62 protein-coding genes (2 of these 62 running past the window's edge) are annotated in these 52,534 nt (G+C 61.6%); 33 read left to right on the forward strand and 29 right to left on the reverse strand.

Annotated elements, in window-relative coordinates:
* Both B5526_RS30505 and B5526_RS30510 read right to left on the reverse strand, forming a co-directional pair.
* Positions 1 to 53: the 5' portion of an antitoxin gene (locus B5526_RS30505; protein ID WP_079543471.1), read on the reverse strand. Its footprint begins 208 nt before the window's first position; only the first 53 of its 261 coding nucleotides appear in the window; its start codon is at positions 51 to 53; its stop codon lies off the left edge, out of view.
* Between the two features lie 87 nt (positions 54 to 140).
* Positions 141 to 371, reverse strand: coding sequence for an AbrB/MazE/SpoVT family DNA-binding domain-containing protein (locus B5526_RS30510; protein WP_079545598.1), 231 nt, complete (start codon positions 369 to 371; stop codon positions 141 to 143).
* A gap of 413 nt (positions 372 to 784) precedes the next feature.
* Here B5526_RS30510 and B5526_RS30515 point away from each other — a divergent pair, with 413 nt between their 5' ends.
* A complete protein-coding gene (locus B5526_RS30515; protein WP_154071533.1) occupies positions 785 to 1,381 on the forward strand; it encodes a hypothetical protein in 597 nt (198 codons plus the stop codon).
* Positions 1,382 to 1,722: 341 nt separating this feature from the next.
* Entirely contained in the window at positions 1,723 to 2,502 is a 780-nt protein-coding gene (locus tag B5526_RS30520) for a hypothetical protein (RefSeq protein ID WP_079543473.1), read from the forward strand.
* A gap of 178 nt (positions 2,503 to 2,680) precedes the next feature.
* Here the strand turns inward: B5526_RS30520 and flgH are convergent, their stop codons facing one another.
* The 4 genes from flgH to flgF form a co-directional block, all read right to left on the reverse strand.
* Positions 2,681 to 3,439, reverse strand: coding sequence for a flagellar basal body L-ring protein FlgH (gene flgH, locus B5526_RS30525; RefSeq protein WP_079543474.1), 759 nt, complete (start codon positions 3,437 to 3,439; stop codon positions 2,681 to 2,683).
* A 6-nt stretch (positions 3,440 to 3,445) separates the two neighbouring features.
* Positions 3,446 to 4,519 carry a flagellar basal body P-ring formation chaperone FlgA gene (gene flgA, locus B5526_RS30530; protein ID WP_079543475.1) on the reverse strand — a complete coding sequence of 358 codons (1,074 nt, stop codon included), beginning with the start codon at positions 4,517 to 4,519 and terminating at the stop codon, positions 3,446 to 3,448.
* A gap of 12 nt (positions 4,520 to 4,531) precedes the next feature.
* Positions 4,532 to 5,320, reverse strand: coding sequence for a flagellar basal-body rod protein FlgG (gene flgG, locus B5526_RS30535; RefSeq protein WP_079543476.1), 789 nt, complete (start codon positions 5,318 to 5,320; stop codon positions 4,532 to 4,534).
* Between the two features lie 106 nt (positions 5,321 to 5,426).
* Entirely contained in the window at positions 5,427 to 6,191 is a 765-nt protein-coding gene (gene flgF, locus B5526_RS30540) for a flagellar basal-body rod protein FlgF (protein ID WP_079543477.1), read from the reverse strand.
* 375 nt (positions 6,192 to 6,566) lie between these two features.
* Here flgF and fliL point away from each other — a divergent pair, with 375 nt between their 5' ends.
* The 6 genes from fliL (at position 6,567) to B5526_RS38055 (ending at position 13,969) form a co-directional block, all read left to right on the forward strand.
* Entirely contained in the window at positions 6,567 to 7,064 is a 498-nt protein-coding gene (fliL, locus tag B5526_RS30545) for a flagellar basal body-associated protein FliL (protein ID WP_079543478.1), read from the forward strand.
* A gap of 18 nt (positions 7,065 to 7,082) precedes the next feature.
* Positions 7,083 to 8,285, forward strand: a complete 1,203-nt coding sequence (gene fliM / locus B5526_RS30550; protein WP_079543479.1) for a flagellar motor switch protein FliM — start codon at positions 7,083 to 7,085, stop codon at positions 8,283 to 8,285.
* Positions 8,282 to 8,731, forward strand: a complete 450-nt coding sequence (locus B5526_RS30555) for a DUF6468 domain-containing protein (protein ID WP_079543480.1) — start codon at positions 8,282 to 8,284, stop codon at positions 8,729 to 8,731. The genes fliM and B5526_RS30555 overlap by 4 nt, the downstream gene beginning before the upstream one ends.
* Complete coding sequence (locus B5526_RS30560) at positions 8,728 to 9,486, forward strand: MotE family protein (protein ID WP_079543481.1); 759 nt, start codon at positions 8,728 to 8,730, stop codon at positions 9,484 to 9,486. The genes B5526_RS30555 and B5526_RS30560 overlap by 4 nt, the downstream gene beginning before the upstream one ends.
* Positions 9,487 to 9,607: 121 nt before the next feature.
* Positions 9,608 to 13,381 (forward strand): tetratricopeptide repeat protein, encoded by a 3,774-nt coding sequence (locus B5526_RS38565; protein WP_079543482.1) that lies wholly within the window; start codon positions 9,608 to 9,610, stop codon positions 13,379 to 13,381.
* A gap of 369 nt (positions 13,382 to 13,750) precedes the next feature.
* Positions 13,751 to 13,969, forward strand: coding sequence for a hypothetical protein (locus B5526_RS38055; protein WP_154071534.1), 219 nt, complete (start codon positions 13,751 to 13,753; stop codon positions 13,967 to 13,969).
* Positions 13,970 to 14,301: 332 nt separating this feature from the next.
* Here B5526_RS38055 and B5526_RS30575 read toward each other — a convergent pair whose 3' ends face one another.
* On the reverse strand, positions 14,302 to 14,481 hold the full coding sequence (locus B5526_RS30575) for a hypothetical protein (protein ID WP_079543484.1): 180 nt from the start codon (positions 14,479 to 14,481) through the stop codon (positions 14,302 to 14,304).
* Positions 14,482 to 14,766: 285 nt separating this feature from the next.
* Here B5526_RS30575 and B5526_RS30580 point away from each other — a divergent pair, with 285 nt between their 5' ends.
* A complete protein-coding gene (locus tag B5526_RS30580) occupies positions 14,767 to 15,003 on the forward strand; it encodes a hypothetical protein (RefSeq protein WP_079543485.1) in 237 nt (78 codons plus the stop codon).
* A 63-nt stretch (positions 15,004 to 15,066) separates the two neighbouring features.
* On the opposite strand, the gene B5526_RS39220 is transcribed toward B5526_RS30580, so the two are convergent.
* Entirely contained in the window at positions 15,067 to 15,312 is a 246-nt protein-coding gene (locus B5526_RS39220; protein ID WP_079543486.1) for a type II toxin-antitoxin system HigB family toxin, read from the reverse strand.
* 6 nt (positions 15,313 to 15,318) lie between these two features.
* Here B5526_RS39220 and B5526_RS30590 point away from each other — a divergent pair, with 6 nt between their 5' ends.
* Positions 15,319 to 16,284, forward strand: coding sequence for a Bug family tripartite tricarboxylate transporter substrate binding protein (locus tag B5526_RS30590; RefSeq protein ID WP_079543487.1), 966 nt, complete (start codon positions 15,319 to 15,321; stop codon positions 16,282 to 16,284).
* Positions 16,285 to 16,325: 41 nt separating this feature from the next.
* On the opposite strand, the gene B5526_RS30595 is transcribed toward B5526_RS30590, so the two are convergent.
* From B5526_RS30595 to B5526_RS30610, 4 genes are all read right to left on the reverse strand, one after another.
* Entirely contained in the window at positions 16,326 to 16,607 is a 282-nt protein-coding gene (locus B5526_RS30595; protein ID WP_079543488.1) for a helix-turn-helix domain-containing protein, read from the reverse strand.
* Complete coding sequence (locus B5526_RS30600; protein WP_079543489.1) at positions 16,604 to 16,927, reverse strand: type II toxin-antitoxin system RelE/ParE family toxin; 324 nt, start codon at positions 16,925 to 16,927, stop codon at positions 16,604 to 16,606. Before B5526_RS30600 ends, B5526_RS30595 begins: the two co-directional genes overlap by 4 nt.
* A gap of 102 nt (positions 16,928 to 17,029) precedes the next feature.
* Positions 17,030 to 18,031, reverse strand: a complete 1,002-nt coding sequence (locus tag B5526_RS30605; protein WP_172842150.1) for a DUF3592 domain-containing protein — start codon at positions 18,029 to 18,031, stop codon at positions 17,030 to 17,032.
* A 134-nt stretch (positions 18,032 to 18,165) separates the two neighbouring features.
* Entirely contained in the window at positions 18,166 to 18,585 is a 420-nt protein-coding gene (locus tag B5526_RS30610; RefSeq protein WP_079543491.1) for a YodC family protein, read from the reverse strand.
* Positions 18,586 to 19,492: 907 nt separating this feature from the next.
* Between B5526_RS30610 and B5526_RS30625 the strand changes: the two genes are divergently transcribed.
* On the forward strand, positions 19,493 to 20,416 hold the full coding sequence (locus tag B5526_RS30625) for a division plane positioning ATPase MipZ (protein ID WP_079543494.1): 924 nt from the start codon (positions 19,493 to 19,495) through the stop codon (positions 20,414 to 20,416).
* A gap of 60 nt (positions 20,417 to 20,476) precedes the next feature.
* On the opposite strand, the gene B5526_RS30630 is transcribed toward B5526_RS30625, so the two are convergent.
* Positions 20,477 to 20,743 carry a hypothetical protein gene (locus B5526_RS30630; RefSeq protein WP_079543495.1) on the reverse strand — a complete coding sequence of 89 codons (267 nt, stop codon included), beginning with the start codon at positions 20,741 to 20,743 and terminating at the stop codon, positions 20,477 to 20,479.
* Here B5526_RS30630 and B5526_RS30635 point away from each other — a divergent pair.
* Positions 20,742 to 20,921 (forward strand): hypothetical protein, encoded by a 180-nt coding sequence (locus B5526_RS30635; protein ID WP_079543496.1) that lies wholly within the window; start codon positions 20,742 to 20,744, stop codon positions 20,919 to 20,921. The genes B5526_RS30630 and B5526_RS30635 overlap by 2 nt on opposite strands.
* 40 nt (positions 20,922 to 20,961) lie before the next feature.
* Here the strand turns inward: B5526_RS30635 and B5526_RS30640 are convergent, their stop codons facing one another.
* Together B5526_RS30640 and B5526_RS30645 are read right to left on the reverse strand one after the other, a co-directional pair.
* Positions 20,962 to 22,113, reverse strand: coding sequence for an aminotransferase class V-fold PLP-dependent enzyme (locus B5526_RS30640; RefSeq protein ID WP_172842151.1), 1,152 nt, complete (start codon positions 22,111 to 22,113; stop codon positions 20,962 to 20,964).
* A gap of 176 nt (positions 22,114 to 22,289) precedes the next feature.
* Entirely contained in the window at positions 22,290 to 23,162 is an 873-nt protein-coding gene (locus B5526_RS30645) for an ABC transporter substrate-binding protein (RefSeq protein ID WP_172842152.1), read from the reverse strand.
* Between the two features lie 385 nt (positions 23,163 to 23,547).
* Between B5526_RS30645 and B5526_RS30650 the strand changes: the two genes are divergently transcribed.
* From B5526_RS30650 to B5526_RS30660, 3 genes are all read left to right on the forward strand, one after another.
* Positions 23,548 to 23,733 (forward strand): hypothetical protein, encoded by a 186-nt coding sequence (locus tag B5526_RS30650; protein WP_079543499.1) that lies wholly within the window; start codon positions 23,548 to 23,550, stop codon positions 23,731 to 23,733.
* A gap of 83 nt (positions 23,734 to 23,816) precedes the next feature.
* Positions 23,817 to 24,401 carry a hypothetical protein gene (locus tag B5526_RS30655; protein WP_079543500.1) on the forward strand — a complete coding sequence of 195 codons (585 nt, stop codon included), beginning with the start codon at positions 23,817 to 23,819 and terminating at the stop codon, positions 24,399 to 24,401.
* Between the two features lie 19 nt (positions 24,402 to 24,420).
* The gene (locus B5526_RS30660) at positions 24,421 to 24,738 is read left to right on the forward strand and encodes a hypothetical protein (protein ID WP_079543501.1); all 318 of its coding nucleotides are present in this window, start codon (positions 24,421 to 24,423) and stop codon (positions 24,736 to 24,738) included.
* On the opposite strand, the gene B5526_RS39515 is transcribed toward B5526_RS30660, so the two are convergent.
* On the reverse strand, positions 24,735 to 24,866 hold the full coding sequence (locus tag B5526_RS39515; RefSeq protein WP_283807576.1) for a hypothetical protein: 132 nt from the start codon (positions 24,864 to 24,866) through the stop codon (positions 24,735 to 24,737). The two genes, B5526_RS30660 and B5526_RS39515, sit on opposite strands and share 4 nt — an antisense overlap.
* 101 nt (positions 24,867 to 24,967) lie before the next feature.
* Complete coding sequence (locus B5526_RS30665) at positions 24,968 to 25,855, reverse strand: hypothetical protein (RefSeq protein ID WP_079543502.1); 888 nt, start codon at positions 25,853 to 25,855, stop codon at positions 24,968 to 24,970.
* 459 nt (positions 25,856 to 26,314) lie between these two features.
* Here B5526_RS30665 and B5526_RS30670 point away from each other — a divergent pair, with 459 nt between their 5' ends.
* Entirely contained in the window at positions 26,315 to 27,607 is a 1,293-nt protein-coding gene (locus B5526_RS30670; RefSeq protein ID WP_079543503.1) for a caspase family protein, read from the forward strand.
* 1,697 nt (positions 27,608 to 29,304) lie between these two features.
* Entirely contained in the window at positions 29,305 to 29,448 is a 144-nt protein-coding gene (locus B5526_RS38065; protein WP_154071535.1) for a hypothetical protein, read from the forward strand.
* Between the two features lie 103 nt (positions 29,449 to 29,551).
* On the opposite strand, the gene fliP is transcribed toward B5526_RS38065, so the two are convergent.
* Positions 29,552 to 30,304 carry a flagellar type III secretion system pore protein FliP gene (gene fliP, locus B5526_RS30690; RefSeq protein ID WP_079543507.1) on the reverse strand — a complete coding sequence of 251 codons (753 nt, stop codon included), beginning with the start codon at positions 30,302 to 30,304 and terminating at the stop codon, positions 29,552 to 29,554.
* Positions 30,301 to 31,392 carry a flagellar biosynthetic protein FliO gene (locus tag B5526_RS30695; RefSeq protein WP_079543508.1) on the reverse strand — a complete coding sequence of 364 codons (1,092 nt, stop codon included), beginning with the start codon at positions 31,390 to 31,392 and terminating at the stop codon, positions 30,301 to 30,303. Before B5526_RS30695 ends, fliP begins: the two co-directional genes overlap by 4 nt.
* Positions 31,393 to 31,750: 358 nt before the next feature.
* Between B5526_RS30695 and flgB the strand changes: the two genes are divergently transcribed.
* From flgB to B5526_RS30745, 10 genes are all read left to right on the forward strand, one after another.
* Positions 31,751 to 32,155, forward strand: a complete 405-nt coding sequence (gene flgB / locus B5526_RS30700) for a flagellar basal body rod protein FlgB (RefSeq protein ID WP_079543509.1) — start codon at positions 31,751 to 31,753, stop codon at positions 32,153 to 32,155.
* 25 nt (positions 32,156 to 32,180) lie between these two features.
* Positions 32,181 to 32,606 (forward strand): flagellar basal body rod protein FlgC, encoded by a 426-nt coding sequence (flgC, locus tag B5526_RS30705; protein WP_079543510.1) that lies wholly within the window; start codon positions 32,181 to 32,183, stop codon positions 32,604 to 32,606.
* 18 nt (positions 32,607 to 32,624) lie between these two features.
* Positions 32,625 to 32,936, forward strand: coding sequence for a flagellar hook-basal body complex protein FliE (gene fliE, locus B5526_RS30710; protein ID WP_079543511.1), 312 nt, complete (start codon positions 32,625 to 32,627; stop codon positions 32,934 to 32,936).
* A 126-nt stretch (positions 32,937 to 33,062) separates the two neighbouring features.
* Entirely contained in the window at positions 33,063 to 33,326 is a 264-nt protein-coding gene (fliQ, locus tag B5526_RS30715) for a flagellar biosynthesis protein FliQ (RefSeq protein ID WP_079543512.1), read from the forward strand.
* A gap of 17 nt (positions 33,327 to 33,343) precedes the next feature.
* Complete coding sequence (gene fliR, locus B5526_RS30720; RefSeq protein WP_079543513.1) at positions 33,344 to 34,123, forward strand: flagellar biosynthetic protein FliR; 780 nt, start codon at positions 33,344 to 33,346, stop codon at positions 34,121 to 34,123.
* Between the two features lie 4 nt (positions 34,124 to 34,127).
* On the forward strand, positions 34,128 to 35,207 hold the full coding sequence (gene flhB, locus B5526_RS30725; protein WP_079543514.1) for a flagellar biosynthesis protein FlhB: 1,080 nt from the start codon (positions 34,128 to 34,130) through the stop codon (positions 35,205 to 35,207).
* Positions 35,208 to 35,368: 161 nt separating this feature from the next.
* Positions 35,369 to 37,933 carry a cell cycle histidine kinase CckA gene (cckA, locus tag B5526_RS30730; RefSeq protein ID WP_079543515.1) on the forward strand — a complete coding sequence of 855 codons (2,565 nt, stop codon included), beginning with the start codon at positions 35,369 to 35,371 and terminating at the stop codon, positions 37,931 to 37,933.
* Between the two features lie 331 nt (positions 37,934 to 38,264).
* Entirely contained in the window at positions 38,265 to 39,212 is a 948-nt protein-coding gene (locus tag B5526_RS30735; RefSeq protein ID WP_079543516.1) for a Tim44 domain-containing protein, read from the forward strand.
* Between the two features lie 143 nt (positions 39,213 to 39,355).
* Positions 39,356 to 40,057, forward strand: coding sequence for a glutathione S-transferase (locus B5526_RS30740; RefSeq protein ID WP_079543517.1), 702 nt, complete (start codon positions 39,356 to 39,358; stop codon positions 40,055 to 40,057).
* Between the two features lie 209 nt (positions 40,058 to 40,266).
* Positions 40,267 to 41,421, forward strand: a complete 1,155-nt coding sequence (locus B5526_RS30745) for an IS4 family transposase (protein ID WP_079544939.1) — start codon at positions 40,267 to 40,269, stop codon at positions 41,419 to 41,421.
* 53 nt (positions 41,422 to 41,474) lie between these two features.
* Here B5526_RS30745 and B5526_RS30750 read toward each other — a convergent pair whose 3' ends face one another.
* The 3 genes from B5526_RS30750 to B5526_RS30755 form a co-directional block, all read right to left on the reverse strand.
* Positions 41,475 to 41,834, reverse strand: coding sequence for a GFA family protein (locus tag B5526_RS30750; RefSeq protein WP_079543518.1), 360 nt, complete (start codon positions 41,832 to 41,834; stop codon positions 41,475 to 41,477).
* Positions 41,835 to 42,058: 224 nt separating this feature from the next.
* The gene (locus tag B5526_RS38070) at positions 42,059 to 42,241 is read right to left on the reverse strand and encodes a hypothetical protein (protein ID WP_154071536.1); all 183 of its coding nucleotides are present in this window, start codon (positions 42,239 to 42,241) and stop codon (positions 42,059 to 42,061) included.
* Between the two features lie 180 nt (positions 42,242 to 42,421).
* Positions 42,422 to 42,916 (reverse strand): hypothetical protein, encoded by a 495-nt coding sequence (locus B5526_RS30755; protein WP_433994604.1) that lies wholly within the window; start codon positions 42,914 to 42,916, stop codon positions 42,422 to 42,424.
* A 93-nt stretch (positions 42,917 to 43,009) separates the two neighbouring features.
* Here B5526_RS30755 and B5526_RS30760 point away from each other — a divergent pair, with 93 nt between their 5' ends.
* The 3 genes from B5526_RS30760 to B5526_RS30770 all read left to right on the forward strand — a co-directional run bounded on the left by B5526_RS30760 (position 43,010) and on the right by B5526_RS30770 (position 45,266).
* Positions 43,010 to 43,240: a hypothetical protein gene (locus tag B5526_RS30760; protein ID WP_079543519.1), complete on the forward strand. Its 231-nt coding sequence runs from the start codon at positions 43,010 to 43,012 to the stop codon at positions 43,238 to 43,240.
* Between the two features lie 36 nt (positions 43,241 to 43,276).
* Positions 43,277 to 43,477, forward strand: a complete 201-nt coding sequence (locus tag B5526_RS30765; RefSeq protein ID WP_079543520.1) for a type II toxin-antitoxin system RelE/ParE family toxin — start codon at positions 43,277 to 43,279, stop codon at positions 43,475 to 43,477.
* 133 nt (positions 43,478 to 43,610) lie between these two features.
* The gene (locus B5526_RS30770; RefSeq protein ID WP_079543521.1) at positions 43,611 to 45,266 is read left to right on the forward strand and encodes a fumarate hydratase; all 1,656 of its coding nucleotides are present in this window, start codon (positions 43,611 to 43,613) and stop codon (positions 45,264 to 45,266) included.
* 67 nt (positions 45,267 to 45,333) lie between these two features.
* On the opposite strand, the gene B5526_RS30775 is transcribed toward B5526_RS30770, so the two are convergent.
* The 4 genes from B5526_RS30775 to B5526_RS30795 all read right to left on the reverse strand — a co-directional run bounded on the left by B5526_RS30775 (position 45,334) and on the right by B5526_RS30795 (position 48,597).
* On the reverse strand, positions 45,334 to 45,630 hold the full coding sequence (locus B5526_RS30775; RefSeq protein ID WP_079543522.1) for a hypothetical protein: 297 nt from the start codon (positions 45,628 to 45,630) through the stop codon (positions 45,334 to 45,336).
* Between the two features lie 115 nt (positions 45,631 to 45,745).
* Positions 45,746 to 46,297 carry an inner membrane-spanning protein YciB gene (locus tag B5526_RS30780; RefSeq protein WP_079543523.1) on the reverse strand — a complete coding sequence of 184 codons (552 nt, stop codon included), beginning with the start codon at positions 46,295 to 46,297 and terminating at the stop codon, positions 45,746 to 45,748.
* 41 nt (positions 46,298 to 46,338) lie between these two features.
* Positions 46,339 to 46,911: a hypothetical protein gene (locus B5526_RS30785; protein WP_079543524.1), complete on the reverse strand. Its 573-nt coding sequence runs from the start codon at positions 46,909 to 46,911 to the stop codon at positions 46,339 to 46,341.
* A gap of 279 nt (positions 46,912 to 47,190) precedes the next feature.
* On the reverse strand, positions 47,191 to 48,597 hold the full coding sequence (locus tag B5526_RS30795) for a carotenoid oxygenase family protein (RefSeq protein WP_079543526.1): 1,407 nt from the start codon (positions 48,595 to 48,597) through the stop codon (positions 47,191 to 47,193).
* Positions 48,598 to 48,695: 98 nt separating this feature from the next.
* Between B5526_RS30795 and B5526_RS30800 the strand changes: the two genes are divergently transcribed.
* The gene (locus tag B5526_RS30800) at positions 48,696 to 49,439 is read left to right on the forward strand and encodes a TetR/AcrR family transcriptional regulator (RefSeq protein ID WP_079543527.1); all 744 of its coding nucleotides are present in this window, start codon (positions 48,696 to 48,698) and stop codon (positions 49,437 to 49,439) included.
* Between the two features lies 1 nt (position 49,440).
* Here B5526_RS30800 and B5526_RS30805 read toward each other — a convergent pair whose 3' ends face one another.
* A complete protein-coding gene (locus B5526_RS30805) occupies positions 49,441 to 50,067 on the reverse strand; it encodes a hypothetical protein (protein ID WP_079543528.1) in 627 nt (208 codons plus the stop codon).
* A gap of 156 nt (positions 50,068 to 50,223) precedes the next feature.
* On the opposite strand from B5526_RS30805, the gene B5526_RS30810 reads away from it, so the two are divergent.
* On the forward strand, positions 50,224 to 50,904 hold the full coding sequence (locus B5526_RS30810) for an SET domain-containing protein (protein ID WP_079543529.1): 681 nt from the start codon (positions 50,224 to 50,226) through the stop codon (positions 50,902 to 50,904).
* A 128-nt stretch (positions 50,905 to 51,032) separates the two neighbouring features.
* Here B5526_RS30810 and B5526_RS30815 read toward each other — a convergent pair whose 3' ends face one another.
* Both B5526_RS30815 and B5526_RS30820 read right to left on the reverse strand, forming a co-directional pair.
* On the reverse strand, positions 51,033 to 51,431 hold the full coding sequence (locus B5526_RS30815; RefSeq protein ID WP_079543530.1) for a hypothetical protein: 399 nt from the start codon (positions 51,429 to 51,431) through the stop codon (positions 51,033 to 51,035).
* Positions 51,432 to 51,464: 33 nt separating this feature from the next.
* Positions 51,465 to 51,704, reverse strand: a complete 240-nt coding sequence (locus B5526_RS30820) for a hypothetical protein (RefSeq protein WP_079543531.1) — start codon at positions 51,702 to 51,704, stop codon at positions 51,465 to 51,467.
* Between the two features lie 100 nt (positions 51,705 to 51,804).
* Between B5526_RS30820 and B5526_RS30825 the strand changes: the two genes are divergently transcribed.
* Positions 51,805 to 52,534, forward strand: the 5' portion of a protein-coding gene (locus B5526_RS30825; protein ID WP_079543532.1) for a helix-turn-helix domain-containing protein. 92 nt of this gene lie beyond the right edge of the window; 730 of the gene's 822 nt are visible here — the first part of the coding sequence; the start codon lies at positions 51,805 to 51,807; the stop codon falls past the right edge of the window.

Raw genomic sequence — 52,534 nt, forward strand, 5'->3', positions numbered from 1 at the left:
AGGCGCACCGCCTGCGAGCGGCCATGCATGAAGAGCTTGGCGGTAGCTGTCATTTCCGTACCTAGTCAAGTTGTGATGGCTACCAATGATATATATCACGGCGCGGGGTCCGACGCAACCGAAGTGCGACCGCAACGCCTTCACCGCTCGTTCGCTTCGTCCCGATCGAATTTGTAGTCGGGAGGAAGGGTCCAGTTGTGGGAAGCGAGGCGTCCAAGCGCGGCCTTGCGCCGTTCTTCTTTTTGCACGACCAGCGTACGTTCGACCACGTCGACGATGTTGATTTCGTCGCCGGCCTTCAGGCCCATTTTCTCGACCAGCGCCTTGGGCAGCCGCACGGCCAGGCTGTCGCCCCATTTCGAAACCCGCAAGGTGGCCTCCTGCATGACGCCCATCTTATAATCTCATCGTCAGGATAGCATTCTCAATATTCCCCGCACTTCGTGTTCAACGAGCAGGCATGATCCTCACGCCGCCGCCTTGTCTTCCTTGTCCTCGCCATGCGCCACAGTCTTCAGCTCGTAGGGCGCATTAGGCGGAAGGCGTAATCCGCCTCTTCATCGTCGGCAAATGGCGGATTACGCTGCGCTAATCCGCCCTACGTGCTGCATCACGCCGTATGTTTGGGTGCATCCGGATGAGGAGCGGTGAGTGGGCTATCTAGATTGGGAGCCAACCATAAGACCCGTATTAATACCGGACCTCTGACACGCTTTTTCCGCTTAACTCCTATTGATCTCACCCACCAGTTGCGCTTGGATGACCTCGGGCGTTGGGGGGATGCGTGATGCGTAATTTGGGGATCGTGGCGCTTTGCGCCGCGCTGGGCGGCTGCGTTTCAACCGGAGAGACTGTCGCTTTCCGAGCTTCAAATCCACAGCAACAGGCGATGATGCGCGACGGGCAACCGGCTCTTGTGTCGCGTCAGAAAAGTTCACTCGTCTTGGTCCGCCCGGCCTCACGCCAACTGCAGGCTAACGGTCGACCAGTTTTCGTGGTCGGCATAAACAATCTCGGGAAACAGCCGGTCGAATTTAGGGTTGGCCAAGTCGAGGCCGTGCAGCACGTTGGCGCTTCCGATTATGAGATGCAGATCGTCACATATGAGATGCTTCTCCAGGAGGAGAAGAACCGACAGATCGCGGCGGCGATCCTGACCGGCGTCGCCGGTGCGGCGAACGCCTACGGCGCGTCCCGAGCCGGGTATGGTAGTTACACGACACCAAGCGGCCGCACCGGAACGTTCTACAGCCCGACGGCGGCAGTAATAGCCCAAACAATGCCGCTGTTCAAAATGAAGCGATGTTTGCCGCTACAGTCGAAACCGGCCAACGCAACATGGCTGTACTTGAGCAATCGGTCATCAAGGACAACACCCTGATGCCGGGCGAATGGTACGGTGGACAACTGCACCTGACGCCTCCAACCGATCAGGCCGGCGGGCCAAAGACCTACACGATCATCATTACTGTAGGCAGCGATCGGCACGTCGTGGAGGTTTCGCAAGGGCCAGCCGGAACATAGCTACTTGTAAGGCGGGTTGGCCGAAGGGGTAATTTCATCATCATAGAACGGCGGATTACGCTTCGCTAATCCGGCCTACGTGCTGAGGCGCGACTTCTGTTGAGCTTCCTTGCACAGCAGGCCGACTCACGGGCATCTTCGGGTCCAATGAACCGTTAATTGCGAACACTGCTATTTGATTAGTTGGAATCGAATGAAATGAAGAGTCAAAGCGAGCGTTACAAGGCGGACCTCACGAGGCTTGTTTGGGAGGGCAAAAAAATAGCTGTAGCCCTGCAGTACGACTGCGATCCAGAAGCTGCCAAAAAGACGGGGTTAAAAAAGGAAGATTTGCCTGACGCACGGCAGGCTTACCAAGCGTGGTATTCCGAAGCGCTTGCGTGTGTAACACAACTCTTGCCTGATCGTGTAGAGGACTTCATCTCGTATTACAAACCTCTCAAACCTCGAAAGAGCGTGGGGTTTGCTAACTACACCATGTCTGACTACCTCATCGGAAGTACCGTCTACGATTCCGACAGCGCCCGCTGGATAGTGCCGGCAAACTCGGCTCTTAGTGCGATTTTCAATCAATACAAGATAGTCGAGACCATATCTAATCGCTTCGAATCGACGCTATTTGACATTAGGGCGCTGGTCCACGCCGATCTATTGGATGATGAACTCGCAGCCGCTGACGAACTCAACAAGCAGGGGTTTTCTCGTGGCGCGGGAGCTATCGCTGGCGTCGTCCTTGAAGCACACCTCGCCGGAATCAGCGAAACACATAAGATTAAGCTCGCTAAGAATGCCACGATTTCCACCCTCAATGATGCACTTAAGAAGGCGGACATTCTGGACACCGCGACGTGGCGTTTCATTCAACACTTAGGGGATATTAGAAACAAGTGCGATCACAAGGCTGATGCTGATCCGACACGAGATGAAGTTAAAGAACTAGTCGACGGCGTGAGAAAAATTACGAAAACGGTATTCTAAACGAACTGCCGCGCTCTTAAAGACGCATGGACGCCGGAAAAAGCTGGGGCATGAGGAGTTTCGCCAGAAGTGCCCCCAAAACATCCGCGGCCTCCGGCAGGGGAGCTACCGGAGGCCGCGTTTTACATCGCATCGCGTCTCGAGCCGCGATGAGATGTGGGAGCTCTAGAAGAAAGTCTTAGAACGGCAGCAGCACGTCCATCACCTGTTGGCCGTAGCGCGGCTGCTGGATGTCGGTGATCTGGCCGCGGCCCCCATAGGCGATGCGGGCCTGCGCGATCTTCGAGGAATCGATGGTGTTGTCGCTCTGGATGTCCTCCGGCCGCACGATGCCGGCGACGATCAATTCGCGAATTTCGAAGTTGACGCGGATCTCCTGCTTGCCTTCGACCACGAGATTGCCGTTCGGCAAGACTTGGGTGACCACGGCGGCGACGTTGGTCTGCAGCGCCTCCTGGCGGTTGACCGAACCCTTGCCGTCGCTGGAGGCGGTCGAGTCCGCCGTCAGGATCCGGCCGGGCAGCACCTTCGCCGCGGTGACGCCCAGCGTCTTGGCGCCGACGAAATCGGTGATCCCGGAATCTTCCTTGTTGGTGCGGCTGCGCTGGGTCTCGTTGGCAATGTTGGCCTTGTCGGTGATGTTGACGGTCACCGTCAGGAGGTCGCCGACGCGCGCGGCGCGCTGGTCCTTGAAGAACGCGCGGCTGCCGTTCCGCCACAGCGAATTGGCGTTGTACGACACCGTCTCCGGTTTCGGCATCGGCATCTGCACCGGCTTGTAGCCGGGCTGCGTGGTCGGATTTTCGATCGCATTCAGTTTCGGCTGTTCGCCGATCTGCGACAAGCGGTCGATCGACGAGCATCCGCTCGCGACGCTGACGATGGTGAGCAGCGTGCCGGTGAGAACGATACGTTTTATGCTACTGGACCTGAACATTGAACTTTACTCGGTTTTTGGGGCGACTTGCGGAGTGTTGGTGTTGGTAGCGAGCGAGACGGGAGCTGCGGGTTCATCCGGCGCGATCGAGGAAGTTGTATCCGGTGCGGCGGGCCGCGGCGTTGCGATCGAGATCGACACTTGACCACGGCCGATCACGGTGCCGGTCACCGTGCGTTTGGACTGCAGATTGAGCACGCTGACGACGTCGCCTTCGGTGCCGGCCTCCAGCGCCTTGCCGCGAACGGTGAGATAAAGACCGGCGGTCTCGTAGATCATGGTGACGGTCTGGTCGCGCTGCACGAGGTCGGGTTTTGCCAGATCAGCCACCTTCAGCGCCTGACCCGCGCGCAACTGGCGCCGCGCCTGCATTCCAACCACGCGGTCGCGCGAGGCGACGTCATTGCCGACTTCGGCCTTGGGGCGCCGCTCGATCACGACATCGGAAGATTTTATCACCTCATTGCGCTCGATGCCGCGCGCGAGCACCGCGGCTTCGATGGTCTCGACCGCCGTTCCCGAAAAACGCAGCCGCGTCGGCGTCGCGACGCTGGCATTGGCGATCGCGAGCGTGACGTCGAACCGGCCATTGCGCGGATCGAACCGCACCGATGACGATTGTATCGCGGCGGTGTAGGAGGATTCGAGTTTTAAATCCTCGAGGGTGCGATCGAAGGTCAGGCTGATATTGGCGGCGTCGCCGAGACCATTGTGATGTTCCAGCGCGTGGGCGATCTGAAGCTCGATCTCCTTTGCCTCCAGGGTGCGCGCCAGCCGCGTCACCGAAATTTCCTGGATATTCCTTGTATCGACGCCGATCACCTGATGCGCGCGCAAGGCGGCGATCACTTGCGACGTCGGCAGCGTGCCGGTGGTGCCCAAATCCGGCGCGCGGTAGATCGCGATCTGCGCCGACGGGCCGGCATTGTCGATGACGTCGCCGATCCGCACCAAATCGCCGGAGACGGTGACGTTGGCGCGCAGCACCGGGGCGGCGATCACATCGTCGCTTTGCGCGAATGCGCTCACGCTGCTCGCCGCGAGCAGGGCGGTTGCGAGGAGGAGGGTGCGTAGTGTCATCAAAAACTCCCTCTACCTGAACAGCGCGGTTGCGGATTGCAGCATCTGGTCGGTGGCGCTGATCACCTTGGCGTTCATCTCGTAAGCGCGCTGGGCCGCGATCAGGTCGGAGATTTCGGTGACGACCTCGACATTGGCCTGCTCGAGATTGGCCTGCTGCATGTCGCCAAAACCGTCGGTGTTGGCGATGCCGTCCTGCGGCGCGCCCGATGCCGGCGTATCCGTGAACAGATTGTCGCCGATCGGCTGCAGGCCGGCCTTGTTGATGAAGCGCGTCAGCCCGATCTGACCCACGAGCGTCGGCGTGGTCGATCCCGGCAAGGTCACCGAAAGCTGGCCTTGCGCGTTGATGGTGATGCCGGAGGCATTTTGGGGGATCGTGATGGTCGGCTGCACCGGGTTGCCTTGCGCGTTGACGACGCGTCCCGTGTTGTCCATCTGGAACGTGCCGTCGCGGGTATAGGTGAAGCTGCCGTCGGGCATCAGGATCTTGAAAAAGCCTTCGCCGCGGATCGCGATGTCGAGATCGTTGCCGGTTTGCGACAGCGTGCCTTGCGTCATCAATCGCGGCGTGCCGACGGTTTTCACGCCGCCGCCGATGTCGACACCGACGGGAAGGATGGTGCCCTGATCGGAGGCCTGGGCGCCGACCCGGCGCACATGGTCATAGATCAGGTCCTGGAACGCGGCGCGCTGCTTCTTGAAGCCGGTGGTGCGCATGTTGGCGATGTTGTTGGAGATCACCTGGACGTTGAGTTCCTGGGCCGCCATTCCCGTCGCCGCGGTATAAAGAGCGCGCATCTGGTATCTCCTTCAAGCATGATCCCGAAAAGTGGTCGCCGGTTTTCGGAACAGATCGTGCTTAGTAAAAAAATTGCGGACGGAGTTCATTCAGTTGAATGAGCTCCTACGCCGGGACGTCGGCGAGCTTTTCGATCGCCGATTTGTGCAGATCGCTCTGCGTCTGCAGTAACGTCGCCATCTGCGTGTAGGTGCGCGTCACGTCGATCATGTGCGCCATTTCGATGACGGAATTGACGTTGGATTTTTCGACGAAGCCCTGCTTCACCTTCGAGGCGGTGTCGGGCGCCGGCGCCACGCCTGCGCCGGCCGAATAGAGATTGGAGCCCTCCTTCAGGAGTTTTTGCGCGTCGGCAAAAGAGACCACGCGCAATTTGCCGCGCACCGCGTCGATCCGGTTGATGCCTTCGAGCACGGTGATGTTGCCGTCCGCGGCGATCGAGATGTCGTGGTCGGTCGGCTGGAACACGATCGGGCCGGCGTTGCCGAGCACGGGATTGCCGGATGCCGTCACGAGCTGGCCCTGATTGTTGATGGTCAATCCGCCGTCGCGGGTGTAGCGCTCGCCGGCCGGCGTCTGCACCACCAGAAAACCCTGGCCGTCGATCGCGACATCGAGCGGATTTTTCGTCAGCTCGGTCGGGCCTTGCGTAAGGTCCTTGAAGGTGCCGCGGTCCTGCACGTAGCTGACGCGGCGGTCGCTTGGGATAAAATTGTCTTCGTGGGCGCCGGAGTTGAGGTATTCCTCAAACATCGAGCGGTCGGCCTTGAAACCGTTGGTGTTGACGTTCGCGACGTTGTTGGCAATGACATCCATCTGCCGCTCCAACACCATCTGCCGCGAAAGTCCGACGAGAAGCGCATTCTCCATCGCTGGTTCTCCCCTTTGACGATCCGCGAGCAAAACCCTCCCAGGCTCGGTTCTCGGATCAGGCGAACCGCCAAGCTCTCCCAAGCCGCGGTTCCCTGTGATGTCAGCGAAAGCCGTGCCAACTCATAAAATGCCGATTTTATAAGGGTTTAATTGTCTGGAAGGAGTTTTGCGGGGCGGCAGAAAGGTCTTGTTGACCATGTTTGCCCGGCAAGATTTTCCCAGTGGCTGCGCAAATGAAAGGTTCCATTAACCATTATTACCTTAGCGTCGACGCGTCATGAGAGGCGCGTTTGCGCTGGCGGCATTCGTATCGCGTCCCATGCCCTGGCTAGCGGCATCGCATTTTAGATTTCGAGAACGGGCGCGGGGGCGATGGCGGACAACGAACAGGCAGATGGCGTCGCGGCGGACGGGCTCGAGGCCGCGCCGGCGCCAAAGGGCAAGCTCAAGCTGATCATCGCGGCCGTCGGCCTGCTCATCATCATCGGCGGCGGGGTGACCTGGTTCTTTTTCCTCCGGGGTCACGGCGAAGAAGTGCACGCCGAGGCGCCGCCGCCGAAGCCGCCGGTGTTCGTCGAGGTGCCGGACATGCTGGTCAACCTGGCCGGCCTGCCCGGCGAGCGCGTGCAATATCTCAAACTGAAGGTCGTGCTCGAGGTCAAGGAAGAGAAGCAGGTCGAGGCGATCAAGCCGTCGCTGCCGCGCGTCACCGATATTTTCCAGACCTATATGCGCGAATTGCGGGCGAGCGACCTCAACGGTTCGGCGGGCCTGTTCCGGCTCAAGGAAGAACTGACCAAGCGGGTCAATGTCGCGCTGGCGCCGACGCCGGTCAATGCGGTGCTGTTCAAGGAAATCGTGGTTCAGTGATGGGACGAATCTAAGGATATGGCGGGCAACCCTTTAGACGATCAGGATGCAATCGCAGCCCAATGGGAAGCCTCGCTTGATTCCGAGGACCCGGCGGAGGCAGCGGCCGCGGCTGCCGCCAATGAACTCTCCGGCACCATGGCGCTGCAATGGGCCGCCATGGTCGAGGACGGCAGCCGCGATTTCGGCGGCGGCAAGAACGGCGGCGAGCGGGTTTTATCGCAGGAAGAAATCGACAATCTGCTCGGCTTCAACGTCGGCGAGGTCAGTCTCGACGACCATTCCGGCATTCGCGCCATCATCGATTCGGCGATGGTGTCCTACGAGCGTCTGCCGATGCTCGAAATCGTGTTCGACCGCCTGGTGCGGCTGATGACGACGAGCTTGCGCAACTTCACGAGCGACAACGTCGAAGTCTCGCTCGACCGCATCACCTCGGTGCGGTTCGGCGACTACATGAATTCGATCCCGCTACCGGCTGTGCTCTGTGTGTTCAAGGCCGAGGAGTGGGAGAATTTTGGCCTCGCAACGGTGGATTCGAGCCTGATCTATTCGATGATCGACGTTTTGCTGGGTGGCCGCCGCGGCCAGACCTCGCTGCGCATCGAAGGCCGCCCCTACACCACGATCGAAACCAATCTCGTAAAACGGCTGGTCGAAGTGGTGATGGCCGATGCCGAGCAGGCGTTCCGGCCGCTGTCGCCGGTAACGTTCTCGATCGACCGGCTGGAGACCAATCCGCGTTTTGCCGCCATCAGCCGGCCCGCCAACGCCGCCATCCTGGTGCGGCTGCATATCGACATGGAAGATCGCGGCGGCAATATCGAATTGCTGCTGCCCTACGCGACCATCGAACCGATCCGTCCCGTGCTGCTGCAGATGTTCATGGGCGAAAAATTCGGCCGTGATCCGATCTGGGAAGGCCATTTTGCCACTGAAGTAGCGCAAGCGCAGATCTCCGTCGATGCCGTGCTCTATGAGGCCGAGATTCCGCTCAAGGAATTGATGAAGCTGAAGGTCGGCGACACCTTGCCGCTGGAGATGCGCGCCGACGCGCTGGTCGCGGTGCGCTGCGGCAGCGTCGTGCTGACCGAGGGACGGATGGGACGCGTGGGCGACCGCGTTGCCATTCGCGTGACAAAACAGCTGCGCAAACCCAATACCACCTTCGCGATGTTCGAGAAGGCCGATGAGCAAAACAAGGCGCTGGAGGCCCAATGAGTCATCTACTCGGAATAGCAATCGAGAGCCTCGTGACGGTGTTGCTGTTGCTCACGATCGGCTATTGCATGCTCTTGAACAAAAGGCTGAAGCGGCTGAAGGCGGATGAACATTCGCTGAAGGCGACGATCGGGGAATTGATCACGGCAACCGAGATCGCCGAGCGCGCCATCGGCGGCCTCAAGCACACCGTGCGCGACGTCAACGAGAATCTCGGCAACCAGCTGACCGCGGCGGCGCAGATGTCGCAGCAGTTGCGTAAACAACTGGGCGAAAGCGACCAGGTGTTCCGCCGCTTGTCCCGGATCGTGACCGCCGCGCGGCCTACTTCCGAAGCCGAGCCGGAGCCGGAGGTTGCCGCACCAAAAATATCGTCGGCCCAGGCGGTCGCAGCAGCAGCGCAGGCATTTTCCGACCGCAGAAGGTCTAATGGCCTCGCCGCATGAAGTCCTTCCGTGACATTCGCGTCCTTCCGGTTGTGCTGGTTGCGATCTTCGGCCTGGTGGTGCTGAAGATCGCAGGCCTCGTGCTCGATGGCGGCTATGTCTTCGACTATCAGCCCGACAGCAGCAAGCCGTCCTGGGCGCAGGAAACCTTGAACTTTCCGACCGGCCGAAGCGATCCCGCCGACATCACCGGCTCGGTCGAGAAGCCCAAGGAGGAGGCGCCCAAGCCGGCCGCCCCCGAAGCGGCAAAACCCGACGGCACCGTGGTGGACCAGAACCCGCAGCAGGTGTCGCCGTCCGAACGGGCGATCCTGGAGCGGCTCCAGGCCCGGCGGCAGGAACTGGAGGCGCGGGCGCGCGAGATCGACATTCGCGAGAGCCTGCTCAAGGCCGCGGAAAAGCGCATCGAATCGAAGGTCGAGGAATTAAAGGCCACCGAGGCGCGGATATCGACGGCGAAGGAGCAGAAGAACGAAGCCGATGCCGCGCGCTTCAAGGGCATCATCACGATGTATGAAGCCATGAAGCCGAAGGACGCCGCCAGGGTATTCGACCGCCTCGAAATGTCGGTCTTGTTCGAGATCGCCTCGCAGATCGCGCCGCGAAAGATGTCGGACATCCTCGGGCTGATGTCGCCGGAAGCGGCCGAGCGGCTGACCACGGAAATGGCGCGCCGCGCAGGCTCCGACAAATCCGCTTCCGCGAACGATCTGCCCAAAATCGAGGGCAAGGTACTACCGCAAAAGCCCAATTGAGCCGAGGATATTTAACAAGTCCTTAAATCGCCAATCCTAGGATTCGAAGCGCGGGGCGCGCGCGCGTGCGTGCGTCCTGCCGGCGATTGAAGAACCGTTGAAGCGAAAGAGTGGACTTGGAATGGCGCCAAGGGCTGCCGCTGGATTTGGGTCGCTAGGCCGCGCCTTCGCGCGGGCGGCCCGGCATTGCCTTGGCGGACCGGTATCGCTTGCAGCCGGCCTGATCCTGATCGGCTTGCTGGTCCCCGGCGCCTGCCGGGCCGAGCCGGTCAGGGGCGAGGCTTCGCTGTCGGCAGGCGGCGGCTTTGCCCGGCTGGTGTTCAGGCTCGCCGAGGACGTCGAATCCGAGGTGACTACCGCCGGCTCGATCCTGATCGTCCGCTTCAAACACCCGGTGGACGTTCCGGTGGATAAATTATCCGACGCGGTGCCGGACTACATCAATTCGGTGCGGCGCGATCCCGACGGCTCGGCGATCCGGCTGTCGCTGGCGCGCCGGGTGACCATCAACACCATGACCGCCGGCGAGCGGGTGTTCGTCGATCTGTTGCCCGACAGCTGGACCGGTCCGCCGCCCGGGCTGCCGATCGAAGTGGTGCGCGAGCTCGCCGAGCGTGCCCGTGTCGCCGAGCGCGCCTTGCGCGTGCAGCGCGCGGCGGCGGAAGCGAAAAAGAAAGCGCCGGTGCGGGTTCGCGCTTTGGTGCAGCCGACCTTCGTGCGCTTCGTGTTCGAGATGCCCGACGGCGTCGGCGTCTCCTCGGTCTTGAACGACCAGAAGCTGACGCTGTTCTTCAGTGCCGCGCTCGCCTTCGATCTGGCGGACGCCAAGGAGGCGGCGCCGGCGAACGTCGCATCGATCACTCAGAAGATCGACGTCGAGACCTCCTCGGTGGAGATATCGTTGATCGGCGATGTCGACGTCCACTCCTTCCGCGAGGAGAAGAACTACATCGTCGATGTCGCATTCCAGCAGGCGGAAAAACCCTCCGCGCTGGCGCCGGCGGCAGACGCCTCGCATGGTTCACCGCCGGCAGCAGCAGCGCCGGCGGCTCCGATGGCAGCCGCGCCGGCAGCTTCCGAGAAGGCCGCCGACGCAGCACAGCCGCCGCGCCCAGCGAGCGAGATCGCGCAGCCGACGTCGGAGGCGATCGCCAAGCAAGCCAATATCGAGATCAAGCCTGAGCGTGCTGCCAACATGCCGCCGGCCGCGGAAATGCCGATCGTTCCGCCGCCATCCGATCCGCCGCCGGCAAAGGAGATGGCGGCTAAAGACACCACCGTAAAAGAGACAGCAGCAAAAGAGGCAGCAGCAAAAGAGACGCCCGCAAAAGAGACGCCTGTAGCAAAAGAGACGCCAGCAAAAGAGAGCCCGCCCGTAGCAGCAGCGCCGCCAAAGGCGACACCTGCAGGATCCGAGACGCCACCGGCAACCAAATCGGGCGGCGGCGCTTCGGTCCACGCGCGTCGCGATAGCGACGGCCTGCGGTTGATGTTTTCCTTTGCCGCCGCAACGCCTGCGGCTTTGTTTCGCCGCGCCGACACCGTGTGGCTGGTGTTCGATTCGACGAAACCGCTCGATATCGAGCCGATCCGCAGCAATGGCGGGTCGATCGTCGCCGACGTCAGCCTGTTGCCGTTGGAAAGAGGCCAGGCGATCCGCATCCGTCTCAACCGGCCGCAAATGCCGTCGCTGACGGGCGACGATCAGGCGGGTGGGGCGACGGACTGGACCGTCACCTTTGCCGATACGATGCAAACGCCGACCCAGCCGCTGGTGGCGGTGCGCAACATCGCCGATCCCGCGCACGCCAGCGTCATTGTGCCGATGGCGAAAGCGGGCCTTCTGCATCGGCTGGTCGATCCGGACGCCGGCGATACCATCCTGGTGGTGACGGCCCCGCCGCCGGTTCGCGGCTTCATCAAGCGGCAGGATTTTGTGGAGTTCTCGCTCCTGGAATCGATCCACGGCGTCGCGGTTCGCGCGAACTCCGACGATGTCACCGCCGAGGTCGCGCCCGACAAGGTCATCCTCGGGCGGCCCGGCGGGCTGACGCTGTCATCGGCCGACGTCGGCGTGGAGCGCGCGCCGGTCGCGGTGCGGCCGATTTTCGACGCCGACGAGTGGCACAAGAACCAGACTGAAAATTTTAGTACGCGATTGGACCAGCTTGTTGCCGCGGTTGCGGCGGCCGAAGGCGATGCGCGCACGTCGGCCCGGGTCGATCTGGCTCGTTTCTATCTGTCGCTCGGCATGTATACCGAAGCCAAGGGCGTTCTCGACCTGGTTCTGGTCGACACCCAGCCGGGGTCGGAGGATCCCGTTGCCCTGATCGTGCACTCGGTCGCTTCCAGCCTGATGGGCCGGCCGCAGCAGGGTTTGAAGGACCTCGCCAATGCGGCGGTCGGGACCAATTACGATTCGCAATTGTGGAAGGCGCTGGCCGCTGCACGGCTCGGCAAATGGGCGGAGGCGCGGGAGAAATTCAAGAACGTCGAATTCGCCATCACCTCGCTGCCGATGGATCTGCAGCGCATCGTGGTGGCGGAGGCGATGCGCGCTTCGCTCGAGGTCAAGGACTACTCCGGCGCAGCCAAGCGCTCCGGAGACCTCGACGTGATCGGCATTCCCGATGCAATGAAGCCGGCGATTGCGGTGTGGCGCGGGCGCCTCGCCGAGGCGCTCGGGCACGACAAGGATGCGCTGGACCAATACAAGCGTGCGGTGCAATCGCCCGATCGGGCCGCTGCGACCGAAGCCAAGCTCGACGAGATCGCGCTCAAGCAGAAGCGCGACGAGATCAGCGCGGCCGACGCGTTGCGCGAGCTGGAGGCGCTTTCGGTGACCTGGCGCGGCGACGCCCTCGAGGTGCGGACGCTGGAAATGCTGGCGCGGATCTACGCCGATACCGGACGCTACGGCGAATCCTTCGCGGTGACCAAGACCGCGACTAGGCTGCAGCCCAATTCGGAAATTGCAAGGCAAGGCCAGGATGCGGCGGCCGCCCTGTTCACCCAGCTCTTTCTCGGCCCGAAGGGCGACGATCTGCCGCCGGTCGACGCGCTCGGGATGTTCTACGAAAACCGTGAATTGACCCCGATCGGGCGGCGCGGCGACGAAATGATCCGCCGCCTTGCGGACCGGCTGGTCGCCGTCGACCTGCTCGACCAGGCGAGCGACCTCCTGCAATATCAGGTCGACAAGAGGCTCGAGGGCGCCGCGCGCGCCCAGGTCGCAGCGCGCCTCGCCATGGTCTATTTGACCAACCGCAAGCCGGATCGCGCCATCGCAGCGCTGCGCTCCACCCGCATCGCCGATCTCTCCGGCGAACTGCGCCAGCAACGGCTGCTGTTGGAGGCGCGGGCGCAAAGCGACGTCGGACGCCATGATCTCGCGCTCGACATCATCACCAATATCAACGGCCGCGAAGCGATCCGGCTGCGCTCCGACATCTACTGGGCGTCGCGGCGCTGGCGTGAGGCGTCCGAGCAGATCGAATTGTACTACGCCGACCGCTGGCGCGATTTCAAACCTCTGAACGCCGTGGAGAAGAGCGACGTGATCCGCGCGGTGGTCGGCTATGCGCTGGCCGAAGACGCCATTGGGCTGGCGCGTTTCCGCGAAAAATACGCGCCACTGATGAGCGGGGAGGCCGACCGCGCCGCGTTCGAGACCGCGAGCAAGCCGGCCAACGCCAACAGCGCCGAGTTCGCCGAGATCGCCAAGATGGCCGCCAGCGTCGATACGCTCGACGGCTTCCTGCGTGAAATGAAGACCCGTTTCCCCGACAACACCGCGCACGCGGCGCTGCCGCCGGAGACGCAAAAGGCCGATCCGGTCTCGACCGGCGCGCTGCCGAGGATCATCGGCCTGACGCGCGCTGACGCAAAAAGGTAGCGCGTCGCCCAGACGTGCTCGTCCACGAATTTACGATCGCCAAAGCCGAATACCTCAATCGGTCAAAGTCACGCTCCCCCATCGCGGCCTGTCGCCAAATATGCTCGGCTACCTGAAATGCCGAGACGGCTGTCTGGTTGGTAAACTGGGGGTCGGTCAAAACATCATCCAGAACCCGACGCAGCATTGTCGTATTCGCCTCGTCCAAAACCGTTGCCATATCTGCACCATCTGAAAAGCTTGAACAAATTGACCGGAAGCAGGACCATGTGAAGAAAGAACACCGGGTAGATGTGAGCCAACAATCCATAGACAATGAAAAGGACATTGCTCAAAAGTGCGAAAGTTCGAAGCGCCACGATCGTCGTCATGCAGAAACTGACGAGAACGCTGAGCGCTGCCGAGAAGCCCAGGAAATTGATCCACCACATGCCTGTGTTCTCGCATTTCGACGATCAGTTTCGACGTCTTATCGCAGCAGTTGACGCGATCGCCGGGTGGGCCGGCGCCGCCGCGGTGGTGATCGTCCCCGGCCGATCCGCGATGGCGGCAAGTCCGCCAACCAGCAGCAGCGCCGTGGCGCCGTAAAATATGAAGAATCCGAGCCGCCATCGTCTGAAGACAATCTCGTCTTCCGGCGCTCTTGGCGGGAATTTGCTTCCATCCCAAACGCAACGAGGGGATGAGACGTCAAGGTTCCCATGTTGCCGGACGTCAGTTTCGTTCAAATGAGTTGCGGGCGAGAACGGCTTTTCCATTGCTGGGGTCATATGTCACCGAATATCTCTGGGCCATTTCGACAGGCTTGAACTGGTCAGTGCAATACTCCAAGCGCCTGATTGCGAGGCTACCTGGTCACGCAAGAATCCGTTGACTTCAAATCGCTACCTTCAGTGCAACCACGTTCGAATGTCGTCTCGCTATGGGAAAACAGTCATCGAGGACAAATCGCCAAGCGATACTCCAGGCGACATCGAATCGAAATAGATCGCGATGAGGAGCGCGATCGAAAAAATTGAGTAGCCAAGTATTATCGTTGCGTCGTGATCTCGGACTACGCCTTTGACGTGTTCGAGCCGGCGCTGCTCCACGATTTCCATTGTTTGTCTCCAATGTATCCAGCGCGATCTAGCGTCCGGATCGAAAATATATTTCGACGCCGCCGGCGAATGTGAGTTCGTTCACATTGCCCAATTAAAAACGAGTGAGCTAAACTCCGAATCTCTGGGACAGGTGATGCGTACAATCACCCATCTCATCCGACGCGCTTGTTAGCTGCGTCACATCTCAAATATTATTTGTCTTAAACCCCATATGCGCCTGCGGTTGCGGCGGCGGAATGCCAGCGACCACGAACACGATATCGAACCAGAGGAAGCGCCCCCATGAGCAAACCCAGCAAGACCGAAGCCGAACTGATTGCGATGGCGAGGGCGGAGCTGAAGGTTCACGCCGACTGTCCGGACGGAATCGTGTTTTTCGTGCTGCGAAGCGAGGACTCCTGGGAATTCCGCACCGAGGCCGACGAGGCGACCAAGGCTAAGCCCGGCTATCCCGAATGCGTCGCGATGCTGGTCCAGATCGGCGACCATCTCAGCAAGCAGTATGATGTGAAGCGGTAGAGCGCGGCTCGTTCGGTTTCGTCGCAGCCTGCCAAACCTGGCCGCGATGGATCAGGGCGCCGGTCACGCCGCGTTTTTTCGGCTCGGCCGGATCAGCACTTCTGCAGAGAGACCGAGGCCAATCCACTTGATCCACACAATACCCTTGTCGAAGTCAGCGGCCACGACCAAACGATAGTCGTTCCCTTTGATATTCGCCTCGAAAAGGCGTGGCTCCGGATTCGCCGGCGCCAGCCCGATGATGCTCGCTGGCCGAACCGGGGCGGCAGCGATAGGATATCCGACGCCGGCTGCCGATAAAGGAGTCATGCTTTGATGATGAAGTTGCCTTTTGCAAGCTTGATCCTGGCCGCCGCGCTCTCGGCTCCTTTCACAGCCATCGCCGGAGATTGGCCCGATCGCCCCGTTCACTTCATCGTTCCGTTTCCGGCCGGGGGGTCAACCGATGTGGCCGCGCGTGTCGTTGGCGATTATTTGTCCCACGCGCTTGGCCAGCAAGTCGTGGTCGAAAACAAGTCGGGCGCCAACGGCAACATTGGGATCGAGTATGTCGCGAAAAGTTCGCCCGACGGTTACACCATCCTGATCGGGACGGACGCGGTCAGCAGTAATCCTCATGTCTATAAAATGGATGTCGATCCCTTAAAGGACCTGCTCCCGGTGGTCGAGCTTTCGCGCCAGCCCATCGCTCTGGCGGCAAATCCCTCGCTGGGCGTCACCACACTGTCTGAATTGACAAAGCTGGTAAAACAACAGCCCGGCATGGGCTTCGCAACCGGGAGCGGCGCCGGCTCGCCCCAGGCCATGCTCGGACTGTGGTACGCCAAGCTCGCCGGCATCAAGCTCGAACAAGTGCCGTACCGGGGCGGCGGTCAGGCCATCAACGATCTCGTCGCCGGGCATATCAAACTCGGCTCGCTCGGAACGACGCCCCTTGTGCCCTATAACAAGAACGGTGGCCTCATCCTGCTGGCGCAGTCGACGGCGACAAGGTCGCCGGCGCTGCCGAATGTGCCGACGTTCCAGGAAGCCGGCATCGACGGGCTTGTGATGGACCAGCGGATCGGAATGTTCGTGCCGGCCGGCACGCCGGCCGCGATCGCCTCGCGTCTCAACGCTGAGGTGAACACGGCGTTGCGCGACGAAAAGGTCCGAAAATTCTTCACCGATCAGGCGCAAGAACCTACCGGCGGCACGGTCGAACAATACACGCATCAAGTGCGGGAAGATTCTGAAAAATACCGGCGGCTGGTCAAGGAGCTTGATGTGAAGGTGGAGTGACCCGGTGGAAAAGGCCGCGGCCGGAGCGACCGAACCAGGCGTCAAGCCGCCGATAGACGCACGCGGAATCTGCTGCCGGTTGCCTTGGCGTAGCGCAGGAGTGTCTTGGTGCTCGGAAGCGTTTGACCGTTTTCAAGTCGGGCGATGGTGGACTGGCTGGTGCCCATTCGGACCGCGAGTTCGGCTTGGGAGAGGCCTGCCCGCAGGCGAGCCCTAAGTAGCTCGGCGGCAATCTCAAACTCCGGGGCGAGCGCTTCATATTCAGCCTTGACCTTGGGGTTAGCCAGCAGACGGGCCTTGAGCTTTTCGAATTGGATTGTCATGTGATTTCCTTTGCGCGCCGCAGCGCAAGTTCGATTTCCTCTCGCGGCGTTCTTTGCGTCTTCTTCACGAATGCGCGGACCACGACGACTCTGCGGCCGATCGCCGTGACATAAAGCGCACGGGCAATTCCATCGCGGCCTGTCAGCCGCAGTTCCCATAGCTTCCCTTCCAGATGCTTCACATGCGGTTCGCTTAGACTTTCCAGCCCGGCCGACGCGATGCGCTCGGCGAGACGCAGAAATCGCGCCTGCATGTCGGCCGGAAGGGCGGCGATTTCTGCGGCGACGGTCTCGTCGAGGATTTCGACGCGCCAGGGCACGGTCGTTTATATCTCAATTTTGAGATAAGGAAAAGGGGGGGGGTAAATGCCGCCTCGGCGGGCGGGTGATGTGAAGGGTAGGCGCCTTGCAGCACTTCCTCTTCAACCACCTTCGCCCAGCTTGGAGAGTACCCAGAACATCAGCAGCCCGCCGCCGCCGAAGACAAAGCTGAAGACGAACTGCACGAAGGTGCCCTGCGGGTTGGCCGGCTCGAGCACGGCGGTTGCGGGCTCGTTCGGATCGTAAAAGACCTGGACGGATTTGCCGGCCGGATGCGCCGCCACGATCTTTTCCGGCTTCTCACGGTTCCTGTAAATCGCGGTCCATCCCCATTTCCAGTTGCTGGAATGGAATTCGCGCAAGCCCACCTTGTAGGCGAAACGAATGTCCACCCGATATTCGGTATTGACGGTCTCGCGGCCCTTGTCGTCGGTTTCCGTGTTCTGGGACTCGATCACTTCCGAATCCGTGATCGTGCCGGCGGCCGTCGGCCACTTTGCACTCGATTGAAGTTTGCGGCGCGTCTGCAGGTAACTGCGCAAACCGAGAATGCCGATCACGGTGCAGCCGATCGGCAGCATGAGCGCGAAAAATGGCACGCCGCCGTCCCGCAGCAGCAAGACGTGGCCGGCGATCGAATGCACCACCAGCACCAAGGCGATCCACGCAAATAACGCCAGGAATGCGATGAGGGCCGAAAGGCTGCGAGGGTCTTTCGGTTCCAGCACGGAGGTCGCGGGGTGGTTTTCCCGGTAGTGAACATCGACCCGGCTGCCGACCGGGTACTTGGCCGCCGTTTGTTCGGCGAGCAGGCGCGTTGTCATTGCCTCGCGGCCGGCATGGATATGCGAGCCCTCAAAATCCTTAAGGCCAACGCGATAGCGGTAGCGGAGGTTGACGCTGCAATCGGTCTCTTCGTCGGAGGTATGGACCTTGGGAGCCGTGACCTCGCAGGCGATGATCTCACCGGGAACGATCAGCCATTGTCGGATCGACGATGCCTGACGCCGCGCTTTCCACAGCGCGTAGACAAGATTTGCAGCAATCAAAAACGCCACCAACGCGCCGATGCGGGTCCACAGCAAGGCGTTGGCCGAAAGCATGGTGATACCTTTGGGTAATGCGCGGACGCAATGTCTTGATGCTGGCGCCTGCATCGATCCGGCCGGGGGGGGCCGCCAAATTAGTCGCAGCCCGTGCGCGAGCCGTTCATGAACACCGGATCATGAAAGCCGGCCTATCCGATGGTCGAGCCCCCAACGCCCGCGACAATCGTCGGACCCGAGACGGTGCCGCGCTTGGAAGCCTGCGCCGGTTTTGGCTTTCTCAGGGCTGTTCGCGAGGCCGCAGCTTCGGCCGGCGGGTTCATGGCGTCGACCATGTCATCCAGCACTGCCTGGTACTCTCCGGTGGGCTCTGCCGGAGGCGCTTTCTTAGCGGCAGGAGCAGCCTCTGCGAGAGGAGTCTTTTGCAATGGCGCGGGCTCGATCGCCTGGTGGTCGAACCGCACTCGCTGAAGCTTATCGCCCACAAACCAGACGCAGAGCACGCCGGTGATCTTGTCGTCGTCAAAAATATCGGTGTTGACGGTGTCGACCGTCATGGTCGGGCCGCCCGATTTCAGCACAACGAGATCGCCGGACTTGAAAACGGTCATTGTCAAAATCTGCTGTCATCAAAGCGAAGCGAATCGGTCTAATTGCACTGCAACACTACCAAATCGCCGCAGCCCGCCACAGGTGGCAGGTAGAGCTATTCCTGATGGCGCGGCTGCCCGGCTGGGGCCCAGAGACCGAGCAACCGTCGAAACGCATCGGCATTCGCCGCTGCCGGCGCCGAGCCGTCGCTCCGGGCGCGCGTCCTTCACCGACACCAGCCGCAACCATTCGCGGATCGACGACGACCTCGACAAAGCTCGATTGGGACATGGTCGGCGAGATCAGGAGCTTGAACGCCTAAGCTAGGGTACTGCCGCGATGCGGCAAAACGGACATCGCGAGCCACCGATTCCGAGTATCCCGCTACCCGAGGGGCGTCTCGCTTTACGGGTTCTTCACTAGTCTATGAATTCGCCGGCGCCCATTTACGACTTTGATTCGCAGCCGGAGATATGAATCACGGGTCAAAGGAATCCGGGATCACAGATGGCTGGCCGGGACGATGCAGGTGTGGCTCTCGATAGCACCCACTGTCGCGCGATTTGCGACGAGATAGGGGAGCGGCTTCGTTATGCCCTTGGCCGGGAGGTTTGCGAGATCCCGCCATCTCTGGGTGCGCTAATCGATCGGCTTGCCGAGTTGGAGCGCGCGCCGTCGATCGTGCCGTCTATCGAGGATATGGATACTGGCGTCCTTGACAGGGCCGTTGGAGAGACCGCTTTGGTCTGAGAATCAGACGTCGCTTGGGACGGACACCGGGTCTGTCCGGTTGCGCGGTGTTGGCTCGATCAAAGAATTGGTGCGGCTCGTTGAACCAATACAGGAGCGTGTCCGACTCACCAGGTAAACCAAATTAAACCTTGTTGCCGTATTTTGCCATTTTGCCGCTTTGAGGGAAAAGTAATTATGTTGGTACAGGCGAGGCCTGGGCAATCCGGGTCGGCACACGTCATTGTGTTGGGTAACGAAAAGGGCGGATCGGGCAAGTCGACCATTGCACTTCTTATCGTCGTCGCACTGCTCAAGGCCGGCCAGCGCGTCGCCACCGTCGACCTCGACTGCCGGCAGCGGAGTTTTACCCGCTATATCGAAAACCGGCGCGCATGGGCCGGGCGCACTGGACTTGCTCTTGAACTTCCACGGCATTGCAGCATCGATCTCGGCGGCAGCATGCAGATCGCCGACAACGAGGCTGCGGAATTTGCCCAATTCTCGGCGGCCGTCAGCGCGGTCGAGCGGTCTTACGATTTTGTCGTCATCGACACACCCGGCAGCGATAGCTATCTGATGCGGCTGGCGCATGCGATGGCGGATACGCTTGTCACCCCGATGAACGATAGTTTTATGGATTTTGACGTTCTGGGAGCCATGGACCCCGAATCCTATGTCGTGACCGGCGAGAGCCACTACGCCGAAATGGTGCGCGATGTCAGACGCAAGCGCCGCCAGCTTGACGGCTCGAGCACGGACTGGATCGTGGTCCGCAACCGATTGTCGATGCACGGCTCACGCAACAAACAACTTGTGGCCGACGGCCTCCACGATTTGTCGTTGCGGCTGGGCTTCCGCTCCATCGATGGTCTTGCCGAACGCGCGGTTTACCGCGAATTTTTTCCGCGCGGGCTGACCGCGCTGGACGATCTCGACCGGGTGACGCTCGGCACGCGTCCAAGCCCTGTCCACATGGCGGCGCGCAAGGAGGTGACCTCCCTGCTCAGCCAGCTGAAACTTCCGCTCGACGAGCGCGGCCGCCGCCGTGCCGCCAACCGGGCCGAATGGTTTGCCCAGGTCGACAAGCCTCTCAGAACCCTCGACATGATTGAAGCATGAGCCGCGGTGCAGGTGTCGCGTCCAAGCCGCAGGCTTGAAGACGCGGCCTTGGCCGGTCACCTAGCTCATCACCCGCCGCACATAGGCCGACCCCTTGGTCAGCACGCACATGTAGGAATAGGTTTCCTCAGTGCCGGCCGCGACGGTGTCGACGTCGACGATGATCGGTCGGGTCTGACCCTGCCAGGTCGCCAGGATCGCTGGTGGAACCGGACGGGTCCGGGTTTTCTTGATCACCAGCCCAACGATATGAGGCAAGGTCTCGGTAGCCTTCGAGATGCAGGCCCTGTTGTCCTCAGCATGACCGCTTGCGGTCGCAAGCAGCATGACCGAAGCCGCAATGGCTATTTTTTCTATATGCATCAGGCCTCCCGACATCCTGCCAACAGCAAGCAAACAATGTTCCACTTTTCCTCCGAGGCAGGCAATATTGCAGCGCGATCGGGGCGAAGTGGAGATCGATCTCATGCGCGCGATCGGCAAGGTGCTTGCGCTGGCGGATTGAGCTTATCCGGAAAGTCGGAATTGGCGCCTCGTTCGGCGAATTAGTCCCGCAGCCGCCGGCTCAAAGCCGCGACGAAGCGGTCGCCATCGGCCTCGTCGTTAAAGACGTGCGGTGAGACGCGCATGCGGCCGAGACGCGCCGCGACGTAGATGTCTTCGCCGGCAAGTCCCTCGATGAGCCCCTTCGGCATCCCATCCTTGAAGTTAAGGCTTAGAATATGCGGCGCCCGCAGCTGGCGCGGCGGAACGCCGACGCCGATCCCGCGTAAGCCTTCGGCGATCCGATCCGTCAACATCGCGAGACGTTGGGCGACCGCGGCCGCGCCCCATTCCGCCATCATCTCCATGCCGATTGCCGCCATTTCCATGGAGACAAAATGGTCGCGCTCGCCCATGTCGAAGCGCCGCGCATCGGCAACGTAGCGGATGTCGGAGAAATAGACCGCATTCTCGGCGCGCACGTCGCGGCGGCCGGCGGCGGTCTGCTCCAGCGGTAAGCCGCTCTGATGGCGCCTTGCCACGTAGAGAAAGGCCCGGCCATAGGGGCCGAGCAGCCATTTATAGGTCGGAAAAATCACAAAATCCGGGTCGAGGCGCGCAACGTCCGTCGTCAGCACGCCGGCGCTTTGCGTCGCGTCGATGAGGAAGACGGCGCCGTGGCGGCGGAGCGCGGCAGCGATTGCGTCGACGTCGAGCAGCCCGCCGTCCGACCAGTGCACCGATGAGATCGATGCGAGGGCTGTCGGCGGCGCGCCGGGCCGTTCGATGGCGGCAAGAACCGCGGAGGTCCAGTCGCCGTCGGCGGGCTGGCGCACCGTCTCAATGACAAAACCCTGCGCGTCGGCCCGCGTCTGCCATTCCAGCACCGGCGAGGAATGATCGTTTTCCAGAACGATCACGCGGGCGCCGCGGGCGATCGTCAGCCCCTTTGCCGCGGTTGCAACGCCGTAGCTGATCGAGGGGATCAGCGCAATGTCGGCGGGATCGGCATTGATCAGGCGCGCCGCGGCGGCGCGCGCGCGTTCGTGCTGGCGGTTGGCGAAGCCGGCGTCGAGCGTCCAGGGCGTTCCCTTGCGCCCGACCGCGGCGCGGCCGGCTTCCTGGGTTTTGTGCGGCAACGGGCTGTAGGAGGCCGAATTCAAATAGCAGACATGGCGCGGCATCTCGAACAGATCGCGTTGCGAGGGTAGCATTTTTGTCTCTTGGTTTTGGGGCATGCTGATGTGGCTTGTCTCGTGATAGCCTATCCCGGCCGCGCCAGCCAGATCGCGGCAAGGCCGCGTGCATGTTGTGAATGGGAAACAACGTTCGACGCGGTCGGAGCAATGCGGCTGCGGTCGGAGCAATTCGGCAGCCCATCTCCAGTGGACTACTCGATCACCTCGTCAGCGCGCGCGAGCAGCGTTGCCGGGACCTCCAGACCAAGCGCCTTGGCCGTCTTCAAATTGATGACCAATTCGAATTTGGTAGGCGCCTGCACCGGCAGGTCGCCCGGTCGCGCGCCCCTCAAGATCTTGTCGACATAGAAGGCGGATCGCCGCACCTGATCCAGTATGTTGATGCCGTAGCACAACAACCCACCTTCTTCCGCGTAATTCCGAAACGGATAGATCGCCGGGTGATGTTGGTTGGCGGCCAACTCCAGGATCAATGAACGAAGGGGGGAGAAGACCGGATCAGGAAGTATGATCAAGCCGGTGCTCTGCTGCCCGTCGAAAGCGCCAACCGCTTCCCGAATCCCTGCAGCATCGAGCACGGGGCAATCGATCGCTTCCATTGCGCTCGAAGCGGCGGTGTCCCGAATGCTCTGCAGAATTCTCACATGGGTTTTCGGAACGCGGAGGACGCCGACACGGGTCAGATGCGGCGCTATTTCCTTCAGCACCTGGAGCCATTTCCCGCCCATCGAAGGCTCGAAGTTTGCAAGCCCGGTCATGTTGCCGCCCGGCCGGGCAAGGTTGGCGACGATGCCAACGCCTTCCGGATCGGAAATTCCGACAAATACCACCGGGATCGAGCTTGTTGCCTCACGCACAGCATTGAGCACCGATGTTCCGTTGGCGACGATGACATCCGGCGCCGCCGCCACCACCTCGGCCGCCAGAGCGCGCATTTGGGACGGTTCGGCCCACCGATAGTCGACGTGGATATTGCGGCCCTCGACCCACCCCACCTCCGGCCAGGCAGATTCGAATGCCTTGACGAGGCGCTGTGCTTGCACCTCGTTCGCCGAAGAACCCATGATGACGGCGATCGTTGGATTTCCCTGCCGCGCACGGACCGCGAAGGGCCAAGCCGCCGTCCCTCCCACCAAAGCGAGGAACTCGCGCCGTCTCATGTGAGACCCCCAAATGGCTTAGGGCGAGGAATATCTCGGGGAATAGCTCAAGGTTACACCAACATACCGAAGCGGGGTAGGGCACGAGAAGCGACCGGTCGATGTCGGTCGGGGGGATTTCGGTGGTGTCCTCAAACAGGCAATTCAGCAGCATGGCGGGACCGCTCGGGACTTCCGTCCTCATTGGATTCTTCACGAAATCGTTGACGGCGCGGCGTTAACCTAACCTCTTAAGAAACCGTGAACGAATCCCTGCAAAATGGAAGGAATTCCAGAAAGGAGAGGTCGTGTGAGTAACATAGGTCCTACATACCCGGCATGTGTCATCGTCGGCCAGGCGGAAGTCAGGCTGGTGGCAGACCAGACGTCCAACGCCAATGCGGAAACGATCAAGTCCGACCAGAACCGTATTGAAGTAGCCCAGGAACTCGAGGCTGCGGAGGCCAAGGCCACCAGCGTCGATTTTGTCACCTAAGGTCTGGCCCGCACGCGCCGCTGCTTCGAACCTAACTGCCCCGCTCCGTGACTACCTGGTCGCAGGTGAACGGAGACCGGGTCATGATGAATTTGCTTCCGAACAAGACCTTACCCGCGCTGATGGCGGCGGCGATCGGCTTGCTTGGCGCCAACGCCGCTTCGGCGGCTACGCCGCAGCCCGGCTGTTACGAGCGCGTCTATGACGCCGCCCATCTCGCAGCCCATCCGGGACAGCTCGTGACGCGGGCGACGGTTCTCGTCAAGCCGATCGATGCGGCCACCAAGGCGGCGCTTGGTCCCTCCCGTGAGCTTGACGCAATCTTGCGATTTTGGGTGAGGGGACAAAAACAGAGTTTCGATTCCATTGGCTCGTGCCAGTCGGCCAATGGCGGGCTTACTTGCGCAGGTTCGGTTTCGGCCGCCGAAGACGATGAATGCAAGACCGACCGCGACGGGGTCCGTAACAATTGCCGGATCATCAGCGCGGCGAATGATGGCGCGTTCGGCGTCACCACGCAATCCGATGGCTTGATGGTGAAGATCCTGCGGCGGCTGGAGCTTGTCACTGCCCCTTATGACGGCGGACCTTTTCTCTATCTCAGCCCCGGCAATGCGGAAAACCACGCCTTCGCGCTGACGCCGGCGTCCGATCAGGCCTGCAAGTAATTTTCAAGGAGATCCGTAAATGCTCAAGACCGGCACGATGATTGTCGCGCTCTTATCGGCGACATCAGCCCTGGCGGCTGATATCAGGCCGATGCCTGAGGACGGGCGGTTCTGTCCAAGCTGGGCGGAGGCGCATGAACGCACGCTGGCCAGCCTCAACAACGGCCGCGCGCCCTACAAGGGCCAATGGAAAGGCTGCATCCAGCTCAAGAAGGGCGACAAGGTCGATCTCGTCAATGTCGAGCCCGCCGACGGCTCCAACGAGATCATTTACAAGGACGGCACTGGTTTTCGGACGGCGGCCCGTTTTGATACGCGCCGTCGATTACTTACCTAGAGCATGATGATTTTGAGTTGAATCGTCGCCTGCGCAAGTTCGATCACCTCGCCCCGCTTGCGGGGAGAGGTCGGATCGCGCAGCGATCCGGGTGAGGGGGATTCTCCGCGTACGTTGTGCTTCAGCATTCGCGGAAACAGCCCCTCACCCCAACCCTCTCCCCGCAAGAGCGGGGCGAGGGAGAAGTCACCGCTGTGCCTCAACCTAAAGTCATCACGCTCTAGCGTCCCTACCGCCGGTCGTATTCGTCGGGCTCCATCGCCCACGCCCACTGGTCGTGGCCTTGCGCGTAAGTGCGGTTGGTCTGCGCCGGATCGCGGTTGACCAGCGGCCGCAGATACATCGGGTGGGTGGCGCTGCGCACTTCGTGCTCGAGCGTGAAAAGGTGCCTGCCGTCCACGGGATCGACGATGTCGCGAAACCGGTATTGATATTGGTTGTCTTCCTGGGAGATGAGGCCGCGCTCCGCGAGACGCCGGTAAGGACCCGAAAAATTCGTGATGTAGATCTGCACATGATGACCGTCGAAATCCGGCTGCGGCCGGTCGGTCTCGCGGAATTGCAGGTGCTGATCTTTTCCCACTTTTGCGCGCGCGACGGTACCGTCGCCGTTCTTCAGCTCGGCCTCAATCCCCATGACCTCGGGATAGAACGCGCAAATGCCTTTCGCCGTGCCAACCGGTACCTCGAACTCGACATACGGGATGCCGAGCGTGATGCGCCCAAACCGCGCGGCATCCGGCTCATAGCAACGCATGCGATTGCCCCACGGACATGTCGCCTCGACATAATCGTTGTGCTCGCTAAACGCGAACGCCGTGCCGTCGAGCTTCTTCGCCACCGAGGCGAGCCGGTCGAGCAGGGCGTCCCGGCCCGAAATGACGAGCCCGGTATGACCGCGCAGTACCTGCGGCTCGCCGCTCGGCAGATGAAACTGGCTGCGGCCGACATTGATCCACATGTTGGTGTCGGACACCATCAGATAGGGATCGCGAGTCAGCCCGAGGCCAGTGACATAAAACAAGGTGGCCAGCCGCTGGTCGGGCACCTGGACGTTGACGTGTTCGAGATGGATCGAGTTGCCGAGGTCTTCTTTGGCGCGGTCGAATTGCTGCATGGACGCGGCTCCCGGATGTGTTGCCGCACATCATAATGAAGTGCTGCGCCCAATCCAACAATTCCGTGGCGAAGGTTCTCGCTCACCGGCCGAACAGACCGAAGCCGGACAGTCGTCGACGCTGAAAGGGCCGCCAACCGAGGCTAGCCACTTGTCTAAGACAGCAATCGCCAAACAGACCACAGCAATGCGATCCACACCGCAAGGAAAGTCAAAAACTTTAGATATCGCAGAATAAGTCGAGCGCGATTGGGCATGACGGCTCCGCCCTCAATCAGGCTCACTTGCTGAGATCGCATCGATGTTTGAAAACCCCACCTCGGAGGCGGTATTCCGACTCCGGTCGGAGATTTATTACGGTGAACCGACCTGCAGCAATGTCAGCATCTGTGACGCTTCTCACATTTCCGAACGCTGCAGATTGTAATATTATCTGGACGTATCCTTCGGGAGGGGCTTATGCATCGAGATGTGCTATTTGCCTTTTTAGCTGCGCTGTTTCTCAACCTTTTTGTTGTCCCTGCCTTCGCCGACAATCGAGTTGCGCTTGTCGTCGGCAATGGCGCCTATTCTCGTGCGCCGCACCTGTTGAACCCCGTACACGACGCTGAAGACGTGGCGGCTGCGCTTAAGCGATCAGGCTTTGAGATCATCATTGCGACCGATCTCGATAAGGCCGGCATGGAAGATGCGATAATTAAATTTGCGCGGGCGACGCGCTCTGCGGACGTGGCGATGTTTTACTATAGCGGGCATGCGCTGCAATTCGAAGGCATCAACTACCTGATGCCGGTGGATGCCCAGTTAAACGACGAGGCAGACTTGCGGCGCATGGTTCGCCTCGACGGTGTCGTGGCTGACATGCAGCAGGCGAAGAGTTTGCGCATCCTTGTGCTGGATTCTTGCCGCGACAACCCGCTCGCCGACCAATTGAAACGCTCGATCGGGGCCGCCCGCAGCGCCAGCATTGGACGAGGTCTTGCAAAAATCGATAGTCCAGAAGGCATGATCGTCGCCTATGCGACGCAGGCCGGGCGTACAGCTGACGACGGTGACGGTCGCAACAGTCCCTACACAGCCGCGTTCCTCAAAAACGTCGAGGCGAAGGAAGAGATAGGCACTATTTTCCGCCGCATAAGCGCCGAGGTTTATCAGGCGACCCATCAAGCGCAGCTTCCAGAGCTGTCCTTATCGCTGATCGGCGAGTTCTATCTGAACGGCAAATTGCAGATCACCGCGACGCCGGCCACGACGCCTGCACCAGTCGATCCCTGCGCAGCCGCAAGCGACCATTGGAAGAGTACCGAGGCTATCAATACGAAGCCGGCATATGAAGATCACCTCGCGCGCTTTCCGACCTGTTCATTCGCAAGTCTCGCCCGAACCAGAATCGCTTCGCTATCGATGCCGGACGCAGCAAAAGACGGGGGCCGCTTCGACGGAATCTGGCTAGGAACCCTTGTCTGCGAACCCACCAAATCCGGATTGCCAGGCTGGAAGACCGAACTCACCGGAAGAGTCACAGACGGCGTCTTCCACGCCGAGTTTGGTCGGGTCGGCAAGCCCGGCTCGCAAACTTTCGATGGAACGATTGAACCTGATGGGACGGCAGATATTTTGCAGAAGGGCTGGAGCGGTAACAGGGATCCTTTTCACCGCCCGCTCGGTACAGAATTCAACAACAAGTATCTCACCAAATTCGATGGCCCCACGGAAGTGGCACCAGATCTGACCGTCCTTCTTGCAACGTGACCCTCACAAAGCGCTAGAGCCTGATTCAACTGAGTTGCAGCATGCACATGATGGCGCGGCGGCCGATGCGGTTCATTTGATGACCGCATAAGCCTCGGGCCGTTTGGGGCGTGGCGCGGTCACCGGCTTTGGCTGGCCGTGGTTCAGCGCCCGCATCATGCCGATCCGCGCAAACGTCGTTGGGTCGTCGCGTTCTGCAATAGCCTTGGGCCGTTGCCGACTTAAGGCTTCCGGTTCGCCGCAACGAACGGGTTACTCTCAACTCCAGCGCGACTATTCTTCTCGAAACATGTTTCCAGGCGTCCAAGGGCGGCCGTGCTTCCGTCTAGCGGCACCCTCAACGTCGCTCCTTCTCCTCTCACTTCGAGGATATTAGCGGTGCGCATCCTCTCATTGAGCGCCCGGTCTGCCAGAGTGATCGTTACGCTTTTGGTCTCGGCCAACGCCTTGGTTTGAACTGATCGCGAACCCGCAAGCAAGGTAACATCGTATGTCTTCCCTCGCTCAAGTTTCCATTTCGATGAATCAAGAAGCAGGAGCAAGCCGTCACGAGTCCGTAGAAACGTTATATCGAGATCATTGGTAGACCGGCTCATAGTGCAGCTGTCAAACTTGTCAGCTTTAGAGGAAGTCGCAATCGTCCAGGACCCCACGGACACAGTCTGATCTTGCGCGTGTGCAATCGCCGATGTGGCCGAGAATAAGGCAAGAGGGAGTGCAAATGGCAACCGCATTGTTTCCTCCTTGATGGCACGCAAAAGTTCCCGCGAGTTGACAACAAGCCGCATCACGAACGTTGAACCCACCTCCGGGTTCCCGGGGATTTACAAAAGCGAACCTTAAGGAAGCCACTGTGTTCTTTGGGCCACAATGATATGTACGGAACCTGACCAAACGTACATCATCAGCATAGCGATACTGCTCGCGAGCTACAGCTTGGATTTGAGCGCTGGATTTTTCTGGCGGCTGCGTGCCGGGGAGCGTCGGTCCTTCAACGCAGGTTCCCCAATCATATCCCGAGCGCAAGCAAAGCTCGTCGGGACGGTCATTATCGAGTCCGGCTTGAAAATGGTTGGATCAATGTTCCCGACGATGCGTTGATCACCGAACCGAACCTAGCAGGCCGCACAATGGTTTGGCCGTTGCGGTTCGACAATCAAATCTCAATCCGGTGCTTTATGCCGGGTAGCATGACTTAGAAAATGTGTGCGAGCCGGCCCCCCTTGGGGGACCGGCTCTGTGACAGTTCTAGTAGCACGGTCCGTAGGGATAGTATCCGCAGCGAGTAGCACCGTAAGCTCCGGCGGCAGCAGCACCGACCGCAGCAGCTCCAACGCCTACCGCCACTCCACGGCGTACGGCTGCACCACGGTAGACCCCACCGCGATAGACACCACCGTGGTAAACGCCAGCGCGACCAACTCCAACGCCTCTTCGGTATGCGAAGGCGTCAGTTGAAACAGTCGCGATGCAAGCGATGCCGATGATAACGGATGCAGCAAGCGAAATGATGGTTCGACGCGACATGACAAATCTCCTTCGTAGGGCCGGATAAGTTTGTCAGCGTATTCCTCCAATCGCCAAGGTAAACCGCCTTGATCTAGAACAAAGGACGCATCCTGATGATCGGACAGTGAACCTGTCCCGCATTTGATGCAAAACGGGGTGGCTACTCGACCCAAAAGGGATAGGCCACAGTGGATAGTTTCCTGCATGAGAAAAACCTTCAGCCTTTACGGCAGCGGCTCGCCGAGTGTGACCCGACGAAAGATCAGGAACGGCACAATATGCTTTTGAGGCTACTGGCCGAACAAGAAGCCAAGGAAAAGAAGGCGCTCTAGCGCTACCTTTTGTTTGAGCATGATCTCCGCGCAAACGCTTCGCGTTTGTCGCGAGGGAAAACCGGTTTCCACTTTTCCGGATCATGCTCTGGAACCTGGAGCCTTAACCCCCGTAACTCTGCACCAGACTCCCCGCCACCAGCGACCAGCCGTCGACCAGCACGAAGAAGATCAGCTTGAACGGCAGCGACACCACGACCGGCGGCAGCATCATCATGCCCATCGACATCAAGACCGAGGCCACCACGAGGTCGATGATCAGGAATGGCAGGAACAGCAAGAAGCCGATCTCGAAGGCGCGCTTCAGTTCGGAGATCATGAAGGCCGGCACCAGGATCCGCAGCGACATTTCTTCAGGGGTCGCCGGCGGCGGTTCGCCCGACAGGTCCATGAACAGTTTTAAATCCTTTTCGCGGACGTTCTTCTCCATGAAGCCGCGCAGCGGCACGGAGGCGCGCTGCAGCGCCTCCTCGACGCCGATCTGGTTGGCGACCAAAGGCTTGATGCCGTCGTCATAGGATTTCTGCAACACCGGTCCCATCACGAACGCGGTCAAGAACATCGCGAGCGCAATGATGACGGAGTTCGGCGGCGCGGTCGCGGTGCCGAGTGCGGTGCGCAGTAGCGACAGCACGACGACGATCCGGGTGAACGACGTCATCATGATCAGGATCGACGGCGCGATCGACAGCACCGTCAGCAGCGCGATCAATTGGATCGCGCGCTCGGTGACGCCGCCATTGCCCTGGCCGAGATTGATGCTGATGTCTTGCGCGAACGCCGATCCCGCCAGCGATGTGGCGGTGATCAGGGTTAAAAGGAATAAAACTCTACGCGGGAATGGCGCCGATCTCACGAAGGCGTCTTTGGGCGGCCCAGCAATGATGCCATCTCGTCTTCGAGATTTTCAAAGCCGCCCTTTTCAGGGGCGGGAGCCGGCGGCGGCGTGATTGGCTCGTTGCGCTGGGGCCGGCTTGGCGGCGGTTCGGGCGCGACCGGGGGCGCAACGGTGTCGGAGGTCGGCCGGCGCAACGCCGCTTCCAGCCGCTGCGCCATCTCGGCAAGATTTTGGTCCGCGGTCGGTTGCGGCGGCGGTGGGGGCGGCGGTGGCGGCGCGGCGGCGCGCTCGGGCGCGCGAACTGGCGGCGCCTTTGGCGGTTCGACCTGGCGCGGCGGGCGCGGCGCCACCGGTTCGTTGCGCGAGGTGACGCGCGAGGGCATTGGTTCGGGACGTAGCTCGGGGCGGGGCTCCGGGCGTCCGCCGAGCGGCTCTTGCCGTCCGCCGAGCGGCTCCGGTGCAAAACCCGCCAAGGGATCGCGCAAGGCATCGCGGATGGGATCGCTGCGCGCCGGCTCGCGCATGGGCTCGCTGCGCATGGGCTCGCCGCGCAAAGCCTCGCTGCGCAAAGGCTCATTCCGCAAGGGTTCGCTCCGCCGCTCCGAAAGCGCCGGAGCCGGCCGGCGGACTTCGTCGGCAAATGAAGGCCGCGCCGGGCGCGGCGGCGGCTCGGGCATTTGAGGCTCGGGATGATCGAAGACGTCGGCGCGTGGATCGGATCTTGGATCGGATCGTGTCGGGCTATCGTCGCTCCAGCCGGCGGTGTCGGGTAGCGGCGCGATCCGGGGCGGCAGCTCGGGTGCACCGGCGCCGGCCCGCGGCGGCACCTGATCCCGCACCGGCATCGCGCGCACGATATTGGGTTCCACGACGATGTCGGTCGGGCCGCCGATCATCAGCAGATGTTCGATGTTGTCGCGCCGCACCAGCACCAGCCGCCGGCGGCCGTCCACGGCGGCGGCGTCGATCACGGCGAGCCGCGGCATCCGGCCGCGATTGGTGTTGGCGCCGAGGCGGTTGCCGGCGAATCGGCGGACCAGCCAGGCGGCGACGCCGATCAGCGCCAGCACGGCCACGAATGCGAAGAAAAATGTCAGTGCCTGCATGCTCTGTCCCCGGCAAATGCCGCTTTCTTCAAGCCTTTCGCGTCTCGAACGCAGATCGAAAGCGACACGACGAACAGCGAAACGACCCCGAGATCGGCCCCAATCTCTTAACGACCCACGGCAGGAATTGCCGCCCGCACTCTTAATAACCTATGAATCGCCTGGACCAAAACGACTTTCTTGGGCCGGGTTAACGCAGCATTCGTGGCGAAAATGCGCAAGGATCGATCAGGGGCCGAATCCGCAGGGGATGTCGGGCCATCATCGGGCCCAGCGCATCTTAACCCGCTGTTAACCATACACGCGGCAAATTCTGCCCACCTCCTGGCGCCCCGCCGGGAGGCGAGGAACCGCAGCGATGTCCATCAGCGATCTTCCGGTGTTGTCGGCGCTGCGCACCAAGATGCAGTGGCACCAGGAACGTCAGCGCGTCCTGTCTGAAAACGTCTCCAACTCCGACACGCCGAATTTCAAGCCGCGCGATCTGGTCGAACCGAAATTCGACGCCGCCGGCGCCGCCGCGGGAACGATGGGGTCGCTGGCGATGATGCGCACCACGACCAGCCACATTACGCCCTCCGGCGCACCCGACAGCTTCGACCAGAACAAGCGGGCAGGCTTCCAGACGAGGCCCGCCGGCAATTCCGTCAATCTCGAAGACGAGATGCTGAAGGTCTCCGCCAACCAGATGGACTACGCGGCGGTGACCTCGCTCTACAGCAAGAGCCTGCATCTTCTGAAGACCGCGATCGGCAAGGGTTGAGGCAGGGATTTAGAGGAAAAGCAGCATGGCAGACGATGCAGGAGATTTCGCCCGCTCGATGAGCATCGCGACCTCGGGCCTGCGCGCGCAGGCGGGACGGATGCGGGTGATCTCGGAAAATATCGCCAACGCGGATTCCACCTCTCAGACCGCCGGCGGCGATCCTTATCGGCGCAAAGTTCCGACATTTTCCTCCGCGCTCGACCGCACGCTGGATGCCCAGGTCGTGACGTTGGGCAAGGTGCGGCCCGACGGCTCAGCATTCCGCGTCAAATACGAGCCGTCCAATCCGGCCGCCGACCAGGCCGGCAACGTCAAATATCCCAACGTCAATCCGCTGATCGAAATGACCGACATGCGCGACGCGCAGCGATCCTATGAAGCAAATCTCAATATCATCAGCGCGACGCGCCGGATGATCCAACGCACGCTCGACATCCTCAAGGCCTGAACAGGAAGGCTCTAAACCATGGCTTCACCGACAGTCGCTGCCAATGCCTACGCCAATCTTGCACGCATCCTGGACACCGGCGGCGCCGGCAAGGGTTCCGACACCGGCGCCGGCCCGTCATTCAGCGCGCTGCTCAAGGACGCGGTCGGGAGCGTGCTGGATGTCGGAAAGAAGTCCGACGCGCAGACGGTGGCGATGGCGCAGGGCAAGGCCAATGTGATGGATGTGGTGACGGCGGTGGCCGAGACCGACGTCGCGGTCTCGACGCTGGTGTCGGTGCGCGACCGGGTGATCCAGTCCTACGAAGACATCCTGAAGATGCCGATCTGATGGTCCTCATCCTGAGGAGCCGGCGCAGCCGGCGTCTCGAAGGATGATGAGGGATTGGGGCCGCATGGTTCGAGACGCGCGCGAAGAGCGCGCTCCTCACCATGAGGGGAGAATAAGGGAAGAAACATGACCGGTGCTGAAACCCTCGACGTGGCGCGCGATGCGATCTGGACCATTGTCGTGGTGTCGTCGCCTTTGATGGTGGTGGGCCTTGTGGTCGGCGTCGTGGTGTCGCTGTTCCAGGCGCTGACGCAGATCCAGGAGCAGACGCTGGTGTTCGTGCCGAAGATTCTCGCGATCTTCGTGACGCTATTATTGGCGCTGCCGTTCATGGCGGACTCGCTGCACAGCCACATGATGCGGATATCGTCGCGAATCATTGGCGGCTGATGCACTATGCGTGAGAAATGCGCGTCGATATCTCACTGCTGCCGGCGCTTGCCGCCGCCTTCATGCTGGCCTTCGCCCGCATCGGCGCCATGGTGATGCTGTTGCCGGGGTTGGGCGAAAGCAACATTCCGGTTCGCATCAAGCTCGCGATCGCGCTATTGCTGACGCTGATCATATTACCGCTGCACCGCGCCGCCTATCACGTCGACATGGGCTCGCTCACCCCGCTATTGGTATTGATGGTGCACGAGATCGTCATCGGCATCGTGCTCGGCGCCACCGCGCGGGTGACGCTCGCGGCGCTGCAGGTCGCCGGAAGCGTGATCGCCCAGCAACTCGGTCTTGGCTTCGTCACCTCGATCGATCCGACCCAGGGACAGCAAGGACTATTGGTCGGAAACTTCCTCACCCTTCTCGGCATCACCCTGTTGTTTGCGACCGACAGCCATCATCTGGTGATCGCGGCGCTCAACGACAGCTATGCGATATTCTCGCCGGGCGAGACCATGCAAAGCGGCGATGTCGCGGCGCTGGCCACCCGCGCCTTCACGGCCGCCTTCAAGATCGGCATGCAGCTTTCGGCGCCGTTTCTGGTGTTCGGCCTGGTGTTCAATCTCGGGCTCGGCGTGCTGGCGCGGCTGATGCCGCAGATGCAGGTCTATTTCGTCGGCGTGCCGCTCTCGATCCTTGCCGGCTTCCTGATCCTCGCCGTCGTCATCACCGCGATGATGGGAACCTTCCTCGATTATTTCATCGGCGTCATGCACGATTTGATACCGCTCAACGGAAAGCCGTAGATCGATGGCCGACGAGAACGACACATCAGACAAAACAGAAGACCCCACGCAAAAACGTCTCGACGACGCCCATGACCGCGGCGATGTCGCCAAAAGCCAGGAGATCAACACCTGGTTCGTGATCTCGGGCGCGACGCTGGTGATGTCGACATTTTCCGGATCGATCGGGACCGGCATCCTGATGCCGCTGCGCAATTTGATCGCCAATTCCTGGATGATCCATGCCGACGGGCCCGGCCTTCTGGCGCTGGCACAGTCGCTCGAATATGTGCTGATCGGAGCGCTCGGCGTGCCGCTATTGCTGCTGTCGCTGGCGGCGATCGCCGGCAACATGATCCAGCACCGGCTGGTGTGGTCGGGCGAATCCCTAAAACCCAAATTCAGCAAGGTCTCGCCGGCGGCCGGGGCAAAACGGATCTTCGGCAAGCAGGCGGCGGCGAATTTCGCCAAGGGCCTGTTCAAGGTGATCGCGCTCGGCGCGGTGATGACAGCGATCCTGTGGCCGGAGCGTCATCGGCTGGAATCCTTCATGCACTTCGACCCGGCGATGCTGCTCGGCGCCACCACCGGCCTGACGGTGCATCTGATGGGCGCCGTGGTGGCGATGCTCGCGGTGGTCGCGATCGCCGACTATTTCTTCCAGTACCGGCAATGGTACGAACGGCAGAAGATGTCGCTGCAGGAGATGAAGGAGGAGTTCAAGCAGTCCGAAGGCGATCCCCACGTCAAGGGCCGGCTCCGCCAATTGCGCCAGGCGCGCATGAAGAAGCGGATGATGGCCGCGGTTCCCAAGGCCTCCGTGGTCATCACCAACCCGACCCACTATTCGGTGGCGCTGTCCTATGAGCGCGGCATGTCGGCGCCGATCTGCGTCGCCAAGGGCGTCGACAGTATCGCGCTCAAGATCAGGGAAATCGCCGGCAAGCACGACATCCCGATCGTGGAGAACGTGCCGCTGGCGCGGGCGCTGTATGCGACCGTCGAGATCGACAACGAGATCCCGGTCGAGCATTATCACGCGGTCGCCGAAATCATCGGTTACGTGATGGGTCTGAAGCGCGGGTTTTCCGGCCGGCGGGTCTGAGGTTGCGGAAACCGCCCGGCTTGCGGGAATAGTAGAGGAAATGCGCATAAGGGGCGAAATAGCGGGCTTGACGGGCTTGCGCTTGCGGGGCCGATTCAGGCACTCAGGCGTTAGGTGTGCGTGAACTGCGTCACTCCATGTCGACAGGCTACGACCCCGCCATGACCGCCGAACTTGACAACGATCCGTCACGCGAGCCGCTCGCCGTCCACGAGCCGGCGCGGCGGAGCGGCAGCATCGTGCTGGTGCTGCTGGTGGCGGGTGGCATCGTCGCGGTCGCGGTCGCGCTGATGACCATCGGCCGGGCGCAGGCGCAGCCCTATATCCTGGGCCTGCTGGCGCTTCTGGCGATGGTCGGGCTGTTCAATTTGTTCGCCTTCGCCGCCGGCATCATTCGTTTCGCCGATCGGACCATGGACGATCCGGTCAAGGGCCGCATCGCCGACCAGGCCTATGACGGGCTCGCCGTCACCGACGCCCGAGGCCATGTGGTCTATTCCAACGCGGCCTATCTCGCGCTTACGGGGGCGTCGAGCGCGCAGGACGTGCGGCCGGTGGAGCGGGTGTTCATCGGCAATCCCGATGTCTCGGAAGCGGTGTTTCGCCTCTTGAAGGCCGCGCGCGAGGGCAAGCGGCAGCAGGAAGAGGTCCGGATCGCAGGCCACGACGGCAGCCTCGGCCGCTGGCTGCGGATGCGGGTCCGGCCCCTCGGCGAGAGCAAGCGCGAGGCGAAATACGCGGTGTGGTCGATCGCCGACATCACCCGCGACCGCGAACGCCAGGAGGACGTGTTCCAGGAACTGCAGCACGCCATCGAATATCTCGACCACGCGCCGTGCGGCTTCTTCTCGGTCAATGCCGCCGGCGACCTCGTCTATGTCAACGCGACGCTGGCGAACTGGCTCGATCACGACCTCGCCGAGATCGGTTCGGGCGGCCTGAAACTGACCGACATCGTATCCGGCGATGGCGCGGCGCTGCTGACGTCGATCGTGCCGGTGCCGGGCGAAGTCAAAACCGAGGTGTTCGATATCGATCTGCGGATGCGCGGCGGCAAGACCATGCCGGTGCGGCTCTATCATAAATTGGCGTTCGGCGCCGACGGCGTGCCCGGCGCCTCTCGGACACTCGTGATCAGCCGTGCCCGCGATGAGCGGGCCGATCCGCAGCGCGCCGCCGAAGTGCGCTTCATGCGCTTTTTCGATCATACCCCGATGGCGATTGCGACGGTGGACCGCGGCGGCACCGTGGTGCGCGCCAACGCCCGGTTTGCAAAATTAGCCCAAAGCATCGGTCCGGACGGCGTCGCCGCCAAGTCGATTTTCAGAGCCGTCAACCCGCGCGACCGCGGCCTGTTGATCGCGGCGATCAACCATGCGGCGGACAGGCAGGGCGATATCCCGCCCGTGGAAGCGATGCTCGACGGCGCCAAAGAGCGCTGGGGGCAGTTCTTCGTCACCGCGGTCGAGGAAGGCGAGCGCGAGACCGAGGCCGCCATCGTCTACATGCTGGAGACCACCGAGCGGCGGGCGCTGGAGAACCAGATCAACCAGTCGCAGAAGATGGACATGGTCGGCCAGCTCGCCGGCGGCATCGCACATGATTTCAACAATGTGCTGTCCGCCATCATGATGGCGAACGATTTTCTCTTGAACGCGCACAAGCCGACCGATCCCTCGTTCCAGGACATCATGCAGATCAAGCAGAACGCCACGCGCGCCGCCACGCTGGTGCGGCAACTGCTCGCGTTCTCGCGCCGCCAGACATTGCGGCCGCAGGTGCTCGACATGGGCGATGCGCTGTCGGATCTGACGATGTTATTGCGCCGCCTGATCGGCGAGAAAGTAAAACTCGATCTGGTGCACGGCCGCGATCTCTGGCCCGTCAAAGTCGACGTCTCGCAATTCGAGCAGGTGATCGTCAATCTCGCGGTCAATGCCCGCGACGCGATGCCCGACGGCGGCAAGCTGACGGTTAGGACCGCCAATGTGACGACGGAAGAAGCCGGCCAGCTTGCCTACAAGGGCATGCCGGCGGCGGAATATGTGCGGATCGACATCATCGACACCGGCACCGGCATTGCGCCCGACATCGTCGACAAGATTTTTGAGCCGTTCTTCTCCACCAAGGAGGTCGGCAAGGGCACCGGCCTCGGCCTGTCCACGGTCTACGGCATCGTCAAACAGACCGGCGGTTTTGTCTATGTGGACTCCGAGGCGGATAAAGGCACCTCGTTCCACATCTTCCTGCCGCGGCACCATCCCGAGCAGGAGGTGCAGAGCGACGCGCACGCGATGAATGGCGCCGCCAAGGAGACACCGGCGGAGGCAAAACCGCGGGCCGACCTGACCGGGCAGGGCACCATCCTGTTGGTCGAGGACGAAGAGGGGCTGCGCTCGCTGAACGCGCGCGGCTTGCGCTCGCGCGGCTACAGCGTGATCGAGGCCTCGAACGGCGTTGAGGCATTGGAAGCGCTGGAGGAAAAGGACGGCGCCGTCGATCTCGTCGTCTCCGACGTGGTGATGCCGGAAATGGATGGCCCGACGCTTTTGAAAACCATGCGCGGCCGTAACCCGGACCTCAAGATCATCTTCGTATCCGGCTATGCGGAGGATGCCTTTGAGAAGAGCCTGCCTGAGAACCAGCAGTTTGCATTCCTGCCAAAGCCGTTCACGCTGACCCAATTGGTGGCCGCGGTGAAGGAGACGATGACGTCGCGGCAGTAGCGGGCTTCCCGGAACCCAGCCGTCATTGCGAGGAGCGACCTGTCCGCCGTAGCTCAACGAGCGAAGGCGAAAGCGACGAAGCAATCCCACCTTCTACCCCGGTTCGCCGAAGCTGGATTGCTTCGCGGAGCCTGTCATCGGGCGCGCGTTCGCGCGACCCGTTGGCTCGCAATGACCGCCAAAATTCCCGCGAAACAGCCGCAAATGACTGCAATTGCCGCACCCGCGACCGAGGGCCGCAGCCCGGGTTCCCCCTGGCGCCTTCCCTTTTGGGCGGTTCTGCCCATGTTAGAGGCGCTCCCCCCTGCCGGGGAATTTTAGGGAAACTGACATGAAATTCACCCAACGCGCCCGCGGCATCGTCCAGGCCATCGCCGTCGTTTTATCGCTGGCGTACCCCCTGATGCTCGCCGTCTCTCCGGCCGACGCCCGGCCCGGCGGTGGCTTCAGCATGGGTTCCCGGGGCTCGCGGACATTTTCGCCGCCGCCCAGCACCTCGACCGCGCCGGGAACGGCGCAACCGTTCAACCGCACCATCACCCAGCCGAGCAGCCCTGGCCTGAACAGCCCGATCGGCGGCCGCGGCTTCTTCAACAGCCCCGGTCGCAGCATGCTCGGCGGCCTCGCGGCGGGCTTCCTCGGCGCCGGCTTGCTCGGCATGCTGTTCGGCGGCGGCATGTTCGGCGGGCTCGGCGGATTTTCGTCGATCTTCGGCCTGATCCTGCAGATCGTGCTGATCGTCTTCCTGGTCCGGATGGCGATGTCATGGTGGCAGCGCCGTCAGGCACCGGCCTATGCAGGCGCTACACCCGCAAGCCCGGGCGGGCCGGCCAACTTCCGCAGCGGAATGGGTTTTGGGCTGGGATCGGGCAGCGCGCCGCTGCAGATCCTGCCGGCCGACTATGAGGCGTTCGAGCGGCTGCTCAGCGAGATCCAGGCGGCATGGTCGAACGAGGATATCGACCGGCTGCATACGCTGGCCACACCCGAAATGGTGTCGTATCTCGCGCAGGACATCGAGGCGAACAAGGCCCGCAACGTCATCAACAAGACCTCCAATGTCAAACTGTTGCAGGGCGATCTCGCGGAAGCCTGGCGCGAGGGCGATACGGACTATGCCAGCGTCGCGATGCGCTTCTCGCTGGTCGACAAGACGCTCGACCGGGCCGGCGGCCGACTGGTCGAGGGCAGCGAGCAACCGAACGAGGTAACGGAAGTGTGGACCTTCGTGCGGCCGCGCGGGGCCAATTGGGAGCTCTCGGCGATCCAGCAGGTCTGATCGTCTGCAAAGCAATCAAAGTGCAGGGCGCCGCGGTTCGATCCGCGGCGCCTTTTCATTTTCCTTCTCATTTTCCTTCGCCGTGAACTGACGTAAGTCATTCCGGGGACATCCCGGAATAGCGAACGAGAACGAGCCCATTCATGAAATACGAACTCTACTATTGGCCGGGTATTCAGGGCCGCGGCGAATTTGTCCGGCTCGCGCTGGAAGAGGCGGGCGCCGACTATGCCGATGTCGCGCGCGAGCGCGGCACTGCCGCGATGTTCAAAGTGATGGAGGCGAGCGGCACGCCGCCATTCGCGCCGCCGTTCTTGAAGGCCGGAAAACTTGTCATCGGCCAGACCGCCAACATCCTGCTCTATCTCGGCGCGCGTCATGGGCTCGCGCCGAAGGCGGAAGGACCGCGTCTTTGGGTGCATCAGCTGCAGCTCACGGTGGCGGATCTTGTGCAGGAGGTCCACGACACCCATCATCCGCTCGGGTCCTCGCTGTATTACGAGGACCAGCGTGCGGCGGCCAAGAAGCGCACCGAGGAGTTCTGGAGCGAGCGCGTGCCGAAATATCTCGGTTATTTCGAGTGGCTATCGGAGGGTAGCGGCGGCTCCTATCTGACCGGCCGCGGGCTCACTCACGTCGATCTTTCGATGTTTCAGATCGTGGAGGGACTGCGCTACGCGTTTCCGAAACGCATGAAGGCCTTCGAGCGCAAGATCCCCGGCTTGATCGGTCTGCACGACCGCGTCGCCGGACGGCCGAACATCAAGGCGTATCTTGCGAGCGACCGCCGCATCCCGTTCAACGAGGACGGCATTTTTCGGCATTACAAGGAGTTGGATGTATAGGGAGGGCTCGAGGCGATCGACTCTCTTCCGTCATGCCCGGGCTTGTCCCGGGCATCCACGTCTTAACTCTCCGCTGAAACAAAGACGTGGATGGCCGGGACAAGCCCACCACTGTCCGGTTCGATTTTTGTAGACAGGGTGCATGACGAGGATTCTTCTGTGTTTTGAGCGCTTCGCACACGTTCGAGACACCGAAGGAGGTCCACGCCATGCGGCATCAGAATAGCGTATTTCACAGTCTAACAAAGCACGTTCCTTGGTCTAAGTTCGAACAGATCGTGGAGAAGTACGGGGCCGACCGGCTGGTGCGGAAATTGACGACGAAGCGTCAGTTCATCGCATTGCTGTACGGGCAATTGAGCGGCTCGACGAGCCTGCGGGAGGTCGTGACCGGGATGGCGAGCCACGAGACGCGGCTTTATCACGTGGGGGCGGCGCCGGTGAAGCGTTCGACGATGTCGGACGCCAATTCGACGCGGCCTTGGCAAGTGTTCAGCGAGCTGTTCGCGCAGATGCTGCCGCAAGCGCATCGTGGGCTGCGGCGCGCGACGGCAGACGCGGTCCGGCTCATTGATTCCACCAGTGTTCGGCTCTCCAGCCTGAGCGAAGGCTGGGCGACATTTTCGGCCGATGTGTTCGGCGCCAAGGCGCATATCGTCTACGATCCGAATGCCGATCGGCCGGTTTACTTTGCGGTGACGCCCGCTAACGTCAACGACATCACAGCCGCCAAGGCGATGCCGATCGAGCCGGGCGCAACCTACGTCTACGACCTCGGTTATTACGATTATGGCTGGTGGGCGCGGCTCGATGACGCCGGCTGCCGCTTCGTGACGCGACTGAAGAAGAATACCCCGTTCAGCGTGGTAAAGGAGAACCGCGTCCCCAAAAACAGCAATATTCTGCGCGACCGCATCGGTCATTTGCCGGCCCGGCTCGCCAACAGCCGCAAAAATCCGCTGCAAGTTCCGGTCCGAGAGATCACCGTGATCATCGACACCGGTAAGCTGTTGCGCATCGTGACCAATGATCTCGACGCGCCGGCAGAAGAGATCGCAGAGCTTTACAAACAGCGCTGGCAGATCGAATTGTTCTTTCGCTGGGTCAAGCAGACGCTTCGAATCAGGCACTTCATCGGTGTCTCCGAGAATGCCGTCCGCATTCAGATCGCCATCGCCCTGATCGCCTTTCTCATCTTGCGCATGGCCCAGCTGGCTCAAAAAGCGGTGCACAGCCCTCTCGAATTTGCCCGCCTCGTCCGCACCAACCTCATGCACAGACGCCCGATCAACCATTTGCTCGAACCCCTACAGCCGATCCCGATAAACCCCGATCAGTTGAAACTTGGACTATACTTCCAATGAACCGGACAGTGGTGGGACAAGCCCGGCCATGACGGATGAAGGCGGGGCCCGCCCTATCGATTCCGCCCGTCGATCGGCGTCATCGTCAGTTTTGCAAGCTCGATGCCGTCGATGCAGCTGACGTTCAGCGCCACCACCTCGGTGCCGTCGGGCTTCTTGCCGCGCGCGAATACGGCGACGCCGCAGTCGATGCAGAGCTGGTGCCGGATCGCGTGCTTGTTGAACAGATATTCCTTCAAACTCTCGCCGCCGGCGCGCAGTTGAAAACTCTGCGGCGGCAGGAACGCGAAATGCAGGCCCTTCTTGGTGCAGATCGAGCAATTGCAGGCCGTCACCATGGCAAGATCGGTGGTGCATTCGAACCGCACCATGCCGCAGTGGCAGCCGCCGGTAAAAGTCTTGCTGTTGGGCATCGCGCCGCACCCGCTCGATGGCTTTTCGGGGGGCAGTATAGGCCACAGCGAAGTCCGGGCACCAGATGCGTCAACCCACAAACAGCCGTCATACCCGCGAAAGCGGGTATCCAGTAAGCACCGGCGTTCGTGAGAATCTCGAACTGCTCTGGAATACTGGATCGCCCGCCTTTCGCGGGCGATGACAGCTAATATGTGGCGGACAGTCAGCCCGCCTCAACCCGTCAGACCAGCTGATCGATCCGCGTGCCCTGGCCGGGCGGCAGCGGCGCCAGGGCGACCGGCTGCGGCGTGCTGGAATCATTGGCGGTGCCGTCGGTCTTGGCGTCCGGCGGCTTGGGGACGCTGGGTAGAAGAACTTGCACCGGGGGTGGCGGGGGCGATGCGGTCGCACTGGAAACAGCCATGAACAGGATCCTCAAAACTATTCCCGACTGTGACCTGGCGGAGGCGAATGATTTATGAATCCGGACCGTAGAGTGTTCGGCAATGCGGCCAATCCCGCCGCAGGGTGAACGGGAGGCTCCAATGTCGGTAAAAATGTTCGGATTTGACGGCGCTTGCCCAAGCCTAATCTTCGGGCCTCTTCACTGGTCGGTCCCGCGCGAGACCGTGATCGACGCGTCCGTCTTGGTCCTGACGCAATGCATGTCGAGGCGGCGGTAGCGCATGGTGACGTCGTTGCCGTAAAAAATCCCCAGCCGCTTGATGCAGCGGCTCGCGCCCCGCAGCATGTCGTCCTTTGGCAGCGTGAAGATGATGGCGGAGGCGCTGGCGACCAGATCGAGAAAGGCAGGCTTCGGCTTGCGGCTGTCGGCCTTGGCGTAGAGCTGGTTGGCGTAGTTGCGCCCCGCGCACCCGAGCGTGAACTCCTTGGTCTGCGGATGGGTCAGATAGATCACATTGGCCGCGGTCTTGCCCACGGTAACCCCGTCGATCTGGCTCTTGAGCTGGCCTGCGAGATCGTCGCAGCGGTCGGCCCGCGCCGGCGAGGTGCCCGATAGGCTCAGCGCCATGGCGATGAACAGCGCGAGCGTGGTGGCGAGCAGGGTCGGCCGGCGAAGTTCTGAATTCAATGTCATGTTGTGATTGCCCCTTTGCGCCATTGAAGCGTCCGCAGGCGGATAGTGCAAGGGCGGGTGTTTTTCTGTCGCTAACCGTGATATATTGATGACATGAGCAAAGAGCAGGTAAAGGCAGTCCTGGACCGCGTGCTGACCTGGCCGAGCGAGCGCCAGCAGGACGCCGCGAAGCTATTGATGCTGATGGAATCGCAGGACGAAAGCATCTATCGGCTGACCGACGAACAAGTTGAGGAAGTCCGGCGACGGCGTGCCGACCACAACGCGCCGAGATTGACGCTCGACGAATTCAAAGAGCGGCTCCGCCGTCGTCTCGGCGAATGAAGGTTGTTATCCGCGAGGCCGCCGCCGGCGATCTCGATGACGTCCTGGAGTGGATCTCTCGCCCGCATCGACCGGCTTGCAATTCCTGGCCTTTCCCACATCGGGCGGCCGGGACTGGTCGAAGGAACGCGCGAACTTATCGAAGCACCCTACATTATCGTCTACATGGTGGACGAGCCGGCAGACGAAGTTACGGTGCTTGCTATCGTTCACGGCGCGAGGAACCGCGAAAGCTGACGGTGCGATGAGGGTAGGCGACTCTAACCGGCGAGATATCCGGAACCTTCCTTTTCCCGCAAAAGTGCTTAGAACGGTTCAATCGATCGCGCCTCCGAGCGAGCGCCCCGGCTCCTAAACCCGCGAGAACCCCATGAACGCCCCCACCGCCTTTCCCGACCAGCAAAAGCCCGTTCCGCCCTATAAGCATACGCCGCTGTTTCCGCTCGGGCCGGACACCACGCCGTACAAGAAGGTCACGACCGAGGGCGTGCGGGTCGAGACGGTGTTGGGCAAGGAAATGCTGGTGGTGTCGCGCGAGGCGCTGCGGGCGCTCAGCGAGGCGGCGTTCGGCGACATCAATCATTACCTGCGGCCGGGGCACCTAAAACAGTTGCGCTCGATCCTCGATGACAAGGAGGCGAGCGACAACGACAAGTTCGTCGCCTTTGACTTTTTGAAAAACGCCAATATCGCCGCCGGAGGCGTGCTGCCGATGTGTCAGGACACCGGCACCGCGATCATCATGGGCAAGAAGGGGGCGCGGGTTCTCACCGATGGCGACGACGAGGCCGCGCTCTCCGAAGGCGCGCGCGATGCGTATCTGCGTCGTAACCTGCGCTATTCGCAAGTTGCGCCATTGTCGATGTATGAGGAAAAAAATACCGCCAACAACATGCCGGCGCAGTGCGAGATCTACGCCGAAGGTGATGACGCTTACAAGTTCATGTTCATGGCCAAGGGCGGCGGCTCCGCCAACAAAAGCTTTTTGTTCCAGGCGACGCCGTCGGTCCTGACAAAAGACCGCCTGCTGGCGTTTTTGAAGGAGAAGGTGCTGACGCTCGGCACCGCGGCGTGCCCGCCCTACCATCTGGCGATCGTGATCGGCGGCACTTCGGCCGAACTCTGCATGAAGACCGTAAAACTCGCTTCCGCGCGCTATCTCGATGCGCTGCCGACCCACGGCTCGGCCGATGGCAACGCCTTCCGCGATCTCGAGATGGAGCAGGAAATTCTAAAGATGACGCAGTCGCTGGGCGTCGGCGCGCAGTTCGGCGGCAAATATTTTTGCCACGATGTGCGCGTGATCCGGCTGCCGCGCCACGGCGCGTCGCTGCCTATTGGTTTGGGCGTGTCGTGCTCGGCGGACCGCCAGGTACTCGGCAAGATCACAAAAGACGGCGTCTATCTCGAAGAACTCGAACATAACCCGGCGCAATATCTGCCCGCGGTCGAGCAGTCGCTTGGCGGCGAGGTGGTGAAAATCGATTTGAATCGGCCGATGAAAGAAATTCTGGCGACATTGGCAAAACATCCGATCAAGACGCGGTTATCGCTGACCGGCACCATGATCGTGGCGCGCGATTCCGCGCACGCCAAATTGCGCGAGCGGCTGGAGAAGGGCGAACCGCTGCCGGATTATTTTAAAAATCATCCGATCTATTATGCCGGTCCCGCGAAGACGCCGGAAGGCTATGCCTCCGGTGCGTTCGGCCCGACCACCGCGGGTCGGATGGATTCCTTTGTCGATCAGTTCCAGGCCGCCGGAGGCTCGATGGTAATGCTGGCAAAGGGCAACCGCGCGGCTGCGGTGCGCGAGGCCTGCAAGAAGCACGGTGGCTTCTATCTGGGCTCGATCGGGGGTGCCGCGGCGAACCTTGCCGAGCACTGCATCAAGAAGGTCGAGGTGGTGGAATATCCCGAGCTCGGCATGGAAGCGATCTGGCGCATCGAGGTCGTGGATTTTCCGGCCTTCATCATCATCGACGACAAGGGCAATGATTTCTTCAAGGAATTGAATCTGGGGTGAGGGTAGGGCGCGGCCCACGTCCACCCGTCGTCGTCCCCGCGTTCGCGGGGACGACATCTGATGGTGTTTACGCCCTTGTCCCCGTGAACGGAAAACTGCCCATCGGGCCGATGCCCATTTCGCCGGAGATGCTGTCGCCTGAAACCTTGCCGGTGAAGGCGAGCGTCAGCGGCATCGGGTTGGTGATCGAGATCTTCCAGGCGACGTCGTCGCCTGCGACCGCACCGTCGAAAATCTCGCCCGAATTGCCGTCCGCGCCTTGCGTCCCCGTCAGCGTGCCGCCCGCACTTTTCAGGCTCAGCGTCGCATTGCGCTCGCCCATCGGCGTCGACATCGTGATGTTCCAGTTTCCGTCCACGGCCATCTAGGTCTCCTCAATTTTTCTTCGCAAAACCGGAATGGCTTTGGATTGGGCAGGCACGCGTGCGATATAGCGCATCTCGCCCTGCATGCCCAAGCGTCTTTCCTGTTTGGCCTGGTCAGGCGCGGGCAGCGCGAATCCGGTTGGTGACGAGGATGCGGAACGCGATGTATTGCACGGCGAAGGCGGCAAATTTCGCCCCGATCAGGACCACCGACACATAGAACGCCCACAGCTTGAGATCCCCGGTTGAGGCCACCGCGATGGTGCCCAGCCCCAGCGCGAACATCAGCGCCGCCCAGGCATAGCCCGCGATGGTGACATATTCGGGAATGATCTCGGCCACCATCGGCGGCATGTAGCGCAGCATCCAGCCGCGCTTGAGCATGATGGCGCCGATCGCGAAATGCGCGATCGAGGGCTTTGCCAACACGAAGCGGGGATCGTTGGTCAGGAGCGTCGCGCTGCCGAGCACGATCACGAGCGCAAGGCTCGCATAGGTCATGAAGCCGAGCGGTTTTCCTTTGACGCGGCTGTAGGCCACCTGGGCCAGCGCGCCCGCGATCGCGACCGACGTCGCCAGCACGACGTTGCCGGTGGCGAGATACAGCACGAGGAACACGATGGCGGAGAGGAAGTCGGTCAGGAGTCTGACGAATACGTCTCTCATCGCGATGTTCTCCTGGTCGCCTCTTCGTCGCAATGACGGTCTTATGCGGCGCTGGCCGATGCGGTCGGCGCGCCATATTTCGCCCGCCGGTACGCTGGATACCATTTTGTAAAATACGCCGCACTGTTGCGGGCGGCAAACGCAATCACCAGTCCGGACCACAGCGGCAGGCCCGGCACATAGGTCAACAGCACATTTGCGATCATCATCAACAGGAAAGCGCCGGTCCATGCCGAGGTGATGATGTAGTTCGCCCGCAGGAAGCCGGGCAAATTGGCGGTCTCGGTATCGACTGTCTCACGGGCATATTGCAGGGTGAACGGGAAACGCAGCGCAATCGATGTCAGCGAAATCGCGAACACGCCGGCATCGACGGCGAGCTTTATGGCCGAGTTGCTCATGCCGGAATCGATCAAGGTGAGATAGGCGCCGAGCGTCGCGAACAGGATCATGGAGCCCGCGCCAAGGATCTTGATGGAGCGGCCGCGCGCGATGTCATAGCTGATCACCATCAGGCAGATCGCGGCGGCTGCGAACAGGCTCACGATGGCGGAAGTTGTCAGCATCAGGAAAGAGAAGGCGGCGAAGGGGGCGAGGATGAGGAAAATCGTCATGGTAGCCTCTGTGGGCTGATCTTTACGTTGTAAAGATGAGACTAGAGGCGAGAAGGGAGAGCGTCAAGCGATATCTTTACAGTGTAAAAATAACGTGAGGCCGCAAACAAGCTTGGAAGATACTATTCATATTCAATGGCTTATGAGGGCCGAAACCCTATCAAGCTCGTCATGCCCGGCCTTGTGCCGGGCATCCACGTCCTTCTTTGCTGCGGCCAAGACGTGGATGGCCGGGACGAGCCCGGCCATGACGGAGGGCGCAGATGGCAGGTGCCGTTTTCACGCCGCGCCCACCCAATTTCCATGAAACCCGTCGGGCACGCGATGGCCGAACTGCACCAGCGCGACCGGGCCTGATTCGATGTCGGTTGCGTTGAACACCGCGAGATCGCTGCGGTTTTCCCGGGCGCGCCAGACCACCGCCAACAGCCAACCGTCGCCCTCCGTGGCATCCTCGCCGCGCGCGACGAATACCGGCTCGGAAATGGTGTCGCCGGCCGGCAGCAGACATTTTTCGAGCCGCGATCCCTTGCCGTCGACATGCACCACGCCCGACAGCCCGCCGGTCAGCGCCAACTCGCCATCGGCGCATGCGTACCAACCATGACTACTCTTGATACCGGTGCGGCGACCGTCGATGCCCGGGAATTCGCCGGTCAGGTCGTCGAGATAGATTTGCGAAAAGCGGTCGGTATTTCCGGCGAGATCAAAAGTCCAGCGGCACAGCCGCGCGCTCGACTTTTTCGGATTGGTCGGCGAGCCGTCGGGATGGGGGAACAAGGGAGCTTCCTCGTACTGCATGACGTCGGCGACGATGCGATTACTTTCTTCCCAGGCATTCATGACATGGAAGACGTAGCAATTTTCGCCGCGGAACCAGACGATATCTTTGGCCGAACCCTTGCGCTTCATGACGCCGACATAGGCGCCCTTGTCCGGCTCCCAGGCGTAAGGCGGCCGGCCGCCCATCGCACGTTCCATGCTGCCGGTGATGGGCAGGATCGGAAACAGCAGATGATTTTCGGTGACGATGAAGTCGTGCACCATGCTGGCATAGGGCGCCTCGAAGCGGTCGAAGCGGCTCACCACGCCTGTCGCGTCGACCGAGCCATAGGACAGCGCGGCGCTGAACGGGCCGCCGGCATTGTAGCCGAAGAACATCATCTCGCCGGTTACGGGGTCGATCTTGGGATGCGCGGTGAACGGGCCGGCGATGCGGTTGTCATAGTTGCAATAGCCGCGGGTGTTGAGCGTGCCCGGCTCGATCTCGGTCGGCAGATGGCCTTCCTCCAGCGCCAAAAGGCGGCCGGCGTGAAAGATGATATTGGTATTGGCGACGCCGCCGTCGGAAACGGCGGTAGCCGGCGCATCGGGCAGCTTGCGGCCGCCGAAGCCGGAAAACAGCGCGCGCCCGGCGTCGTGCTCGGCCAGCCATTTCGGGGTGCGGACCCAGCGGTTGCGGTAGCTGGCGCGGCCGTTCTCGAGATGGAAGGCGTGCAGCATGCCGTCGCCGACGAACCAGTGCGCGCCGGGTACCTCGAATTGCGGGTTGGGGCCGTTGCGGTAGAGCGTGCCGTTGAGTTCGCGCGGCAATTCGCCGATCACCTTGAGATACGGCGCGTCGCATTCCATCGGTATCGGCGCCAGATTGATCCGCTCCGCCCCGGTCGGTGCTTGCTGTTGCATCGGTTGGCTCCCTGATTGATCTTTACACCGTAAAGATATCGACCGGGCCCGTCAAGCCAAATCTTTACAGTGTCAAAATCGTGATCTATAGAACGAACATGGCAAGAGGCACGACAAGAAAACCAACCACCGCGCGGGCTCGTCCCCGGCGCGCAGCTGCTGGCGCCGCGCCGGGGCGGGCCGGGCGCAAGCCAACCGCGCCGCGGCCTGCCGCTGGCAGCGAAAGCACGCCGTATCATCACGGCGCGCTGCGGGATGCGCTATTGCAGGCGGCGGAACGGGTGCTCGAACGCGACGGGCTTGCGGGATTGACCCTGCGCGCGGTGGCGCGGGAGGCCGGTGTGTCGCATGCCGCACCGACCCATCATTTCGGCGACCTCACCGGTCTCGTCAGCGAACTCGCCGCCATCGGTTTCCGGCAATTCAATACCGCGATGAAGGAAGCGGGCGCCGCCGACACCTCGCCGATCCACAAAGCAATGGCGCGGGCCAAGGCCTATGTCGCCTATGCGCAGGCCCATCCCGGCATGTACGGGCTGATGTTCCGCACCGAACGCCTCGATTATTCGCGGCCCTCACTGCACGAGGCGGCGGAAGCCTCGTTCGCGGGGCTCGCCGGCTCAATCGGCGCCAGCCGCCAGGAGGAAATCCATCAGGAGGCGCTGTCGCTCGACCAGGCCGCGGCGATCGCGCGCGCCTGGTCGCTGGTCCACGGTTTTACCATGCTGCTGCTGGATGGACGCCTGAAGGACATCCTGCACCGGCTGCCTGAGGGTACCGACGCCGAAACTTTGCTGGATGCCATGCTCAGAATAGCAGTCGGCAAGCCGCCGGGGTGCTAGGCTAGCGCCGCATCGCCAGCTCCACAGCGCGTCCACTGTCGCCGATTATCTTCACCTCGTCCTTGCCGCATTTGAAATCTCGCGCGACCTCGTCGGCAGCCTTGCGGGCGATCTCATTTGCGTTGGAATTGGCGGCTGCGTCGATATAGGCCACATGGCACACTTGCCCCGGAGGCAGCCGCGTCACGACGAGCAGCGGCTTTGCGATCGGCCGGCCGTCCTTGCTCTCGTCGCTATTGTCGGCGATGTGCCAGCGTTGAATGATCGCAAACGGCTTGCCGCCTTGCATCCGCCATTCGACCCTTTCGGTGGTCGAGCTGAACGGACCAAACCAGGCTTGCGCCGCCGGTTCCTTGGCGGCGGCGGCTCGGCTGCGGCCGACCGAGACGGTCTCGCGCAAATCGTCCTCACTCACCAGCACTATCAGGCCGGCCTTGCCCGGGCAGACCCGGATCGTGGAGTCGTCGACGCCGTTGCCCGCGCTGGTGACGCGGCAGGCCTTTGGTGCTGTGGATGTGTAGATGCTGCCGAATGTTTGTGCGTTGGCCTCGGAAATCGGGCCGAAGCCGGCACAGAACAGCGCCACGGCAATTCCGAAGCTGAGGTAGAGCTGAGGGACGCACGTCATCCGGCCGCCTCCAATGCGGAACCAAGCTGTTCGACGTGCGCAATCTGGGGAAGGTTCAAGCAATATGCGCGAAACACCTGACAACGATCCGGAATCGTCTTAGAACAGCGGCTTCGCCATCCCGCCACTTCACGAGCGTGCCAGTTTTAGTCGATCATGCCTGCCATTTCGCCGCAAAAACCCTATCGCGTCGGCCGTTCCCGCACCGGGCTTGGCCTCTTCGCCACCAAACCGATCAAGAAGGGCACCAAAATAGTCCGCTATTTCGGGCCGCTGCTGGATTGCCGGAAGAAGAAGGACGACGCGATCGAGAACAAATATCTGTTCGAACTCAACGGCCGCTGGACCATCGACGGTTCGGTGCGCGAGAACATCGCCCGCTACATCAATCACGCCTGCAAGCCGAACGCGGAATCCGATGTCCGCCCGCGCAAGCGCAAGGTCTTCATCCGCGCCATCAAGAACATCGCGCCGGGCGAGGAGATCAACTACGATTACGGCACCGATTATTTCAAGGCCTATCTCAAGCCGATCGGCTGCAAATGCGACGCTTGCGAGAAGAAGCGCAAGAAGAAGCGCGCCGAGGCGCGGGCCGAACGGCTGCGCCTGAAAGCCAAGGCCGAGCGGAAGGCGTTGCGGAAAGCCGAGAAAGCCGCGAGGGCGGAGGAAAAGCTTGAGCAGAAATTGAATGGCAAGTCGAACGGTGCCGGGTTGAACGGCACGTCCTTGAATGGGCACGGCGGAAAATCAGACGCGAGCAAAATGATTGCCGCGAAATCGGGGATCTTTGCGAAGGCTAACGGCAAGCAGGGGCGGGAAGTCAGCGCTTCAGCCTGACGCCCCCTGGGATTCGTCATGCCGGGCCTTGTGCGGCCTTGTGCCGGGCATCCAAGTCTTACGGAGCCTGCAGCAAGAAAGACGTGGATGGCCGGGACAAGCCCGGCCATGACGTTGCACTGACGACTCTACACCGCCAGCGCGCCGCCGCTCTTGCGCAGCCCGATATATTGCAGCTCGGCCAACACGCCCGTCGCGATCGCCTGGGCCACGACAAAAACTTCGCCCAGCAAATTGGGCGAGACCGCGCCGCTGACCAGCAATGCGATGCTGGCAAGCGTCCATGCCGCGTTACCTGCGATCACGATCATCACGAGAATCTTCGGCATGGATTGTCGGGTGCCGAGCCAGCCGACCAGCGCGGTATAGGCGATCAGAAATAGCCCGGTCTCGCGCAGCAACGCGTCGGGAAGATCGAGCAGCGGCGCCAGCGCGCCGGCGCCGAAGGTAAGCAGCAGGGCGCTGACGCCACTGAAGATGGCGTCAGCCAGAATGGCGCGGCGCAAGAAGGCGGATGGATTGATCATGGCAGTTCTCCTTCTGAGGTTGGACGATAGGGATCAGTGCGTGGATTGGCGGAGCCAGGCCTGAAGCCGGCGTAACAGGCGGATCGGGCAAAGCGTCCGGCCAACATTGCTCTCGAACTCCTGCACCTGCGCGAACACGAACGCGCCGGTGTGGTGCACCAACGGCTCAGGCATGTTGAGGGCGCGCGCCAGCAACCGGGTCGCCAGATTGAGGATCCACGGTATCGTGCCGGTGGCCGGGGGTGCGGGGTTCGTTCGGTAGTGCGTGGTCATGGTCGTCTCCTTTGATCCAGAAGATGGCCCAGCCGCATCCGCTGTTCGATTACCTCCGACGTAATGGAACGTGTGAAATTCGCATGCTAGGTTTTCCACCATGAACGCACAGACCGCCACGGCGCGAGCCGAACCAACCAAACCCTCCCATGTCGGCGATCACTTGCGCGAATGGCGCCAGCGCCGCCATCTCAGCCAGCTCGATCTCGCGGTCGACGCCGAGATTTCGGCGCGGCATTTGAGCTTTGTGGAAACCGGCCGCGCCGCGCCGTCGCGCGACATGGTGCTGAAGCTTGCCGAGCGGCTCGAGGTGCCCTTGCGCGAACGCAACGTATTGTTGGTGGCGGCGGGTTATGCGCCGGCGTTTCCACAGCGCTCGCTGGATGATCCCGCGCTGAAATCGGCGCGTCAGGCGATCGATCTCGTGCTGAAAGCCCACGAGCCCAATCCCGCGCTGGCGTATGACCGGCACTGGAACCTGGTTTCGGCCAACCGCATGGTGATGCCGCTATTGGAAGGCGTCCCGCAGCGTCTGCTCGGCCAGCCCTTCAACATCCTGCGTCTCGCCTTTCACCCCGAGGCCTTGGCGCCGCGCACCGTCAACCTCGCCGAATGGAGCAGTCACCTTCTGGAGCGGCTGCACCGCCAATGCGAGGCGACCGCCGATCCCGAACTGCTAAAACTCTATTATGAGCTGAAGGCCTATCCGATGCCGGCGCGCTCCGGGCCGCTGCCGGCCGACAATGTCGCGATCCCCTTCAAGATGCGGCTCGACGGCGAGGTGCTGAGCTTTATCTCCACCACGATGATTTTCGGCACGCCGGTCGATA

Source organism: Bradyrhizobium lablabi (assembly GCF_900141755.1).
Classification (GTDB): Bacteria; Pseudomonadota; Alphaproteobacteria; order Rhizobiales; family Xanthobacteraceae; genus Bradyrhizobium; species Bradyrhizobium lablabi_A.

What these genes read in the sequence shown, in the direction of transcription:
- B5526_RS30520 (WP_079543473.1), top strand. Translation starts at nt 1,723, where the DNA reads ATGAAGAGTCAAAGCGAGCGTTACAAGGCGGACCTCACGAGGCTTGTT.
- flgH (WP_079543474.1), bottom strand. Translation starts at nt 3,439, where the DNA reads ATGTTCAGGTCCAGTAGCATAAAACGTATCGTTCTCACCGGCACGCTG.
- flgA (WP_079543475.1), bottom strand. Translation starts at nt 4,519, where the DNA reads ATGACACTACGCACCCTCCTCCTCGCAACCGCCCTGCTCGCGGCGAGC.
- flgG (WP_079543476.1), bottom strand. Translation starts at nt 5,320, where the DNA reads ATGCGCGCTCTTTATACCGCGGCGACGGGAATGGCGGCCCAGGAACTC.
- flgF (WP_079543477.1), bottom strand. Translation starts at nt 6,191, where the DNA reads ATGGAGAATGCGCTTCTCGTCGGACTTTCGCGGCAGATGGTGTTGGAG.
- fliL (WP_079543478.1), top strand. Translation starts at nt 6,567, where the DNA reads ATGGCGGACAACGAACAGGCAGATGGCGTCGCGGCGGACGGGCTCGAG.
- fliM (WP_079543479.1), top strand. Translation starts at nt 7,083, where the DNA reads ATGGCGGGCAACCCTTTAGACGATCAGGATGCAATCGCAGCCCAATGG.
- B5526_RS30555 (WP_079543480.1), top strand. Translation starts at nt 8,282, where the DNA reads ATGAGTCATCTACTCGGAATAGCAATCGAGAGCCTCGTGACGGTGTTG.
- B5526_RS30560 (WP_079543481.1), top strand. Translation starts at nt 8,728, where the DNA reads ATGAAGTCCTTCCGTGACATTCGCGTCCTTCCGGTTGTGCTGGTTGCG.
- B5526_RS38565 (WP_079543482.1), top strand. Translation starts at nt 9,608, where the DNA reads ATGGCGCCAAGGGCTGCCGCTGGATTTGGGTCGCTAGGCCGCGCCTTC.
- B5526_RS38055 (WP_154071534.1), top strand. Translation starts at nt 13,751, where the DNA reads ATGCAGAAACTGACGAGAACGCTGAGCGCTGCCGAGAAGCCCAGGAAA.
- B5526_RS30575 (WP_079543484.1), bottom strand. Translation starts at nt 14,481, where the DNA reads ATGGAAATCGTGGAGCAGCGCCGGCTCGAACACGTCAAAGGCGTAGTC.
- B5526_RS30580 (WP_079543485.1), top strand. Translation starts at nt 14,767, where the DNA reads ATGAGCAAACCCAGCAAGACCGAAGCCGAACTGATTGCGATGGCGAGG.
- B5526_RS39220 (WP_079543486.1), bottom strand. Translation starts at nt 15,312, where the DNA reads ATGACTCCTTTATCGGCAGCCGGCGTCGGATATCCTATCGCTGCCGCC.
- B5526_RS30590 (WP_079543487.1), top strand. Translation starts at nt 15,319, where the DNA reads ATGATGAAGTTGCCTTTTGCAAGCTTGATCCTGGCCGCCGCGCTCTCG.
- B5526_RS30595 (WP_079543488.1), bottom strand. Translation starts at nt 16,607, where the DNA reads ATGACAATCCAATTCGAAAAGCTCAAGGCCCGTCTGCTGGCTAACCCC.
- B5526_RS30605 (WP_172842150.1), bottom strand. Translation starts at nt 18,031, where the DNA reads ATGCTTTCGGCCAACGCCTTGCTGTGGACCCGCATCGGCGCGTTGGTG.
- B5526_RS30610 (WP_079543491.1), bottom strand. Translation starts at nt 18,585, where the DNA reads ATGACCGTTTTCAAGTCCGGCGATCTCGTTGTGCTGAAATCGGGCGGC.
- B5526_RS30625 (WP_079543494.1), top strand. Translation starts at nt 19,493, where the DNA reads ATGTTGGTACAGGCGAGGCCTGGGCAATCCGGGTCGGCACACGTCATT.
- B5526_RS30635 (WP_079543496.1), top strand. Translation starts at nt 20,742, where the DNA reads ATGACCGAAGCCGCAATGGCTATTTTTTCTATATGCATCAGGCCTCCC.
- B5526_RS30630 (WP_079543495.1), bottom strand. Translation starts at nt 20,743, where the DNA reads ATGCTGCTTGCGACCGCAAGCGGTCATGCTGAGGACAACAGGGCCTGC.
- B5526_RS30640 (WP_172842151.1), bottom strand. Translation starts at nt 22,113, where the DNA reads ATGCTACCCTCGCAACGCGATCTGTTCGAGATGCCGCGCCATGTCTGC.
- B5526_RS30645 (WP_172842152.1), bottom strand. Translation starts at nt 23,162, where the DNA reads ATGGGTTCTTCGGCGAACGAGGTGCAAGCACAGCGCCTCGTCAAGGCA.
- B5526_RS30655 (WP_079543500.1), top strand. Translation starts at nt 23,817, where the DNA reads ATGATGAATTTGCTTCCGAACAAGACCTTACCCGCGCTGATGGCGGCG.
- B5526_RS30660 (WP_079543501.1), top strand. Translation starts at nt 24,421, where the DNA reads ATGCTCAAGACCGGCACGATGATTGTCGCGCTCTTATCGGCGACATCA.
- B5526_RS39515 (WP_283807576.1), bottom strand. Translation starts at nt 24,866, where the DNA reads ATGCTGAAGCACAACGTACGCGGAGAATCCCCCTCACCCGGATCGCTG.
- B5526_RS30665 (WP_079543502.1), bottom strand. Translation starts at nt 25,855, where the DNA reads ATGCAGCAATTCGACCGCGCCAAAGAAGACCTCGGCAACTCGATCCAT.
- B5526_RS30670 (WP_079543503.1), top strand. Translation starts at nt 26,315, where the DNA reads ATGCATCGAGATGTGCTATTTGCCTTTTTAGCTGCGCTGTTTCTCAAC.
- B5526_RS30695 (WP_079543508.1), bottom strand. Translation starts at nt 31,392, where the DNA reads ATGCAGGCACTGACATTTTTCTTCGCATTCGTGGCCGTGCTGGCGCTG.
- flgB (WP_079543509.1), top strand. Translation starts at nt 31,751, where the DNA reads ATGTCCATCAGCGATCTTCCGGTGTTGTCGGCGCTGCGCACCAAGATG.
- flgC (WP_079543510.1), top strand. Translation starts at nt 32,181, where the DNA reads ATGGCAGACGATGCAGGAGATTTCGCCCGCTCGATGAGCATCGCGACC.
- fliE (WP_079543511.1), top strand. Translation starts at nt 32,625, where the DNA reads ATGGCTTCACCGACAGTCGCTGCCAATGCCTACGCCAATCTTGCACGC.
- fliQ (WP_079543512.1), top strand. Translation starts at nt 33,063, where the DNA reads ATGACCGGTGCTGAAACCCTCGACGTGGCGCGCGATGCGATCTGGACC.
- fliR (WP_079543513.1), top strand. Translation starts at nt 33,344, where the DNA reads ATGCGCGTCGATATCTCACTGCTGCCGGCGCTTGCCGCCGCCTTCATG.
- flhB (WP_079543514.1), top strand. Translation starts at nt 34,128, where the DNA reads ATGGCCGACGAGAACGACACATCAGACAAAACAGAAGACCCCACGCAA.
- cckA (WP_079543515.1), top strand. Translation starts at nt 35,369, where the DNA reads ATGACCGCCGAACTTGACAACGATCCGTCACGCGAGCCGCTCGCCGTC.
- B5526_RS30735 (WP_079543516.1), top strand. Translation starts at nt 38,265, where the DNA reads ATGAAATTCACCCAACGCGCCCGCGGCATCGTCCAGGCCATCGCCGTC.
- B5526_RS30740 (WP_079543517.1), top strand. Translation starts at nt 39,356, where the DNA reads ATGAAATACGAACTCTACTATTGGCCGGGTATTCAGGGCCGCGGCGAA.
- B5526_RS30745 (WP_079544939.1), top strand. Translation starts at nt 40,267, where the DNA reads ATGCGGCATCAGAATAGCGTATTTCACAGTCTAACAAAGCACGTTCCT.
- B5526_RS30750 (WP_079543518.1), bottom strand. Translation starts at nt 41,834, where the DNA reads ATGCCCAACAGCAAGACTTTTACCGGCGGCTGCCACTGCGGCATGGTG.
- B5526_RS38070 (WP_154071536.1), bottom strand. Translation starts at nt 42,241, where the DNA reads ATGGCTGTTTCCAGTGCGACCGCATCGCCCCCGCCACCCCCGGTGCAA.
- B5526_RS30755 (WP_433994604.1), bottom strand. Translation starts at nt 42,916, where the DNA reads ATGACATTGAATTCAGAACTTCGCCGGCCGACCCTGCTCGCCACCACG.
- B5526_RS30760 (WP_079543519.1), top strand. Translation starts at nt 43,010, where the DNA reads ATGAGCAAAGAGCAGGTAAAGGCAGTCCTGGACCGCGTGCTGACCTGG.
- B5526_RS30765 (WP_079543520.1), top strand. Translation starts at nt 43,277, where the DNA reads ATGACGTCCTGGAGTGGATCTCTCGCCCGCATCGACCGGCTTGCAATT.
- B5526_RS30770 (WP_079543521.1), top strand. Translation starts at nt 43,611, where the DNA reads ATGAACGCCCCCACCGCCTTTCCCGACCAGCAAAAGCCCGTTCCGCCC.
- B5526_RS30775 (WP_079543522.1), bottom strand. Translation starts at nt 45,630, where the DNA reads ATGGCCGTGGACGGAAACTGGAACATCACGATGTCGACGCCGATGGGC.
- B5526_RS30780 (WP_079543523.1), bottom strand. Translation starts at nt 46,297, where the DNA reads ATGAGAGACGTATTCGTCAGACTCCTGACCGACTTCCTCTCCGCCATC.
- B5526_RS30785 (WP_079543524.1), bottom strand. Translation starts at nt 46,911, where the DNA reads ATGACGATTTTCCTCATCCTCGCCCCCTTCGCCGCCTTCTCTTTCCTG.
- B5526_RS30795 (WP_079543526.1), bottom strand. Translation starts at nt 48,597, where the DNA reads ATGCAACAGCAAGCACCGACCGGGGCGGAGCGGATCAATCTGGCGCCG.
- B5526_RS30800 (WP_079543527.1), top strand. Translation starts at nt 48,696, where the DNA reads ATGGCAAGAGGCACGACAAGAAAACCAACCACCGCGCGGGCTCGTCCC.
- B5526_RS30805 (WP_079543528.1), bottom strand. Translation starts at nt 50,067, where the DNA reads ATGACGTGCGTCCCTCAGCTCTACCTCAGCTTCGGAATTGCCGTGGCG.
- B5526_RS30810 (WP_079543529.1), top strand. Translation starts at nt 50,224, where the DNA reads ATGCCTGCCATTTCGCCGCAAAAACCCTATCGCGTCGGCCGTTCCCGC.
- B5526_RS30815 (WP_079543530.1), bottom strand. Translation starts at nt 51,431, where the DNA reads ATGATCAATCCATCCGCCTTCTTGCGCCGCGCCATTCTGGCTGACGCC.
- B5526_RS30820 (WP_079543531.1), bottom strand. Translation starts at nt 51,704, where the DNA reads ATGACCACGCACTACCGAACGAACCCCGCACCCCCGGCCACCGGCACG.